The sequence below is a fragment of the Streptomyces sp. NPDC006134 genome, from assembly GCF_040628835.1.
Lineage (GTDB): Bacteria > Actinomycetota > Actinomycetes > Streptomycetales > Streptomycetaceae > Streptomyces.
On the sequence record NZ_JBEXTV010000011.1, the window covers coordinates 114,515 to 159,560 of the forward strand.

General features: G+C 73.5%; 39 protein-coding genes and 1 pseudogene (1 of these 40 only partly in view). 28 read left to right on the top strand and 12 right to left on the bottom strand.

Annotated features, from left to right (window positions below; translation table 11 throughout):
• Together ABZ340_RS10005 and ABZ340_RS10010 are read right to left on the bottom strand one after the other, a co-directional pair.
• Positions 1-405, bottom strand: partial view of a sugar ABC transporter permease gene (locus ABZ340_RS10005; protein ID WP_358781261.1) — the start only. 537 nt of this gene lie to the left of the window's left edge; only the first 405 of its 942 coding nucleotides appear in the window; its start codon is at positions 403-405; the stop codon falls past the left edge of the window.
• On the bottom strand, positions 402-1,736 hold the full coding sequence (locus tag ABZ340_RS10010; RefSeq protein WP_358781262.1) for an extracellular solute-binding protein: 1,335 nt from the start codon (positions 1,734-1,736) through the stop codon (positions 402-404). Before ABZ340_RS10010 ends, ABZ340_RS10005 begins: the two co-directional genes overlap by 4 nt.
• Positions 1,737-1,908: 172 nt before the next feature.
• On the opposite strand from ABZ340_RS10010, the gene ABZ340_RS10015 reads away from it, so the two are divergent.
• Positions 1,909-2,919, top strand: a complete 1,011-nt coding sequence (locus ABZ340_RS10015) for a LacI family DNA-binding transcriptional regulator (RefSeq protein WP_358781263.1) — start codon at positions 1,909-1,911, stop codon at positions 2,917-2,919.
• Positions 2,920-3,162: 243 nt separating this feature from the next.
• On the opposite strand, the gene ABZ340_RS10020 is transcribed toward ABZ340_RS10015, so the two are convergent.
• Positions 3,163-3,828 (bottom strand): hypothetical protein, encoded by a 666-nt coding sequence (locus ABZ340_RS10020; protein ID WP_358781300.1) that lies wholly within the window; start codon positions 3,826-3,828, stop codon positions 3,163-3,165.
• 451 nt (positions 3,829-4,279) lie between these two features.
• Between ABZ340_RS10020 and ABZ340_RS10025 the strand changes: the two genes are divergently transcribed.
• Complete coding sequence (locus ABZ340_RS10025) at positions 4,280-4,504, top strand: hypothetical protein (RefSeq protein WP_358781264.1); 225 nt, start codon at positions 4,280-4,282, stop codon at positions 4,502-4,504.
• On the opposite strand, the gene dapA is transcribed toward ABZ340_RS10025, so the two are convergent.
• Entirely contained in the window at positions 4,489-5,436 is a 948-nt protein-coding gene (gene dapA / locus ABZ340_RS10030; protein WP_358781301.1) for a 4-hydroxy-tetrahydrodipicolinate synthase, read from the bottom strand. The genes ABZ340_RS10025 and dapA overlap by 16 nt on opposite strands.
• A gap of 213 nt (positions 5,437-5,649) precedes the next feature.
• Here dapA and lipB point away from each other — a divergent pair, with 213 nt between their 5' ends.
• From lipB to ABZ340_RS10050, 4 genes are all read left to right on the top strand, one after another.
• Positions 5,650-6,306, top strand: a complete 657-nt coding sequence (lipB, locus tag ABZ340_RS10035; protein WP_358781265.1) for a lipoyl(octanoyl) transferase LipB — start codon at positions 5,650-5,652, stop codon at positions 6,304-6,306.
• Between the two features lie 123 nt (positions 6,307-6,429).
• Positions 6,430-6,849 carry a phage holin family protein gene (locus ABZ340_RS10040; protein WP_358781266.1) on the top strand — a complete coding sequence of 140 codons (420 nt, stop codon included), beginning with the start codon at positions 6,430-6,432 and terminating at the stop codon, positions 6,847-6,849.
• Positions 6,850-6,893: 44 nt separating this feature from the next.
• Positions 6,894-7,298, top strand: a complete 405-nt coding sequence (locus ABZ340_RS10045) for a DUF3618 domain-containing protein (RefSeq protein WP_358781302.1) — start codon at positions 6,894-6,896, stop codon at positions 7,296-7,298.
• A gap of 226 nt (positions 7,299-7,524) precedes the next feature.
• Positions 7,525-8,229, top strand: coding sequence for an antibiotic biosynthesis monooxygenase (locus tag ABZ340_RS10050; RefSeq protein WP_358781267.1), 705 nt, complete (start codon positions 7,525-7,527; stop codon positions 8,227-8,229).
• A gap of 22 nt (positions 8,230-8,251) precedes the next feature.
• Here the strand turns inward: ABZ340_RS10050 and ABZ340_RS10055 are convergent, their stop codons facing one another.
• Complete coding sequence (locus tag ABZ340_RS10055) at positions 8,252-10,078, bottom strand: endonuclease/exonuclease/phosphatase family protein (RefSeq protein ID WP_358781268.1); 1,827 nt, start codon at positions 10,076-10,078, stop codon at positions 8,252-8,254.
• Positions 10,079-10,494: 416 nt separating this feature from the next.
• Between ABZ340_RS10055 and ABZ340_RS10060 the strand changes: the two genes are divergently transcribed.
• The 3 genes from ABZ340_RS10060 to ABZ340_RS10070 all read left to right on the top strand — a co-directional run bounded on the left by ABZ340_RS10060 (position 10,495) and on the right by ABZ340_RS10070 (position 14,393).
• Positions 10,495-11,943: a hypothetical protein gene (locus tag ABZ340_RS10060; protein WP_358781269.1), complete on the top strand. Its 1,449-nt coding sequence runs from the start codon at positions 10,495-10,497 to the stop codon at positions 11,941-11,943.
• A 258-nt stretch (positions 11,944-12,201) separates the two neighbouring features.
• Positions 12,202-13,653, top strand: coding sequence for an alkaline phosphatase PhoX (locus ABZ340_RS10065; protein WP_358781270.1), 1,452 nt, complete (start codon positions 12,202-12,204; stop codon positions 13,651-13,653).
• A 161-nt stretch (positions 13,654-13,814) separates the two neighbouring features.
• The gene (locus tag ABZ340_RS10070) at positions 13,815-14,393 is read left to right on the top strand and encodes a helix-turn-helix domain-containing protein (protein WP_358781271.1); all 579 of its coding nucleotides are present in this window, start codon (positions 13,815-13,817) and stop codon (positions 14,391-14,393) included.
• 308 nt (positions 14,394-14,701) lie between these two features.
• On the opposite strand, the gene ABZ340_RS10075 is transcribed toward ABZ340_RS10070, so the two are convergent.
• Both ABZ340_RS10075 and ABZ340_RS10080 read right to left on the bottom strand, forming a co-directional pair.
• Positions 14,702-15,925 (bottom strand): TerD family protein, encoded by a 1,224-nt coding sequence (locus tag ABZ340_RS10075; protein ID WP_358781303.1) that lies wholly within the window; start codon positions 15,923-15,925, stop codon positions 14,702-14,704.
• A gap of 252 nt (positions 15,926-16,177) precedes the next feature.
• Positions 16,178-16,987, bottom strand: a complete 810-nt coding sequence (locus ABZ340_RS10080; protein WP_358781272.1) for an NAD(P)-dependent oxidoreductase — start codon at positions 16,985-16,987, stop codon at positions 16,178-16,180.
• Positions 16,988-17,226: 239 nt separating this feature from the next.
• On the opposite strand from ABZ340_RS10080, the gene ABZ340_RS10085 reads away from it, so the two are divergent.
• From ABZ340_RS10085 to ABZ340_RS10170, 18 genes and pseudogenes are all read left to right on the top strand, one after another.
• On the top strand, positions 17,227-18,168 hold the full coding sequence (locus tag ABZ340_RS10085) for a 5-dehydro-4-deoxyglucarate dehydratase (RefSeq protein WP_358781273.1): 942 nt from the start codon (positions 17,227-17,229) through the stop codon (positions 18,166-18,168).
• Positions 18,165-19,328 carry a hypothetical protein gene (locus ABZ340_RS10090; protein ID WP_358781274.1) on the top strand — a complete coding sequence of 388 codons (1,164 nt, stop codon included), beginning with the start codon at positions 18,165-18,167 and terminating at the stop codon, positions 19,326-19,328. The genes ABZ340_RS10085 and ABZ340_RS10090 overlap by 4 nt, the downstream gene beginning before the upstream one ends.
• A 321-nt stretch (positions 19,329-19,649) precedes the next feature.
• A pseudogene (locus tag ABZ340_RS10095) lies at positions 19,650-19,835 on the top strand (hypothetical protein); the annotation flags it as partial.
• Positions 19,836-20,284: 449 nt separating this feature from the next.
• Positions 20,285-20,953: a GntR family transcriptional regulator gene (locus tag ABZ340_RS10100; protein ID WP_358781275.1), complete on the top strand. Its 669-nt coding sequence runs from the start codon at positions 20,285-20,287 to the stop codon at positions 20,951-20,953.
• Positions 20,950-21,858 carry a dihydrodipicolinate synthase family protein gene (locus ABZ340_RS10105; RefSeq protein WP_358781276.1) on the top strand — a complete coding sequence of 303 codons (909 nt, stop codon included), beginning with the start codon at positions 20,950-20,952 and terminating at the stop codon, positions 21,856-21,858. The genes ABZ340_RS10100 and ABZ340_RS10105 overlap by 4 nt, the downstream gene beginning before the upstream one ends.
• Positions 21,859-21,872: 14 nt before the next feature.
• Complete coding sequence (gene araD, locus ABZ340_RS10110) at positions 21,873-23,630, top strand: L-arabinonate dehydratase (protein WP_358781304.1); 1,758 nt, start codon at positions 21,873-21,875, stop codon at positions 23,628-23,630.
• A gap of 151 nt (positions 23,631-23,781) precedes the next feature.
• On the top strand, positions 23,782-24,717 hold the full coding sequence (locus ABZ340_RS10115) for a sugar ABC transporter permease (protein WP_358781277.1): 936 nt from the start codon (positions 23,782-23,784) through the stop codon (positions 24,715-24,717).
• A complete protein-coding gene (locus ABZ340_RS10120; RefSeq protein WP_358781278.1) occupies positions 24,714-25,610 on the top strand; it encodes a carbohydrate ABC transporter permease in 897 nt (298 codons plus the stop codon). The genes ABZ340_RS10115 and ABZ340_RS10120 overlap by 4 nt, the downstream gene beginning before the upstream one ends.
• On the top strand, positions 25,607-26,902 hold the full coding sequence (locus tag ABZ340_RS10125) for a pectate lyase (protein ID WP_358781279.1): 1,296 nt from the start codon (positions 25,607-25,609) through the stop codon (positions 26,900-26,902). The genes ABZ340_RS10120 and ABZ340_RS10125 overlap by 4 nt, the downstream gene beginning before the upstream one ends.
• Positions 26,899-28,101, top strand: a complete 1,203-nt coding sequence (locus ABZ340_RS10130; protein WP_358781280.1) for a Gfo/Idh/MocA family oxidoreductase — start codon at positions 26,899-26,901, stop codon at positions 28,099-28,101. Before ABZ340_RS10125 ends, ABZ340_RS10130 begins: the two co-directional genes overlap by 4 nt.
• Entirely contained in the window at positions 28,098-28,943 is an 846-nt protein-coding gene (locus ABZ340_RS10135; protein WP_358781281.1) for a PmoA family protein, read from the top strand. The genes ABZ340_RS10130 and ABZ340_RS10135 overlap by 4 nt, the downstream gene beginning before the upstream one ends.
• Positions 28,944-28,948: 5 nt before the next feature.
• Positions 28,949-30,457, top strand: coding sequence for a family 43 glycosylhydrolase (locus ABZ340_RS10140; protein ID WP_358781305.1), 1,509 nt, complete (start codon positions 28,949-28,951; stop codon positions 30,455-30,457).
• A gap of 35 nt (positions 30,458-30,492) precedes the next feature.
• A complete protein-coding gene (locus ABZ340_RS10145) occupies positions 30,493-32,499 on the top strand; it encodes a pectinesterase family protein (protein WP_358781282.1) in 2,007 nt (668 codons plus the stop codon).
• A gap of 56 nt (positions 32,500-32,555) precedes the next feature.
• The gene (locus ABZ340_RS10150; protein WP_358781283.1) at positions 32,556-33,917 is read left to right on the top strand and encodes a sugar ABC transporter substrate-binding protein; all 1,362 of its coding nucleotides are present in this window, start codon (positions 32,556-32,558) and stop codon (positions 33,915-33,917) included.
• Positions 33,918-33,999: 82 nt separating this feature from the next.
• A complete protein-coding gene (locus ABZ340_RS10155) occupies positions 34,000-34,800 on the top strand; it encodes a rhamnogalacturonan acetylesterase (protein ID WP_358781284.1) in 801 nt (266 codons plus the stop codon).
• A 37-nt stretch (positions 34,801-34,837) separates the two neighbouring features.
• On the top strand, positions 34,838-36,175 hold the full coding sequence (locus ABZ340_RS10160; RefSeq protein WP_358781285.1) for a pectate lyase: 1,338 nt from the start codon (positions 34,838-34,840) through the stop codon (positions 36,173-36,175).
• 169 nt (positions 36,176-36,344) lie between these two features.
• Positions 36,345-37,463, top strand: coding sequence for a pectinesterase family protein (locus ABZ340_RS10165; RefSeq protein WP_358781286.1), 1,119 nt, complete (start codon positions 36,345-36,347; stop codon positions 37,461-37,463).
• Positions 37,450-38,511 carry an alpha/beta hydrolase family protein gene (locus ABZ340_RS10170; RefSeq protein ID WP_358781287.1) on the top strand — a complete coding sequence of 354 codons (1,062 nt, stop codon included), beginning with the start codon at positions 37,450-37,452 and terminating at the stop codon, positions 38,509-38,511. Before ABZ340_RS10165 ends, ABZ340_RS10170 begins: the two co-directional genes overlap by 14 nt.
• A 93-nt stretch (positions 38,512-38,604) precedes the next feature.
• On the opposite strand, the gene ABZ340_RS10175 is transcribed toward ABZ340_RS10170, so the two are convergent.
• From ABZ340_RS10175 to ABZ340_RS10195, 5 genes are all read right to left on the bottom strand, one after another.
• Complete coding sequence (locus ABZ340_RS10175; protein WP_358781288.1) at positions 38,605-39,453, bottom strand: hypothetical protein; 849 nt, start codon at positions 39,451-39,453, stop codon at positions 38,605-38,607.
• Positions 39,450-40,013: a SigE family RNA polymerase sigma factor gene (locus tag ABZ340_RS10180; protein WP_358781289.1), complete on the bottom strand. Its 564-nt coding sequence runs from the start codon at positions 40,011-40,013 to the stop codon at positions 39,450-39,452. Before ABZ340_RS10180 ends, ABZ340_RS10175 begins: the two co-directional genes overlap by 4 nt.
• Before the next feature lie 232 nt (positions 40,014-40,245).
• Positions 40,246-41,703 (bottom strand): penicillin-binding transpeptidase domain-containing protein, encoded by a 1,458-nt coding sequence (locus ABZ340_RS10185; RefSeq protein WP_358781290.1) that lies wholly within the window; start codon positions 41,701-41,703, stop codon positions 40,246-40,248.
• Positions 41,704-41,915: 212 nt separating this feature from the next.
• Positions 41,916-42,386, bottom strand: coding sequence for a GNAT family N-acetyltransferase (locus ABZ340_RS10190; RefSeq protein WP_358781291.1), 471 nt, complete (start codon positions 42,384-42,386; stop codon positions 41,916-41,918).
• Positions 42,387-42,389: 3 nt separating this feature from the next.
• Entirely contained in the window at positions 42,390-43,163 is a 774-nt protein-coding gene (locus tag ABZ340_RS10195; RefSeq protein WP_358781292.1) for an IclR family transcriptional regulator, read from the bottom strand.
• A 159-nt stretch (positions 43,164-43,322) separates the two neighbouring features.
• On the opposite strand from ABZ340_RS10195, the gene ABZ340_RS10200 reads away from it, so the two are divergent.
• Positions 43,323-44,852, top strand: coding sequence for an aldehyde dehydrogenase (NADP(+)) (locus tag ABZ340_RS10200; RefSeq protein WP_358781293.1), 1,530 nt, complete (start codon positions 43,323-43,325; stop codon positions 44,850-44,852).
• The last annotated feature ends 194 nt before the right edge of the window (positions 44,853-45,046 follow it).

A 45,046-nucleotide genomic window follows, 5' to 3' on the forward strand; every position in this document is an offset into this window, starting at 1 on the left:
CAGGAACACCAGCGAGCGCCAGAACCGGGCGCCGGCGAAGCGCCGGTTGAAGAAGACGGCGAGCGCGAGGGCCGCGGCGACCTGGAGTGGGTTGATGATCAGGCTGAAGACCAGGGTGACCCGGACACTGTCCCGGAACTGCGGGTCGCGGAACAGGTCGGCGTAGTTGTCCAGGCCGACGAAGCGGGTGACGCCGTCGGTGAGGCTGTGGTGGTGCAGGCTGTCGACGACGGCCATGCCGGCGGGCAGCAGCCGCAGTACCACCAGGGCGAGGACGGCGGGGGCCAGGAAGCACAGCGCCGGTTTGAGGTGCGAGGTCCGCCGGGAGGGAGCCGCGGAGGCCGTGGCGGCGGGCCGGGCGGAGGCACGCGCGGAGGCACGTGCGGGGGTGCGGGGTGGGGTCATCGCAGGCGCTCCCAGGTGCGGACCAGTTCGTCCGCCGCGTCGGCCAGCCGGGCCTCGGCGGGCGAGCCGTTGCGGATGTCGGAGAAGGCGGAACCCATGACCGTCTCGAACTGGGTGTATCCGATGCTGCGGGGGCGGCTGACGGCGGTGTGGGCCAGTTCGTGGCGCATGATCCGGGGCACGCCCTCGGTGGCGCGGGTGGCGTGGCGTTCGAGGTCGGCGGTGTAGCGGTCGAACGCCGCGCGGTTGGCGGGGATGAGCGGGGAGACGGCGACGGAGGCGAGATTGCCCTCGGGGTCGAGGGAGGCGAACTCGACGAACCGGCGGGCCTCGTCGGGACGGGCGCTGTACGGGTTGACGCCGAGCGACCAGGAGCCCGTCGGGGTCACGGGCCGGCCGTCGGCGAAGTACGGCAGCGGCGCGACGCCCCAGTCGAGGTCCCGTACGGCGGCGAACTCGTTGAGCTTGGAGGGGCCGCCGACGAAGAAGGCCGTCTTGCCGGTGCTGAACAGCGAGGAGGTCTGGGCCTGGGTGACGGCGCGGGGTGCGAGGCCGTCGGCGAAGAGGCGGCCGTACCAGGTCATGGCGCGGATCCAGCCGTCGGTGGTGACGGCCGGGGTGAGCATGTCGTCGCCGGTGATGCCGGAGCCGCCGCCCAGGCCCTCCACGAGCGGCTGGAGGCAGTAGTACGACTGGATCTGCTCCAGGACCAGGGCGTGGACGGCGCCGGCGCGGTCCTGGGCGCGGCGGCCGGCCTCGGTGACCTCCTCCCACGTCCACCGGTCGGCGGGGTCGGCGCCGGGCGCGCGGACACCGGCGGCGGCGAGCAGCCGGGCGTTGTAGAAGAGGTACTGGGTCGACGTCCACAGCGGCAGCGACCACAGGCGCCCGTCCCAGGAACTGGCGCCGTACTGCTCCTCGCTGACGGCGGCGCGGGCCCGGGCGCCGGTGCCGGGGCGGGCGGCGTCGAGGTCGGTGAGGAAGCCGCGGGCGGCGAGCGCCGGGACGCGCGGCTGGTCGGCGAAGTAGACGTCGATGGCGCTGTCCCGCGCGGTCAGCCGCAGCTGGAGGACGTCGCTGAGCTGGGTGGGCGGGATGGCGGTGTAGGCCACCCGGGCCCGCGGCCGGGCCGCGCGGAAGGCGTCGGTCAACGGCCGCAGGCTTTCCGGGGTGTTGGGGCCGAGGAAGCGGAGGGAGGCGGTGCCGTCGGCGGTGCCGCCGCCCGAGCAGCCGGCCAGCGCCGCGCCGCCGGCGACGGCGAGGGCGGCTCCCAGCAGCCCTCTGCGGCTGAGGCGGCCCGCGGACGGGCCGGAGGGGGGAGGAGAGGCCATGACGTTTCCAAATCGTTTTGCAGCGCGTGGCGCTGAAAAGCACAGGTGTGGGCTGGACGGCCCCCGGCGACGGTGCGGAGCCCGGGCAGCACGTTACAAAACGTTTTGCGTTTTGGGTAGAGTGCGGGGACGGGGCGGTGGCGGGCGCCGCCCGGTGGGTGACGGAGGCGGGATGCGGCAGAAGGGCCGGGCCACCATCGTGGACGTGGCGGCGGAGGCGGGGGTGAGCGTCACGACGGTGTCGCACGTGCTCAGCGGACGCCGGCCGGTGTCGGCGGCCACCCGCGCCCGGGTGGAGGACGTCGTCCGGCGCCTCGGGTACCAGGCCGACCCGTCGGCGCGCGGGCTGCGCACGCAGCGCACCCGCCTGCTGGGCCTGGTGGTGCCGGACATCACCAACCCGTTCAACGCCGAACTGGCCGCGGGGCTCCAGGAGGCGGCGCTCGCCCGGGACTACCTGACGGTGGTGTGCGAGACCCCGAAGGAGCCGTCCCGGGTCCGCGCGGTGATGCGGCAGCTCACCGCGCGCCGGATCGACGGCCTGGTGCTGGGCCGGTACGCCACCGGCGAAGGGGTCCTGGATCCGCTGCTGGCGACCGGCGCGCCCGTGGTGCGGCTGGGCGGCCGGCTGGACGCGGGCCCCGGCGACGTGGTGCACGCCGCCGAGACCGAGGGGATGCGGGACCTGGTACGGCACCTGGTGCGGGACCGCGGCTACCGGCGGATCGGCTTCATCGGCGGCGCGCGGGGCGCGGAACCGGGCGGCGAACGCCACCGCGGCTACCGGGAGGCGCTGGCCGAGGCCGGCCTCGCGGTGCCCGAGGAACTGGTCGCGTGGACGGACTTCACCCGCGAGGGCGGCCGGGCGGGCGCGGCCCGGCTGCTGGCCGCCGCCGAACCGCCGGACGCGATCGTCTGCGCCAACGACCTCATCGCGATCGGCGCCCTCGACACGGCACGGGCCTCGGGCCTGCCGGTGCCCGGCCGGGTGGCGATCACCGGCTACGACGACATCGAGGCGGCGGCGCTCGTCTCCCCCGCGCTGACCACGGTGCTGAACCCGGCGCGGGAGATCGGGCGGACGGCGGCCCGCCTCCTGGCGGACCGCCTCGACGGGGAGGACCGCGGACCGGCCAGGGAACTGCTGCTGGCGCACCGGCTGGTGCGGCGCGAGTCCGCCTGACCCGGCGCGGCGGCGGGGAGGAGCGGTGTTGGCCGCGTACTGCGGTGGCGGTGGCGGGGCTCGGTGGCGGTGGCGGTGGCGGTGACGGGGCTCGGTGGCGGTGGCGGGGCTCGGTGGCGGTGGCGGCGACGGGGCTCGGTGTCGGAGCGCGGTGACGGGGCGCGGGAACGGTGACGGGGCGGGAAGCGGACGTCCCCGGTACCGGCGTGATGTGCGCGGGTACCGGGGACGTCCGGGCCGGCGTCAGGCTTCCAGGCTGTAGAGGGTGAACTCCTCCCAGGAACCGGAGACCTCGGTGGAGCGGGCGCGCAGGACGTACTGGAGCGAGCCGGTGTAGCCGTTCTCCATGGCGACGAAGAGGCCGTTCAGCGTGGACTGGAGGGCGAAGCGGTCCAGCTCCTCGTTGTAGTACACGATGAACCGCTCCCAGCCGCCCACGCTGGTGGAGCGGGCGCGCAGCACGTTCTGTGCACTGCCGGTGTAGTTCTTCTCGACCGCCACATAGAGGTTGTTCGCGAGAGACCTCAGGGCGTACGTCTGGGTGGTCTCGTCCCATTCGAAGGCGAAGCCTTCCCAGGAACCGCCGAATTCGAGGGAACGGGCCCGCAGAACGCCGGTGTTCGGGGCCGCGTAGCTCTTCTCGGTGGCGACGAACCGGTTGTTGCGGGCCGACTGCATGGCCATCAGCTCGGGCTCCGCGGCCAGGGCGGAGGCGTCGTCACCGGGGGCGGGCGCCGCCTGCCGGGTGGTCTTCTCCTCGCCTATCCGCGCCAGTTCGGCGCCGTCCACCGCCTCCCACCCGGCGGGCACGGCGGCCGGCCGGTCGGCCTGCGGGGCGGCTTGGGCCACGGGCACGGTCAGCGCGGAGGCCGCCAGCAGGGCGCTCAGGGACACCAGGACGGAGGTCATGCGTCGCACAGGTCTTCCTCACTTTTCGACAAACGGATTTCGAGGGGTGGGGTTTTGTGTGCGCGGCTGTGCCGTCCCGAATTCGTCCGCACCCCCGGAAACTGCGGTCGGCGCCCCTCCCCGGGCGCTTCGGCAGGCGCTGCACCACTTGGCGAAGCCGGGCAAGCGTAACGTCTGTGACGTGATTTCCGGCAGTGATTTCATGGCGCTTCGGGGAATCTTGGAAAGGGTCGCGCTGTATTTCTGATTCCGCTGTTTTCCGTTAAGACCGGCGAAACTCTTCGTTCTCGTCGCGGCCGTGAAGCGGTTCTCGTCGCGGACGCGACACGCCCCGGCCGTCCGGGCTGTCCGGGCCGGGGCGTGACCTTCCGGTGGTTCTGACAGATGAACAGGTGGACGCAGAGTCCGATCAGACGCCGAACCGACGAAACGAGGGCCGGAGATGCCTGACATGACGAACGAGCGGGCGAGGACCGTGGCGCGTTGGCTGACCGGGGCGGGTGCCGCGGCGGTGATGTGCTGGCTCCCGGCGGGGGCCGCGCACGCCGACGAGACGAACACGGCCTCGCACAACGGCCCCCGGGTGGGGCTGATCAACACCGGCCAGGTCGACGACCCGATGGAGGACGTGCTGGAGCACACGCTGCTCTTCGGTGACGGTTACGCCTGGAACTGACCCTCTTCGGAGGAGGCGAGGAACTCCTCGTACACCGCCCGCAGTCCGTCGGCCGTCTCCCGGCCGGCGGGCCGCAGGGGCGGGCGGACCGGGCCCGCGGGCAGGCCCAGGGCGGTGAGGAGGCTCTTGGCGGTGACCGTGCCGGGCAGGCCGACCGCCATCATCCGCTCGATCAGCGGTGTGGCCCGCTGCTGGAGCCGGGCGGCCCGGGCCGTGTCGCCCGCGTCGAACGCGTCCAGGACGGCGCGCATCCCGGCCGGGGCGACGTTGGCGACCGTGCTGACGTACCCCGCGGCGCCGATCGCGTACAGGGCGAGGTTGTGCTCGTCGCAGCCCGCGTAGTACGCCAGCTCCGTGCGGGACAGCACCTTCTGGGTGCCGAGCAGGTCGTAGGAGCAGTCCTTGACCGCCACGATCCTCGGGTGCCCGGCGAGGCGCAGGATCGTGCCGGGTGCGATGCGGACGCCGGTGCGGGCCGGGATGTCGTACAGCATCAGCGGCAGGCCGCAGGCGTCCGCGACCTGCCGGAAGTGGGCCTCCAGCGCGTCCTGCGGGGGTCTGCTGTAGTACGGCGCGACCACCAGCAGCCCGTCCGCGCCGGCCTTCTCGGCCGCCAGCGCCAGCTCCATGGTGTGCCGGGTGTCAAAGGTGCCGACACCGGCCACGATCGTGGCACGGTCGCCGACCGCCTCCCGCACCGCCCGGACGAGCGCGGCCTTCTCGGCGTCGGTCGTGGTGGGCGACTCGCCCGTGGTGCCGGACAGCACCAGGCCGTCGCAGCCCCGCTCCACCAGGTGGGCGGCGAGACGCGCGGCGCCGTCGGGGTCGAGGGCGCCCGTCTCGGTGAAGGGCGTGACCATGGCGCAGAGCGTGCGGCCGAAAGGAGGGGGTGAAGGGCGGTCGGGGGGAGAGGACTCGGAGGGAGAGGGCAGGGGGCGGGCCGAGGGCGGGGGCAGGGGGTTGCCCGGGGAAGGGAGCAGGGGGTTGCCAGGGGAAGGGGGTGGAGGGGTGTCCGGGGAAGGGGACAGAGGGTCGTGCGAGGAGGGAGGCAGGGAGCGGTCCGTCGTCATGGGAGTAGTCTCGACAGAAGGATCTTGTAGCTCCACTTAAATCTTCTACGACGTATGGATAAGGGGTGCTTCAGCATGGGGGGTAGCGCAAGCGGCGCGGGCGGCATCGAGCGGCTCGATCTGGGCGAGGTGCCCTATCAGGACGCGGTCGAGGAGATGGCCGGCTGGGTCGAGCAGCGGCGCGCCGGGCGGATCCGGGACCGGCTGGCGCTGCTCACCCATCCGCCCGTCATCACCTACGGCTCCCGCACCCCGCCCGCCGAGCTCCCCGCCGCCTCGGACATCCCGCTGGTCCCCGTCGACCGCGGCGGCCAGGCCACCTACCACGGCCCCGGCCAGCTCATCGGCTACCTGGTGCTGAACCTGCGCGAGCGCGGGCCCGGCGACATCGTGCGCTGGGTGGAGAACGGACTGATCGAGGCGTGTGCCGCGCTCGGCTTCGAGACGGTGCGGCGGGACACCCCGCCCGGTGCCCAGTCGCTGGTCGGCGTGTGGACGCCCGACGGGCGCAAGCTGGTCTCCATCGGCATGCGGATCCGCGGCGGTGTCACCAGCCACGGTTTCGCCCTCAACATCACCTCGGACCTCGTGGAGTTCACCCGCTTCGTCGCGTGCGGACTGCCCGACGTCGCGATGACCTCGCTCGCCGAGCTGGCGGCGGAGGCGGGGCGCCCCGCGCCGACCGAGAAAGAGGTCCGGGACGCGGTGGCGGAGGCGCTGGGCGCGCGGTAGGCCGCCCGGCGCGGTGGCAGGGCGCGTGGGCGCGGCGTGCCCGGGGCGGCGCGGGGGCGGGGAGGGGTAGCGGGGGCCGGTCCGGGTACCCGGGTGTCCCGAACCGAGAGGAGGCGGAACACCGTGACCGGGACCACAGCACCCAGGCCCGTCCACGACGGGCACCACTCCGTGGGCGAACTGGTGGGTCAGGCCAGCGAACAGCTCTCCCGGCTCGTACGTCAGGAAGTGGCCCTCGCCAAGGAGGAACTGGCCGAGAAGGGGAAGCGCGCCGGACGCGGCGGCGGGATGCTCGGCGCCGCGGGCGCCGTCGCCTACGTCGGTCTGTTCGCCCTGGCCGGCACGGCCGTCGCCGCTCTCTCGCTGGCGCTGCCCGTCTGGGCCGCGGCGCTCATCGTGACGGCGGTGCTGTTCGCGGTCGCGGGCCTGCTCGCCGTGGCCGGACGCGCCCAGCTCCGGCGTGCCGCACCCCCCACGCCCGAGACGACCCTCGGCAGTGTCAGGGCCGACGTGGAGGAGATCAGGGAAAGGGCGCATCGATGACGGACCCGATGGACCCGACAGGACGGATGGACCGGACGGGGCGGATGGACCGGACAGGGCGGGCAGGGCAGGCGGCCGGCGGGGCCAAGGGCCCCGACGAACTGCGGCGGCAGATCGAACAGACCCGCCACGAACTCGGCGACACCGTCGAGGAGCTGGCGGGCAAGGCGGACGTGAAGGGCCGGGCCAAGGCGCGGGCCGCCGACCTGAAGGACAGGGCCGGGGCGATGACCGTGCAACTGCGCAGCAGCGCCGCCCAGGCCGGGCACGCGGTGCAGGAACGGGCGAGCCGGGCGAGCCACACCGTGGAGCACAAGGCGCCGGGACCGGTCCGCGACGTGGTGCGGGCCGGGCGCAGGCACCCGGGCCCGGTCCTGCTCGCGGGCGCGGCGGCGGGCGCCGTGGTCGCGGCGGGCGTGCTGCGGCGGCGGCACAACGGGCACCGCTGATCCGGTCGGCGGGAAAGCGAAGGGGCCTCTGCGCGGCGAGTGCCAGGGGCCCCTTCTGCACGCCCTCACCCCCTGACAGCGCCGGTGTCGGCACCGGTTCCGGTTCGAGTTGCGAACTCCGGTCGCCCGGACCGGAGTCCGGAGACTTGACCTCAAGCATGGTCGAGGTCGAAGAGTGGGCGTGTGGCCGACGGCCACCTTCGAACACCGACTTCCGGAGGCCGGCATGACCCGCCGTACCGCAGTCACCGCAGCACATCCCGATCTCACCCGCGCGGACGCCGCGGCGCCCTTCTTCAGCACCTGGCGCGTGGGGACCCCCGAGCGGCAGCGGCAGACCGTCGAGGCGATCGCCCGCACCTGGCAGCGCCGCCCCTGGCCCGCCGGGGACCTGCGGTCGTACCACGTCTACAGCGGGCACGACGGAGAGACGCTCATGCACCACGCGCAGTGGGCGAGCGAGCAGGCGTACGAGTCCTTCGCGAAGACGCACCGGCAGGAGCGCGTCGACGAGATCGACACGGCGGTGCCGGGCATCGAGCGGCTGGGGCTCGGCCGCTACCGGCACCACCGCAGCCGCGAGCGCGCCGCCGGTGACGACCGCGTCCCCGGCCTGATCGTGACGGTGCGGATCGACTTCGAGCCCGCGGCGGCCGGGCGGCGCGCGGACTGGATCGACCTCGTGCTCAAGGCGCTCGCCGACGAGCCGGCGGAGCACCGCGGCCTGATCGCCGCCCACTTCCACCTGAGCGCCGACGGCGGTCACGTCCTCAACTACGCCGAGTGGGAGAGCGCCCGCGCCTACGACGACGCCCTCGCCGCGGACGCCGGCCCGGCGGCGGAGCTGTGGGAGCGGGTGCGGACGTACCCGGGTGTGAAGGGCTTCACCGGCAGCCGGTACGACCACGCCCTGGGCCTCGTGCCCGCCTGAACCCGCTCCCCGGCCCGGCCCGTCAGGGGCGGAACCGCAGCACCTGCGGGTCGTGGTCGCTGATCTGGTCGTGGAACTCGGCGTTCAGGTGCACGCTGTCGTACTCCAGCCCGTCGCCGCGCCGGATCGACGGGCTGACCAGGATCTGGTCCAGGGCCTGGCTGTTGCCCTGGTAGACGTACGAGTAACGCTCGCTCGGCGGCAGCGACTTGACCGCCGACCACAGCTCGCCGTCGCCCTCCAGGATCCGGGTGGTCGTGGAGAACTCGAAGTCGTTGATGTCACCGAGCACGACGACGTCCGCGTTCTTCTGGACGTCGAGGATCTCCTTGACGAAGGCGTGGACGGCCTTCGCCTGGAGGTGGCGCTGGGTCTCCGAACTCCGCGCCGGCGGCTGGTACTGGGAGGTCAGGCCCTGGTCGCCGCCCTTGGAGTTGAAGTGGTTGGCGACGACGACGACCGTCCGGCCACGGAAGACGAACTCGCCGGCCAGCGGCTTGCGGCTGTTGGCCCAGGCCGGGTCCGCCGGGTCGATCCGGCCGGGGGAGACGGTCAGGGCCGCCTTGCCGCGCACCCTCGTCACCCCGGTCGCGGTGGTCGCGTCGCCGCCGGGGCGATCGGTGAAGGAGACCCGCCCGGGGTTGAACAGGAACACCTGGCGGATGTTGCCGCCCGGCTCGCCGCCGTCGGCCTTGTCGGCCGGGTCGACGGAGCGCCAGTCGTAGCGCGGGCCGCCCGCCGCGGCGATCGCGTCGATGAGCCGGGCCATCGTCTCGTCGGCGGCCACCGTGCCGTCGTCCGTGGCGCCGTTGTTGTCCTGGATCTCCTCCAGGGACACGATGTCCGGCGAGGAGAGGTGGCGCACGATCGCGTCGGCGTGCGCGGCGAAGGTGTCGTCGGACGGGTCGAGGTTCTCGACGTTGTACGTCGCCACCGCCAGTTCGCCGCCGCGCTGCGGGCGCGTCGTCTCGCGCTCCAGGCCGCCGCCGGTCAGGGTGCCGAGCTCGCGGGCGACGAGGGTGTAGCCGCCGTACTGGTTGTAGTCCAGCGGGCCGGTGGTGGCGCCGGCGAGGGTGTCGCCCACGTTCGCCTTCGGGAAGTCGGCGGCCCGGCCGAGGGACTGGATCTGGAGCCGGCCCGTGTTCTGGGCGTCGTAGGAGCCGTAGACGGTGCCGCCGCGCCGGTTGCGGTGTTCGTCCGGCTTCACCGTCACCCACAGCTCGGTGTACGGGTCGGTGGCGCCCACCACGCGCACGTCGGCGACGGAGACGTTCATGCCCTCCCAGGACTCGTAGCGGTCCAGGGCGTACCGGTCCGGACGGAGGGGGAGGCCGTTGACCGAGCCCTTCGCGGCGGGGTCGCCGTCGGGCGCGTACCGGCCGGGCACGGCGGCGGCGTCTACGGTCACCGGGGCCGGGACCGCGTTGCCGCCCGAGACCACGGTGACCGTGGGGCGGGTGATCTCGGTCAGCGACTGGTTCCCCGAGGAGGTGCCGCCGGGCACGTACTCCGTCACCGTGCCGGAGACGGTGACCGCGTCGCCGACGGCGGCCTTCGGGGTGGAGGACGTGAAGACGAACACGCCCTCGCTGGTGGCCGGGTCGGCGTCCGGGGACGGGTCCTGCATCCAGAAGCCTCTGGAGGAGCCGTAGGTGCGCACGCCGGTGACGATTCCGGTCACCCCCGTGACCTGCCGGCCGGCGTACGGGGATATGCGGGTGGTGCCCTGGATGTCGTGGATGCGCACGGAATCGGCGTGCGCGGGCGCGCTGAGGACGACGGTGGACGCGGCGGAACAGACGGCGGCGACGGTGAGCGCGGCCAGCCGCGCGGACGACTTGCTCGGCAAGGGATCCCTCCGGGGACGTGACGGAACGCCGGGTCGAGGGCGGAACGGAGGACGGAACGGATGGTGGAGCAGGAGGGAACCGTGGGACGCGCGTGGTCACGTGTGCGCGGTGAGGCGTGCAGGGAGTGCGGACGGCGTGAGGAACACGTGTCCTACGGCTCTACGCGCGTCAATCTCCTGCCTGGCCAAGCCCGTTGTCAAGGTTTCGGCCATGTACGGCGGCCGTCGGGCAGATGAACCGGGCGGCATGGGGCGAAACCCGTCTAGGCTGAGCGGTTGAGCCGTGCGGCCCGGTGGGCGCACGGCGTACCAGGTGGTCGTACGCACCTCCCAGGTGGCCGTACGAATTTTCCAGACGGGCGTACGGCCTACGTGGCGGGCGTACGGCCTTCGAGGCGCGCTAGGAGAAACAGCCGATGTCAGACAGCTCCCCCCTGCCGCCGGTGCGGTTGCACGCCGAAGCGGAGCTGGCCCGCGACGCGCTGTCCACGCCGTTGCTCTCCCGGGCCGCGCGGCTGGCCCGCTGGGCCGGGCCGGACACCCGGGTCGACGCCGGGGGCGGACTCGTCGACGAGCAGCTTCCGGCGGCGGCCGAGGCGCTCGGGCTGAGCGGGGACGACGCCGCGGCGTACGCGAGCGAGGCCTGGCGGGTCGCCGTGGACACCGGGCTGGTGGAGATCGTCGACGAGGAGAAGGGCACCGTCGCGGCGGGCGCGGACCTCGCGCTGCTCACCGGCGGCTCGCCCCACGACGTGCTCCAGGTGTGGCTCGGCGCCCTGGAGACGGCGCTCGCCGACGCGAGCGTGCCCGACCTGGGCGAGATCGTCGACGCGATGGCCGAGGGCGGCGAGGTCGACCTGTCGGCCCTGGACTTCGATCCGGAGGGCGAGGCGGAGTTCCTCGACGGGGTGCTCGGCAACCTGTACCTCCTCACCGTCGACGAGGACGGCCCCGGCGGCGGTCCGGTGCCGCTGCCCGCGCTGGCCGCGTCGGTGCTGGTGCCCGACGACATGGCCGAGCCCACCGACGACGTGCTCCAGCAGGTGTCCGACGCGATGATGCGGCTGGACGAGCAGTTCCGGCTGCTGGAGCCGGCCGGTCTCGTGGAGTACACGCCGGTCGACGAGGCCCTCCTGGCGGAAGGCGAGGGCGAGGGCGGGGACACGGCCGACGGGCCCGTGACGACCGGCGACGACATGGACGTCACCCGCTACGGCATGGTCCGGCTCACCCCGCTCGGGCTGTACGGGCTGCGGGCCCGGCTGCTGGAGGCCGGCTTCGCCGCGCCCGCGGTCGGCGACCTCGCGGACAAGGGCGCCGACGCGCTGCTCGACGGGACCGCCGCGTTCGGGCCGGCGGCGGCGCAGGCCGAGACCGAGCAGTGGCTCGCCCGCCGGGAACCCCTCGCCGCCGCACGCGAGCTGCTGGCGGCGGCGCGCGGCTCGGACGCCGGGGCCCCGCTGCGGCGGCTGTGCTGCCAGCAGGCGCTGTCCCTGGTCGGCGCCGACGCCGAACCCGCCCTGCGGGAGGTCCTCGACGACGCCGAGCTGGGCGGGCTGGCCCGGGTGTGGCTCACCGAGCACGGCGCCCGGGACGTGCCCGCGCCGTCGGAGGCGATGGTCTTCTGGCTCACCATCGACACGGTGGCCGCCCAGCTCGCCGCCGAGGGCAACTCGGAGGAGCTGCGGGCCCTGGTGGAGGGGCTGGCCCGGCAGCACAGCGGCTTCTTCGACACGGCCTGGCGGGTGGGCCATCCGGCCACCGCGGACGTCCTGGAGGCGATGGGGCGGCTGCACCCCGACAAGAAGATCGCCAAGGAGGCCCGGAAGGCGGCCTTCAAGGCCCGGTCCCAGCGGGCGGGCTGAGACGCGCGGCTGGTGGTCCGCGCTCCCGCTCCGCGTCCCCGCTCCGCGTCCCCGCTCCGCGTCCCCGCTCCGCGTCCTTGCCGCCGACGGGGTGCGGGGCGCGGGGCGCGGGACCGGTGGGTGGGCGGGCGTGGATTCACGCAAGCGGGACCGGTGACGTCCCGTGGAGTTCAACCGGCGTTCAGGCACGGGCGCGACGGTGACGGCGTAGCCAGGCCCGCCACCCTCCACGGCTCGCCCACCGTCACAGGAGACACCATGTCGCTCACCCGCAGGGACTTCGCCAGACGATCCGCGGTCACCGGTGCCGGCATCGCGCTGGCGGGCAGCGTCGGCGCCCTCGCCTCCGCCCCGAACGCGCTGGCGTCCACGGACACCGAGAGCGTGGGGGAGGAGCCGGCGGACCGGCACGGCGGCGGCGTCGGCTACGGCCCGCTCGTCCCCGACCCGGACGGCGTCCTCGCCCTGCCCGCCGGGTTCACGTACCGGATCCTCACCCACAGCGGCCGGACGACCCTGGAGTCGGGCGAGTACACGCCCTCGAACCACGACGGCACGGCCGCCTTCGACGGCCCCCGCGGCACCACCCTCCTCGTCAACAACCACGAACTGGGCGGCCCCCGCTCCCGCTGGGCCCACCCCGTGCCGCTCACCGAGGGCCTGGTCTACGACCCGGCGGCCGCCGGCGGCTGCACGGTCGTCGAGGTCCGTCCCGGCGGTCACGTCGCCGAGTGGGTCGGCATCGCCGGCACCTCCACCAACTGCGCGGGCGGCAGCACCCCGTGGGGAACCTGGCTGACCTGCGAGGAGACCGAGGACAAGGCCGGCTCCAACGGCATGACCAAGGACCACGGCTACGTCTTCGAGGTCGACCCCGCCGACCGCCGCGCCAACCGCGGCCCGAAGCCGGTCAAGGCGCTGGGCCGCTACGCCCACGAGGCCGTCGTCGTCGACCCCAAGCGGGGCCACCTCTACCTCACCGAGGACGCCTCGAACCCCAATGGCCTGCTGTACCGCTGGACCCCGCCGGAGGGCTTCCGGCACGGCCGCGGCCGGCTGCGCGCCCTCGCCGACGACGCGGGACGCCTCCAGGCGTTCAAGTGCTTCGACTCCGGCGGCCGGTTCGTCGACGACCTCTCCCGCGCCACGAAGACCGGCACCGTCTACGGCGTCGACTGGATCGACGTACCCGACCGCGACGCGCGGACGGTGTCCGTCCGCAAGCAGTTCACCGGCGGGCAGATCACCCGCGCCCGCAAGCTGGAGGGCATGTGGTGGGGTGACGGCGGGGCGTACATCGTCTCCTCCTACGCCCGCGCCGAGAGCCCGGGCGCCGCACACGACGGCCAGGTCTGGTTCTACGACCCCAAGCGCCGCACCCTCACCCTGAAGGTCCTCCTCGGCGTCAACCCCGACCCTTCCCGGGACGGCGCCTTCGACGGCCCGGACAACATCACCGTCTCCCCCTACGGCGGTCTCGTCATCGCCGAGGACGGCGACGGCGTCCAGCATCTGCTCGGGGCCACCGACAGCGGCCGGACCTATCCGATCGCCCGCAACGAGCTGAACGTCGGCACGGAGGAGGAGCCCGCGTACAGCGAGTTCGCCGGCGTCACCTTCTCGCCCGACGGGAAGACCCTCTTCGCCAACATCCAGACGCCCGGCATCCTGCTCGCCATCACGGGGCCCTGGAAGCGGCAGCGGCGCTGAGGGCGCACGCGGCACGCCGCATCCGCGCCTTCTGCGCCTTCCGCGTTTCCCGCGCCTTCTGCGCCTTTCGCGCTTCCCGCACCGCCCGTGCGACCGGGACGGCCGCCGTTCCCCGCCCGATACGATGCGGAGAGCGGCCCCGGTTGGCGAGGAGTGACGGGATGACGCGGGTCAGGCCCATGCGCGCGGACGCCCGGCGCAATCACGAGCGATTGCTGGAGGTGGCCGCCGAGGCCTTCGCCGAGCACGGGGAAGGCGCGTCGCTGGACGACATCGCCAAGCGGGCGGGGGTCGGCTCCGGCACGCTGTACCGGCACTTCCCGACCCGCCGGGCGCTGCTGGAGGCCGTGTACCTGGACCGGATCGAGGCGATCGCGGCGCGTGCCGGCGTCCTCGCGGCCCAGCGGCCGCCGGGCGAGGCGCTGGTGGAGTGGCTGAACGAACTCGCCGCCGGGATGATCCAGGTCCGCGGGCTGAGGGCGCTGCTGGGGCCGGCCGTCGCGGACGGCGGCCCGGCGGCCGGCACCGCGTGCGGTGACGCGGTCAAGGGCGCGGCGGCCCGGCTGGTCGGGGCGGCCCAGGCGGCGGGGGCGCTGCGGCGGGACGTCGAGCCGGTGGAGGTGCTGCGGCTGGTCCACGGGGTGGCGACCGCGTCGGAGCTGGCGGACGGGGAGGGGAAGGCCATCCGCCGGTACCTGTCGCTGCTGACGGAGGGGCTGCGGGCGGGGGCGGAGGGCTGACCGCCGGGCGCTCCCGGGCCGGGTCGGGAGCGTTCAGGCTGGGCCGGGTGATCTTCGGCGGGGTCGGGTGCCCCCGGGGCGGGTCGGGTGCCTTTGGGCTGGGCGGGGTGTTCTTCGGCCGGGTCGGGTGCCTTGAGGCTGGGCCGGGTGATCTTCGGCGGGGTCGGGTGCCCCCGGGGCGGGCCGGGTGCCCTCGGGTCGGGCCGGGTGCCCTCGGGCTGGGCCGGGTGCTCTTCGGCCGGGACGGATGCCCTCTGGCCGGGCCGGGCGCCCCCGGGGCGGGGGCGCCCTCGGAGTCGTACGCGCCGTTACAGCGCCTGGGCCGCCGGCTTCACCATGCCGCGCACGGTGCGGGACTTCACGAACTCGCCCATCGCCGTCATCTCCCACTCGCCGGAGAACTGGCGGATCAGCTTGGCCATCATCACGCCGGTCTGCGGCTCGGCGTTGGTGAGGTCGAAGCGGACCAGTTCCTCGCCGGTCGCGGCGTCCAGCAGGCGGCAGTACGCCTTGGCGACCTGCGTGAACTTCTGGCCGGAGAAGGAGTTGACGGTGAAGACCAGGCCGGTGACGTCCTGCGGGAGGCGGCCGAGGTCGACGGTGATCACCTCGTCGTCGCCGCCGCCCTCGCCCGTGAGGTTGTCACCGGAGTGCTTGATCGCGCCGTTCACGATCTGGAGCTTGCCGAAGTAGCAGCTGTCGATGTGGTTGCGCTGCGGGCCGTAGGCGATGACGGAGGCGTCCAGGTCGATGTCCTTGCCGCGGTAGGCAGGCTCCCAGCCGAGGCCCATCTTGACCTGCGAGAGCAGCGGCCGGCCGCCCTTGACGAGGGAGACGGTCTGGTTCTTCTGGAGGCTGACGCGGCCCTTGTCCAGGTTGATCTTCCCGGTGCCGGGGGCGGGCGCGGCCGGGGCCGGCGGGGCCTGGGGGGTCACCGGGGACTGCGCGGCGGCCGGCGGGGCGACCGGCGGCGAGGTGACCGGCTGCGGGGGCGTCACCGGCTGGGCCGGGGCGGCCGGCTGCTGGGCGGGGGCGGCCGGTTCCTCCACCGTCACGCCGAAGTCGGTGGCGATGCCCGCGAGGCCGTTGGCGTAGCCCTGGCCGACCGCGCGGGCCTTCCACTGGCCGTTGCGCAGGTAGATCTCCACGATCACCAGGGCCGTCTCGGTGCCGAGCTGCGGGGGCGTGAACGTGGCCAGGACGGAGTTGTCGTCCGCGTTGCGCAGGGTGGCGGTCGGTTCGATGCCCTGGAAGGTCTGGCCGGGGGCGTCGGGGCTGGCGGTGACGACGATCTTCTCGATGCCCGGGGGCAGGGCGGCGGTGTCCACCGTGATGGCGTCCGGGGCGGTGCCGCCGCCGGAGCGGTAGGTCACGCCCGGGCCGGCGGGCTGGTTGTAGAAGATGAAGTCGTCGTCGGAGCGCACCTTGCCGTCGGCGGTGAGCAGCAGGCCCGATACGTCGAGCCGCACCGGGGCGGCGACGTCCACCGTCACGCGGGTGACGGGGAGAGGGATGTTCGAGCCGGGGGTCATAGCTGTCATGCCACGAGTAACGAGTGAGCTCGTTTTACCGTTCCCTTACCGGACCCGTTCGGCCGTTCGGCCGTCCGGTGGGCGTCCGGTCTCCGGTGGGTGTCCGGACCTTGGTGGGCATTCGGGTCCCGGCGGGCGTCCGGACCTCGGTGGGTGTCCGGGTCCCGGTGCGTGTCCGGGTCCCGGTGGGTGTCCGGGTCCCGGTGGGTGTCCGGGTCCCGGCGGGCGTCCGCAGGGGGCGGGTGGCCCCGCTCAGTACGGCCAGATCGGCGGGTCGGTCACGAAGTGGCCGCCCAGGCAGGCGTGCGCCGGGTCGTCCGGGTCGAGTTCGCCCTGCTCGGCGACGAGCTTGGCGGCGTACGGCTCGGAGTCGTCCTGCGGGTCGTAGCCGAGCGCCCGCGCGGAGGACAGGTCCCACCACAGCCGGGTGTTGGCGGAGGAGCCGTAGACGACGGTGTGGCCGACGTTCTCGGCGGTCAGGGCGGCGTGGAAGAGGCGGGCGCCGTCGGCGGGGCTCATCCACATCGAGAGCATGCGCACGCTGGTCGGCTCGGGGAAGCAGGAGCCGATGCGCACGGAGACGGTCTCCAGGCCGTGCTTGTCCCAGTAGAGCTGAGCGAGGTCCTCGCCGAAGGACTTCGACAGGCCGTAGAAGGTGTCGGGGCGGCGCGGGGTCTCGACGGGGACGAGGGGGTCGTCGCCCTGCGGGCGGGGGGTGTAGCCGACGGCGTGGTTGGAGGAGGCGAAGACGATGCGGCGCACTCCCTCCTCGCGGGCGGCCTCGTAGAGGTGGTAGGTGCCCTCGATGTTCGCCTTCAGGATCTTCTCGAAGGAGGCTTCCAGGGAGATGCCCGCCAGGTGGATGATCGCGTCGACGCCCCGGACCGCCTCGCGTACGGCGTCCCGGTCGGCGAGGTCGGCGGTGATCGCGTCCGGCTCGCCCTCGACCGGCCGCACGTCGAACAGGCGCAACGCGTAGCCGTAGGAGGGGAGCAGGTCCCGCATCAGGGTGCCGAGGCCGCCGGCGGCGCCGGTGAGCAGAACGGTGCGGGGAGCGGGCATCCTCGGTCTCCTTGCATCCACGGCCGTACACATGGACGTACGGCATTCATATTCTTGGGCACGCTAAGGAGCGGGGGCGCCGCCCGTCAAGTATCCGGTGCGAGCGGGGATTTCACTGGTGTGGTGCGGGAGGTGCGCTTGACCGGCCCTCGGGGGGCCGCTTAGCGTGGCGGCGTTCAGAAATATGGACGCTGATCATAAACATAGAAGCGGATCATGGACATGGAATGGGAGAGCCCGTGACGTCATCCCCTCTCGCCGCCCGGCTCACCGTCCCCACGGGCCCGCTGTTCTTCCCTGTCACCGCGTACGGCCCGGGCGGCGCGGTCGACCTCGACGCCTACCGCGCGCACGTGCGCCGCGGCGTGGAGGCGGACGCCGCGGCCGTCTTCGCCTGCTGCGGCACCGGGGAGTTCCACGCGCTGACGCCGGAGGAGTTCCAGGAGTGCGTCCGGGCGGCCGTGGAGGCGGCCGGGGGCCGGGTGCCGGTCGTCGCGGGCGCCGGGTACGGCACCGCGCTCGCGGTGCGCTACGCGCGGCTCGCCGAGGAGGCCGGGGCGGACGGCCTGCTCGCCATGCCGCCGTACCTCGTGGCGGCCGGGCAGGAGGGACTGCTGCGGCACTACACGGAGATCGCCGCCGCGACCTCGCTGCCGGTGATCGTCTACCAGCGGGACAACGCGGTGTTCACCCCGGACACGGTCGTCGCGCTGGCCCGCACGGACGGGATCGTCGGCCTCAAGGACGGCCTCGGCGACCTCGGCCTGATGCAGCGGACCGTCAGCGCCGTCCGCGCGGAAGTCCCCGGCGACTTCCTGTACTTCAACGGGCTGCCGACCGCCGAGCAGACCCAGCTCGCCTACCGCGCCCTCGGCGTCACGCTCTACTCCTCCGCCGTGTTCTGCTTCGCCCCCGAGATCGCCCTCGCCTTCCACCGGGCGCTGCGGACCGGCGACGACGCCACCGCGCGCCGCCTGCTGGACGGCTTCTACGGGCCCTTCTGCGACCTGCGCGCCCAGGGGGCCGGTTACGCCGTCTCCCTGGTGAAGGCCGGGGTACGGCTGCGGGGCCTGGAGGTGGGGGAGGTGCGTCCGCCGCTGCACGAACCCGCCGACGAGCACGTCAAGCAACTCGCCCGGATCATCGAGCGCGGGTACGCGCTGCTGGAGGAGGACCGGTGAAGGCATCGGCGTTCGTCTACCCCTGGGACGTCAACGGCGACCCCGGGGCACCCGAGCGGCTCGCCTCTCTCGGCGTACGGCAGGCGACCCTCGCCGCCGCCTACCACTCCACGCGCGCGCTGACCCCCCGCCACCCCCGCCACCGGATCGTCACCGCCGAGCACGCCGCCGTGCTCTACCGGCCCGACGGCCGCTGGACGGGGCGGACCCTGCGCCCGTACGAGGCGGGCGACTGGGCCCCGGGAGACGCCTACGGCGAGGCCGCCGCCGCGCTCGCCGGGGCCGGCCTGGAGGTCCACACCTGGGTCGTGCTCGCGCACAACTCCCGCCTGGGCGCCGAGCACCCGGACACCTCGGTCGTCAACGCCTACGGCGACCGCTACCCGTGGGCGCCGTGCGTCGCGCAGCCCGCCACGCGCGCGTACCTCGTCGACCTGGCCGCCGAGGCGGCGGTACGGCCCGGGGCGCGCGGCACCGAACTGGAGTCCCTCGGCTGGTACGGGCTGGCCCACCTGCACGCCCACGACAAGACCGGCGGCGTCGGACTCGGCGACGCCGGGCAGTACCTGATGTCGCTGTGCTTCTGCCCGGCCTGCCGGGAGGGGTACGGGGAGCAGGGCCTGGACGCCGACGGGCTGGCGGCGGCCGTGCGGGCCGCGCTGGAGCCGGTGTGGCGGGGAGCGCCGTCGGACGGGGGCTGGGCCGGGGTGGAGAAGCTGCTCGGCGAGGCGCGGGCGAACGCCACGCGCGCGTGGCGGGACGCCACCGCCCGCACCCTCCAGGAGGCGGCCGTCGCCGCCGTCCGCGCCGCCGCGCCCGACGGCTTCCAGGTGCTGCTGCACGCCGACCCGGTGTCGTACCACTGCGGCGCCAACGCCGGCGTCGACCCCGCGCACATCCTGTCCGTCGCGGACGGGGTCGTCGTGCCCTGCACGGGCGGCGCGGGCCTGCTCACGCCGTTCGCCGAGCAGGGGCGTGCGGGGGCCGTCCTCGCCGCCAACTTCACCGTCGTCTCCGGCATGGGCGGCAGCCCCGGCACCCTCGCGGCGGACGCGGCGAAGGCGCGGGAACTCGGCGCGACGGAACTGCGGCTGTACCACGCCGGGCTGGCGTCGGACGGGGACCTGGAGGCGGTGCGGGCGGCACTCGCCGGGAGCTGACGCGGGACCGGCCCGCCGGCCCCGGCGGCGGTGCCCGGTCACCGCAAGGCGGCGGGCGTCCGGCAGGCCCGCCGCCACCTGATCGGCGCCCTGGGCGGCGTACGGCACTCCGGCGTACGCGGGGGAGCGGCCGAGCGCCGTCCACCACCGCGTACGCCGTCGCGCCGTACGCCGCCCGCACCCGGTGTCGCCGCGTCGCCCGCGAGGACCGGCGGACGCGGCCGGGGCGCCCCCGCAGACACCGGCCGCCCTCCGCGCGGCGCACTCCTTCCTCGCCGCCTCCGCCGACGGCCCCGGCACTACCGAGGCGCACGGGCCCGCGTGTCCTTCCTCGCCGCCTCCGCGGACGCCCCGGACCGCGGCGGCGTCTCCGGCCCGGCCGTGCCGGTCCCGGCCGGCGCCCCGCTGCCGGAGCGGGCGGTCGGGCCGGGCGGACGCGATCCGGGGTGGACGCCGGTCCCGGCGCCTTCGCGGAGTTGCGGCGGCACATCAGTCCGGCGCGAGTGAGCCCGTTCTTGGTCCCGCGTCTGCGCGTGGTCCCTGGTCCCGTCCTGGTCCCGTCCTGGTCCCGGCGGTGTCCGGGCCGGTGTACGGCGGGTTCGCCCCGCCCGCACCCCTCGACGGCACGCATCGCTAAGGCGAACAGATCCCTTGCGCACCCGAGAGCGCCGGGCGCGCCGCCCGGGCCGTCGCGGTGCCCGGCGGGCCGTGCGGCGCCGTGCGCGCGGGGCGTGCCCGCCGGGTCCGGGCGCCGGCTTGGCCGAGCGGCAACCTCAACTTCCTTTGCCGGAAGCATTGACGAAACACAGCGCCGCTCCTACCTTCAACGCGTCGTACTTCGTACGTCATATATGAGACGCGATACGCGAGATCCGATACGTGAGATCGGATACGCGGCGTCCGGCACGAGTCCCGACCACGCGGTCCATCCCGGACGCGAGACCCGAGAGGCGCGCATGACCTCCGTCCCCACGCCGATCCCCTCCCGCACGCAGTACGTGCTGGAGGAGATCAAACGCCGCATCCTCACCGGGCGGTTGACACCGGGTCAGGCCCTGGTCGAGACCGAGCTCGCCGCACAGTTCGGGGTGTCCAAGACCCCGGTGCGCGAGGCGCTCAAGACCCTGGCCGGCACCGGACTGGTCGTGATGAGCCAGTACAAGGGCGTCACGGTGCGGATGGTGGACGCGGACATGGCGCACGAGGTCTACGACGTGCGGCTGCTCCTGGAGCCCGAGGCGCTCCGGCGCGCCGTGCGCCGCGGGGCCTCCCTGGACGCCGCGCGCGACGCGCTGACGCGGGCCGACGAGGCCGACGACACCGCCGAACGGTCCCTGGCCAACCGCGAGTTCCACCGCGCCCTGTACCTGCCGTGCGGCAACCCGCTGCTCGGCCGGATGCTCGACGAGGTCCGCGACCAGGCGGCCCTCGTCTCCGCCGTCGCCTGGGCCGCCGACCCCTCCTGGGAGCAGGAGGCGGCCGAGCACCGGGAGATCCTGCGGCTGGCCCTCGCCGGTGACGCGGACGGCGCGGCGAGCGCCCTGCACGCGCACATCGCGTCGTTCGTCGAGCGGGCCTTCCCCGAGGCGGGCACCGCGACCCAGGGAGAGGACGGTCAGGCATGACAACGACGTTCGAGGGCCAGCGGGCGGCCCTGGCCGACGTGGTGGCAATCCCGGTGACCCCGTTCGCCGAGGACGGCTCCGTCGACGCCGCCACCCACCGGGCCCTGCTGCGCCGTCTGCTGGACGCCGGCATCACCACCCTCACCCCCAACGGCAACACCGGCGAGTTCTACGCCCTCACCCCCGCCGAGCGCCGCCTGGTCACCGAGCTGACCGTGGAGGAGGCCGGCGGCCGGGCGGCGATCCTGGTGGGCGTCGGCCACGACGTGCCCACCGCCGTCGCCTCCGCCCGGCACGCCCGCGAGCTGGGCGCGCAGATGGTGATGGTCCACCAGCCCGCCCACCCCTACGTCTCCCAGGCCGGCTGGGTCGACTACCACCGCGCCATCGCCGAGGCCGTGCCCGAGCTGGGCGTCGTGCCCTACGTCCGCAACGCGCAGCTCGCCGGCGCCCGCCTGGCCGAACTCGCCGACGCCTGCCCCAACGTCATCGGCGTGAAGTACGCCGTCCCCGACGCCGCCAGGTTCGCCGCCTTCGCGCGCGACGCCGGGCTGGACCGGTTCGTGTGGGTGGCCGGGCTCGCCGAGCCGTACGCCCCCTCGTACTTCTCCGCGGGCGCCACCGGCTTCACCTCCGGGCTGGTGAACGTCGCCCCGGCCGTCTCGCTGGACATGCTCTCGGCGCTGCGCGCGGGCGACTATCCGGCCGCCATGAAGGTGTGGGAGCAGATCCGCCGCTTCGAGGAACTGCGCGCAGCCAACGGCTCCGCCAACAACGTCACCGTCGTCAAGGAGGCCCTCGCCTCGCTCGGGCTGTGCCGCCGGGAGGTCCGCCCTCCGAGCAGGCCGCTGCCCGAGAGCGAGCGCGCGGAGGTCGCCGCCATCGTCGCCGGGTGGTCCATATGACCGACACGAACGGGATGAACGGCACGCACGGCACGCACGGCACGACCGGCGGGAAGCGTCCCGAGGAGCTCAGAAGCCACCAGTGGTACGGCACGGAGGGCCTGCGCTCGTTCAGCCACCGGGCCCGCACCCGCCAGCTCGGCTACCTGCCCGAGGAGCACCTGGGCAAGCCGGTCATCGCGATCCTCAACACCTGGTCGGACATCAACCCCTGCCACGTCCACCTGCGCGACCGCGCCCAGGCCGTCAAGCGCGGGGTGTGGCAGGCGGGCGGCTTCCCGCTGGAGTTCCCGGTCTCCACGCTCAGCGAGACCTTCCAGAAGCCGACCCCGATGCTCTACCGCAACATGCTCGCGATGGAGACCGAGGAGCTGCTGCGGTCCTACCCGGTCGACGGGGCCGTCCTGATGGGCGGCTGCGACAAGTCCACGCCCGCCCTGCTCATGGGCGCCGCCTCCGTCGACCTGCCCACCGTCTTCGTCCCGGCCGGGCCCATGCTGCCGGGGCACTGGCGGGGCGAGACCCTCGGCTCCGGCACCGACATGTGGAAGTACTGGGACGACAAGCGGGCCGGTCTCATCGGCGACTGCGAGATGCAGGAGCTGGAGAGCGGCCTGGCGCGCTCGCCCGGCCACTGCATGACGATGGGCACGGCCTCCACGCTGACCGCCGCCGCCGAGGCGCTCGGGGTGACCGTGCCCGGCGCCTCCAGCATCCCGGCCGTCGACTCCGGGCACGACCGGATGGCCGCGCGGGCCGGGATGACCGCCGTCGGCCTGGTCCACCAGGACCGCAGGCTGTCGCGGATCCTCACCCGGGACGCCTTCGAGGACGCGGTCACCACCGTGCTCGGCCTCGGCGGCTCCACCAACGCCGTCATCCACCTGATCGCCATGGCCGGCCGGGCGGGCGTCACCCTGACCCTGGACGACTTCGACCGGCTCGCCCGCAGGGTCCCGGTGCTGGCCAACGTCCGGCCGGGCGGGCGGAAGTACCTCATGGAGGACTTCCACTTCGCCGGCGGCCTGCCCGGGTTCCTCTCCCGCATCCCCGACCTGCTCCACCTGGACCGGCCCACGGTCTGCCACGACACGCTGCGCGAGCAGCTGGCCGGGGCCCTCGTCCACGACGACGACGTGATCCGGACCCGGGACAACCCGGTCGCCGCCGAGGGCGGGGTCGCCGTGCTGCGCGGCAACCTGTGCCCGGACGGCGCCGTCATCAAGCACATCGCCGCCGAGCCGCACCTGCTCAAGCACACCGGTCCGGCCGTCGTCTTCGACGACTACAAGACCATGCAGCGCACCATCAACGACCCGTCCCTGGACATCACCGCGGACAGCGTCCTGGTGCTGCGCAACGCCGGCCCCAAGGGCGGCCCGGGCATGCCCGAGTACGGGATGCTGCCGATCCCCGACCACCTGCTGAAGCAGGGGGTGCGGGACATGGTGCGCATCTCCGACGCCCGGATGAGCGGCACGAGCTACGGCGCCTGCGTGCTGCACGTGGCGCCCGAGTCGTACGTCGGCGGGCCGCTGGCCCTGGTCCGCTCCGGCGACCTGATCACCCTCGACGTCCAGGCGCGCTCCCTGCACCTGCACGTGGACGACGCGGAGCTGGAGCGCCGCCGGGCCGCCTGGACGCCGCCGCCGGTGCCGTACGAGCGCGGCTACGGCGCCCTCTACCTCGACCAGATCACCCAGGCCGACACCGGCTGCGACTTCGAGTTCCTCGCCCGGCCGGGGACCGTGCAGGACCCGTACGCGGGCTGACCCCGCCACCCCCTCGTTCCGGCCGCCACGCGGCGGCCGGACTCCCGCACTCCGGATAGAAAGCGCTTCCCGTCCCGGTCGCCGGGGAAGCCCCGCGTACCGCACACGCACCGCACACGCACCGCACGTCGTACGAGAACGGAGAACAGTCATGGCCCAAGCCGCAGCCGTGGCGAAACCGCCCGCGCCACCGAGGCGGCGCCGTGCCTCCGCCACGCCGCGCAGGCTGCCCTACCTGCTGATCGCCCCGGCGGCCCTGCTCATGCTGGGCTTCATCGCCTACCCGGTGATCAGCGTCTTCTACTACAGCCTGCAGGACTACAACCCCACCAAGCCGTGGCGGAACGGTTACGCGGGCTTCGACAACTTCGTCCGCATCTTCACCGACGACCCGCAGTTCTGGGACACCCTCGTCTTCAGCGCCAAGTGGGTCTTCGTCGAGGTCGGCCTCCAGCTGCTGTTCGGGCTCGCGCTGGCGCTCATCGTCAACCAGACCTTCGTGGGCCGCGCCCTGGGCCGCGCCCTGGTCTTCTCCCCGTGGGCCGTCTCCGGCGTCCTCACCTCCGCGATCTGGGTGCTGCTCTACAACTCCCAGACCGGCATCACCCGTTACCTCGCGGACCTGGGCATCGGCGACTACGGCACCAGCTGGCTGTCGGACACCTCCACCGTCTTCCCGGCGGCGATCGTCGCCGACCTGTGGCGCGGCGTGCCCTTCTTCGCCATCCTCATCCTCGCCGACCTCCAGTCCGTCTCCAAGGACCTGTACGAGGCCGCCGAGGTCGACGGGGCCAGCCGCATCAAGCAGTTCTGGCACATCACGCTGCCCCATCTGAAGGACGCCATCATCCTGTCCACGCTGCTGCGCGCCGTGTGGGAGTTCAACAACGTCGACCTGCTCTACACCCTGACCGGCGGCGGACCCGCGGGCGAGACCACGACACTGCCGCTGTACATCGCCAACACGTCCGTCGACGCGCACGACTTCGGCTACGCGTCGGCCCTGACCACCGTGGCGTTCGTGATCCTGCTGTTCTGCTCGATGGTCTACCTGCGGCTGAGCAAGTTCGGAGGCGACAACAAGTGATCACCAAGGAGGCCACCGAGGTGGCGCCCGCCCCCCTGCGCGCCGCCCCCGCACCGCCGCGGCCGGCCAAGAGCCACCGCGCCTGGGACGAGGTCCCGCGCTGGCAGATCTACCTGCCGCTCGGCGTCTACCTCGTCTTCACCCTCATCCCCTTCTACTGGATCCTGCTGTTCGCCCTGCGCCCGGCCGGCTCCACCTCGCTCGTGCCCTGGCCGATGACCTTCGAGCACTTCGAGAAGGTGTGGACCGAGCGCAGCTTCGGCACCTACTTCGGCAACAGCCTGCTGGTGGGCCTCGCGACCCTGGTGATGACGACGGTCGTCGCGCTGGCCGGCGGCTACGCCCTCGCCCGGTTCGACTTCAGGATCAAGCGGGGGTTCATGCTGGCCCTGCTGTGCTCCCAGTTCGTGCCGGGCGCGCTGCTGCTGGTCCCGCTGTTCGAGATCTTCGCCGAGCTCCAGATGATCAACTCCCTCGGCAGTGTCATCATCGCCGAGACGGTCTTCCAGCTCCCGCTGTCGATGATCCTGATCAGCAACTTCATCAAGAACGTGCCGTACTCGCTGGAGGAGGCGGCCTGGGTCGACGGCTGCGACCGGTTCCGGGCGTTCCGGGTCATCGTGCTGCCGCTGCTGCGACCGGGCCTGATCGCCGTCGGCTCCTTCGCCTTCGTCCACTCCTGGAACCACTTCCTGTTCGCCCTGATGTTCCTCAACAACCAGGACAAGCAGACCATCCCGGTCGGCCTGAACACCCTGATGAGCGCGGACAGCGTCGACCTCGGCGCCCTCGCGGCCGGCGGCATCATCGCGGCCGTGCCCGTGGTGATCGTGTTCGCCTTCATCCAGAAGTGGCTGATCACCGGCTTCAGCGCGGGGGCGGTGAAGGGATGAGGCTCCGGCACTGCGCCGCGGCGCTCGGCCTGCTGGGCCTGCTGTGCGTCCCCGCCCACGCCGGCGACGCCCGCGACATCAGCCGCGACACCCTGGCCCCGTACGACGGCTGGGCGGCGGCCGAGGGCGGCACCACCGGCGGCGCCGCCGCCGACGACGCCCATGTCTTCACGGTGCGGGACCGGGCCGGGCTGGTCCGCGCCCTGGACGGCGGCAGCGACACCCCGAAGATCATCAAGATCGCCGGGACCATCGACGCCAACACCGACGACTCCGGCCGCCGCCTGGACTGCGCCGACTACACCACCGGCGGCTACAGCCTGAAGAAGTACCTGGCCGCCTACGACCCCCGCGCCTGGGGCGCCGCCAAGCCGTCCGGGCCGCAGGAGGAGGCCCGCCAGGCGTCCGCCGCCCGCCAGGCCGAGCGGGTCGTCCTGCCCGTCGGCTCCCACACCACGATCGTGGGCCTCGGCGACGACGCCGTCCTCAAGGGCGCCAGCCTCCAGGTCAAGAACGCGGACAACGTCATCGTCCGCAACCTCGAACTGCGCGACGCCTACGACTGCTTCCCCGCCTGGCAGCCCAACACCGGCGGCCTCGGCGACTGGAAGTCCGCCTACGACACCCTCTGGCTCAACAACGCCACCCACGTCTGGATCGACCACGTCACCGCCTCCGACCAGGGGCACCCGGACGAGAAGGAGCCGGTGTACTTCGCCCGCAACTACCTGCGCCACGACGGCCTGCTGGACATCACCAACGGCTCGGACCTCGTCACCGTCTCCTGGAGCCGGTTCGCCGACCACGACAAGGCCATGCTCATCGGCAACGGCGACACGGTCGCGGGCGACCGCGGCAGGCTCCGGGTCACCCTGCACCACAACGAGTTCGAGTCCGTCGTCCAGCGCGCCCCGCGCGTCCGTTTCGGCCAGGTGCACCTGTACAACAACCGGTACGTCGTCCCCGAGGACGCCCACGACTACCGCTACTCGATCGGCGTCTCCACCGAGTCGCGCATCCACGCCGAGAACAACGCCTTCACCACCCCCGCCCACGTCGAGGCCGCCGACCTGGTCAAGAGCTGGAACGGCACCGCCCTGCACGTCTCCGGCTCCCTCTTCAACGGCTACCCGGTCGACCTGCTCGCCATCTACAACGCCTACAACTCGGGCAGCGAGCGCGACCTGAGCGCCGACGTCGGCTGGACGCCCGCCCTGCACGGGCCGGTGGACAGCGCCGCGGCGGCCGACCGGGCGGTGGCGCGCGGGGCGGGAGCGGGGAGGATCGGATGAGCGGTGCGACGACCCACGCGACGACCGGCCCGACGACCGGCCCGCTGGGCACGCCGGTCCCGGTCGTCCTGGCGGGCGCCCGCGGCCACGGCCGCTGGCACGTCGCCAACATCCGCCGCCTCCAGGACCAGGGCCTGGTCCGGCTGGCCGGCATCTGCGAGCTGACCCCGCTGACGGAGGAGGAGTTCGGCGGGGAACTCCCCGAACAGTCCGCCGACTTCGGCGCCCTGCTGGACGCCACCGGCGCGCGGATCGCCGTGATCTGCACGCCGATCCCCACCCACGCCGACCTCGCGCTCACCGCCGCCGGGCGGGGCGTGCACCTGCTCCTGGAGAAGCCGCCGGCACCGTCGTACGCCGAGTTCCGCCGCATGGCCGACGGGATCGCCGCGGCGGGCGTCGCCTGCCAGATCGGCTTCCAGTCGCTGGGCTCGCACGCCGTCCCGGCGATCCGCGAGCTGATCGCCGACGGCGCGATCGGGGAGGTGACCGGCATCGGCGGGGCGGGCGCCTGGGCCCGGGACGAGGCGTACTTCCGCCGCGCCCCGTGGGCGGGCCGGCGGCGGCTGGACGGCGCCGACGTGGTCGACGGGGCGCTGACCAACCCCCTCGCGCACGCCGTCGCCACCGCGCTCGCCCTCGGCGGCACCACCGGCGCCGACGACGTCACCGGCATCGAGACCGAACTGCTGCACGCCAACGCCATCGAGGCCGACGACACCTCCTGCGTGCGGATCACCACCGCGCGCGGCCACCGGGTCACCGTCGCCGCCACCCTGTGCGCCGAACGGCCGGACGACCCGTACGTCCTGGTGCACGGCAGCCGCGGCCGGATCACCTTCTGGTACAAGCAGGACCGCGTGCTGCTCCAGCGCGCCGGCCACGGCCCCGAGGAGTACGTCCACGGCCGTACCGACCTGCTGGAGAACCTCGTCGCCCACCTCACCACCGGAGCAGAGCTCCTGGTCCCCCCGGCGGCGACCGGCGCCTTCATGCGGGTGGTGGAGGAGATCCGGCGGGCCCCCGACCCGGCGCCGCTGCCGGAGACCGCCTGGCGCCGCGTCCCCGGGGATGACCGCCGCGTCGTCCCCGGCATCGACGCCCTGGTGGCCGCCGCCGCCGACACCCTCGCCCTCTACTCCGAGCTGGGCGCCCCCTGGGCGCACCCGGCCGCCCCGAAGGAGGTGAGCACCCGATGACCGGCAACGACCAGCTCGTCCTGCGCGTGGCGGGCCGTCCGGTGGGCCGGTACGTCACCCGGCCCACCCTGCCCGACCGGCTCTCCCCGCGCCCCTACCTGCACCCGGTCACCACCCTGGCCGGCACCCCGGTCACCGAGCTCAGCCCGGCCGACCACCTGCACCACCTCGGCGTCGGTGTCGCCGTTCCCGACGTCGAGGGGCACAACTTCTGGGGCGGGCGCACCTTCGTCCGCGACCGGGGACCGACCGAGCTGGACAACCACGGCAGCCAGCGGCACACCGCCTTCCAGCTCAGCGACCCCGACGGCTTCGTCGAGGAACTGCGCTGGGTGGCCGGCGGGCGCGAGCTGCTGCGCGAGCGCCGCACGGTCGCCGCCGGCGCCCTCACCGACACCGCCTGGGCGCTGGACTTCACCTTCTCCCTCACCAACACCACCCCCGGTCCCCTCACCATCGGCAGCCCCGCCACCAACGGGCGCCCCGGCGCGGCCTACGGCGGCTTCTTCTGGCGGGCCCGCAAGGAGTCCGCCGCGCCGGACGTCTTCACCGCCGGCGCCGAGGGCGAGGAACGGGTCCACGGCCGGTGCGCCGACTGGCTCGCCCTGACCGGCGAGAACTGGTCGCTGGTCTTCGCCGGGGCCACCGACCGCACCCGGCAGGACCCCTGGTTCGTCCGCACCGCCGAATACCCCGGCGTCGGCTCGTCCCTGGCGCACGACGAACGGCTCGCGATCGCCCCCGGCGACACCGTGGTCCGCCGGATCGTCACCGTCGTCGCCGACGGCCGCCTCGACGCCGACGGCGCCGCCACCCTCGTACGCAAGGCAGTGAGCCCGTGACCTCCGTGAACCCCGGCACCTACCGCAACCCGATCCTGAACGCCGACTGGTCCGACCCGGACGTGGTCCGCGTCGGCGACGACTTCTACCTGACCGCCTCCAGCTTCGGCCGCGCCCCCGGCCTGCCGCTGCTGCACTCCCGCGACCTGGTCGACTGGACCCTGATCGGCCACGCCCTGGACCGGCTGGAACCGGAGGAGCAGTTCGCGGCGCCCCGCCACGACTGCGGCGTGTGGGCCCCGTCCCTGCGCCACCACGACGACCGCTTCTGGATCTTCTGGGGCGACCCCGACCAGGGCGTCTTCCAGGTCAACGCCCCCGAGATCCGCGGCCCGTGGACCCGCCCGCACCTGCTGAAGCCGGGCAAGGGGCTGATCGACCCGTGCCCGCTGTGGGACGAGGAGAGCGGCGAGGCGTACCTCGTGCACGCCTGGGCCAAGTCCCGCTCCGGCGTCAAGAACCGCCTCACCGGCCACCGCATGCGCCCCGACGCCACCGGACTCCTCGACGAGGGCAAGGTGATCGTCGACGCCGACCGCATCCCCGGCTGGTTCACCCTGGAGGGCCCCAAGCTCTACCGGCACGACGGCTGGTTCTGGATCCTCGCCCCGGCCGGGAGCGTGGAGACCGGCTGGCAGGGCGCCTTCCGCTCGCGCGGCTTCTTCGGGCCCTACGAGGAGAGGGTCGTCCTGGAGCAGAAGGACACCGACGTCAACGGGCCGCACCAGGGCGGCTGGGTGCGCACGGCCTCCGGCGAGGACTGGTTCCTCCACTTCCAGCAGCGCGGCGCCTACGGCCGGGTCGTCCACCTCCAGCCGATGCGCTGGGACGACGACGGCTGGCCGGTCATCGGCGACGACGGCGCCCCCGTCACCGAGCACCGCAGGCCCGACCTGCCGCCGCAGCCGGCCGCCGCGCCCGCCACCGACGACGACTTCCCCGGCGGGCGGTACGGACGCCAGTGGCAGTGGACGGCCAACCCCCGAGAGGGCTGGGCCACCCAGCACTCCGGTGACGGGCTGAAGCTGGCCTGCGTCCGCTCGGCCGACGCCCACGACCTGCGCAAGCTGCCGAACGTGCTCACCCAGCGGCTGCCCGGCCTGCCCTGCGTGGTCGAGGTGGAGCTGCGCCTGGACAGCGAGGAGCCGGGCGCGCGGGCCGGGCTGGCGGTGCTCGGGGACGCGTACCGCTGGATCGGGCTCCAGCGGGGCGCGGACGGGGCGGTGCACCTCGTGCAGCGGTTCGCGGAGACGGTGGCCGACCAGGAACGGGACGCCGCCCACGCGCGGCTCGCCCCCGAGGGACGGGCCCGGCTGCGCGTCGAGATCGGCGCGGGCGCCCGCTGCCGCTTCTCCGGCGACGTCGGCGACGGCTTCCGCGAGGCCGGCCAGGTCTTCGCCGCCACCCCCTGGCGCTGGGTCGGCGCCCTGCTCGGCCTGTTCGCGCTCGCGCCCGCCGGCGAGGGGCACGCCGGGGCGGCCACCTTCACCCAGTTCCGCATCAGAGCCCTGTGACGCACCCCCTCATCCGCGAGCCTGTTGGAGCCGCCATGCCGCACCTCCCCAGCAAGCGCCTGCCCCAGTCGGGCAGAACCCTGGCCGCCGTCCTCGGTCTGGCCACCGCCCTGGCCCTCGGAGCGGCGGGGGAGACCCGGGCCGCCCCGCCGGCCCCGGCCGGCCCGTCCGCCGGTTCCGCCCAGGGAGCCGGCCCGGACCGCTGGTCCGACGTCCCGCACGGGTTCGCCTCCCTCGCCGGCGGCACCACCGGCGGCGCGGGCGGCAAGGTCGTCACCGTCACCGACCAGGCGGCGCTGGCGAAGTACGCGGCGGCCGAGGAGCCGTACGTCATCCGGGTGCGGGGCTCGATCGCCGCCGAGCCGTTCGGCGCGGAGATCGAGGTGGCCTCGGACAAGACGATCGTCGGCGTGGGGGACACCGCCGAGCTCGTCCACGGCGAGCTGCACCTCGGCCCCGGCACCCACAACGTGATCATCCGCAACCTGACGATCCGCGACTCGGCGGTCGAGGGCAACTGGGACTGCAAGGACACCGACTTCGACGGCATCCAGATGGACACCGTCCACCACGTCTGGATCGACCACAACCGCTTCTCGAACATCTGCGACGGGCAGCTCGACATCCGCAAGGACAGCGAGTACGTGACCGTCTCCTACAACCGGTTCGAGAACAACAACAAGACCTTCGGCATCGGCTGGACGGGCAACGTCAAGACGCAGATCACCATCGACCACAACTGGTTCTCCCGCACCAAGCAGCGCAACCCCTCCGTGGACAACGCCGCCTACGCGCACCTGTACAACAACTACCTGACCGCCCAGGCGGACCCGGGCGACCCGGTGTGGACGTACGGGAACTGGTCGCGCGGCAAGACCAAAATGGTCATCGAGAACAGCTACTACCAGGACGTCCAGCACCCCTACCAGGCCGACGCGAGCGCGGAGCTGGTGGAGCGCGGATCGATCCTGGAGAACACCACCGGGCGGCACGACGAGTGGGGCGAGGCGTTCGACCCGCACGCCTTCTACGCCTACCGGCCGGACCCGGCGGCGGCCGTCCCGGCGCTGGTCAAGCGGTTCTCCGGGCCGCAGAAGCAGGTCGGCGACGCGGTGACGCTGCACGTCCCGGCCGACTACCCGACCGTGCAGGCGGCCGTGGACGCCGTGCCCGCCGGCAACGACGGCCGGGTGGTGATCGCCGTCGCGCCGGGGACGTACCGCGAGAAGGTGTACATCCCGGCGGCCAAGCCGAAGATCTCGCTGCAGGGGACTGGACAGAAGCGGTCCGACACCGTCATCGTCCATGACACGCCCGCCGCGTACGGCGGCTCCAGCGGGAGCGCCACCGTGCGCATCGCCGCCGACGACGTCAGCGCGCGCCACCTCACCTTCGCCAACGACTTCGACGAGGCCGCGCACGAGCTGAACGGCGAGCAGGCGCTGGCGGTGAAGACGACCGGCGACCGGATCGTCTTCGAGGACACCGCCTTCCTGGGCAACCAGGACACCCTGATGACCGACAGCCCGAAGCCGACCACCGTCAGCCGGGTCTACATCCGCGACTCCTACCTCGAAGGAGACGTCGACTTCCTCTACGGACGCGCCACCACCGTCGTCGAGCACAGCGTCGTCAAGGCGCTGAGCCGGGGCTCGGACACCAACAACGGCTACATCACCGCCCCCTCCACCTGGAAGGGCAACCCGTACGGGTTCCTCATCACCGAGTCGCGGATCGTGAGCGACGCGCCCGCCGGAACCTTCCACCTCGGGCGGCCCTGGCACCCGGGCGGTGACCCGGACGCCGTCGGGCAGGTGCTGATCCGGGACACCTGGCTGCCCGAGGCGGTCAAGGCCGCGCCGTGGACCGACATGAGCGGCTTCTCGTGGAAGGACGCCCGCTTCGCCGAGTACCGCAACAGCGGGCCGGGCGCGGCCGTCACCGCGGACCGGCCGCAGCTCACCCCGGAGCAGGCACGCGCGTACACCGTCACCGCGTACCTGAAGGGCACGGACGGCTGGGCGCCGCACGCCCGCCACTGACCCCCCCCACACGCACCGCACATCCGACGCTGGATCCAGAAGAAGAGAGCCGACCAATGAAGATCAGCATTCGCAGCAGCAGCACAGGCAGGCGCCGGACGTCGGCCGCCGTCGCCCTGGGGGCCGTGCTCGCGCTGACCGCCACCGCGTGCGGTGACGACGGCAGCGGGGCGGGCGGCGACAAGGGTGCCGAGGGCAGCGGCAAGGGCAAGATCGTCTTCTGGGACAACAACGGCGGTGTCCGCACCGAGATCTGGAAGGAGATCATCGCCGACTTCGAGAAGGCGAACCCGGACATCGACGTCGAGTACGTCGGCATCGCCTCCACCGAGTACCAGTCCAAGGTCGACACCGCCATCCAGGGCGGCGGCCTGCCGGACGTCGGCGGCGTCGGCGCCGCGATGCTCGCCGGGTTCGCCGCGCAGGACGCGCTGGAGCCGCTGGACTTCCGGGTCACCGGGTCGTCCCTGAACGGCAAGCTCAACGAGGACATGCTGGAGTCGATGAAGGCGGCCGGCGGCGGCGACGGCAAGCTGTACTCGGTGCCGACCTCCGCCAACAACGGCGTGCTGTACTACCGCACCGACCTGTTCGAGAAGGCCGGGCTGGACGCGCCGGCCACCTGGGACACCTTCTTCGAAGCCGCGCAGAAGCTCACCGACAAGGGCAAGAACCAGTTCGGCTACACCATCCGCGGCGGCGCCGGCTCCATCGCCCAGGCCCTCGACGCGATGTACGGGCAGTCCGGCATCACCTCGTTCTGGGACGCCAACGAAGAGAAGACCACGGTCAACGACCCGCGGAACGTGGAGGCGCTGGAGAAGTACGCCGGCCTCTACAAGAAGGTCACCCCGGCCGCCGACCTGAACAACGACTTCACCAAGATGGTCGCGCAGTGGGACTCCGGCCAGATCGGCATGCTCAACCACAACCTCGGGTCGTACCAGGACCACGTGAAGGCGCTGGGCACCGACAAGTTCCGGGGCATCCCGCAGCCGACAGGGCCCGGCGGCAAGCGGGTCCAGGTCTCCAACCCGGTCGACGGACTCGGCCTGTTCAAGAGCTCCAAGAACAAGGAAGCCGCCTGGAAGTTCATCGAGTTCGCCGCCGGCCACGAGGAGAACTCGAAGTTCAACGAGTCGGCGGGACAGGTGCCGGCGAACACGGAGGCGGCGAAGGACGCCTGGGTGTCCAAGGCGGAGCCGACGAAGCTGGCGGCCGACGCGCTGTCGGACGGGTCGACGACCATCGTCCAGCTTCCGTACTACCTGCCGGACTGGAACACCATCTCCAAAGCCGAGAACGAGCCGAACTTCCAGAAGGTGCTGCTCGGGAAGATGAGCGCCAAGAAGTTCCTGGACCAGATGGCCGAGCAGCTCAACGAGGCGCAGGCCGAGTGGAAGCAGCAGAACGGCTGATCCCGGCTCTGACCGTGGGACGGCCCGCGGCGCGCGGGCCGTCCCCGGCGTCGTCCGACGTCACCTGTCGAAAGGCACCGGCATGACCCTTACCCGCAGACGGATGACCACCGCCGCCGTCGCCGCCGTCCCGCTCGTCCTCGGCGCCGCCTCCGCCGCCGGGGCCGCCGCCCCCCGTCCCCGCACCCTGTACATCGCCGGCGACTCCACCGCCGCACAGAAGTACGCCGACGCCGCGCCCGAGACCGGCTGGGGCATGGCCCTGCCGTTCTTCCTGCGGCGGGACCTGGCCGTCGCCAACCACGCGGTCAACGGCCGCAGTTCCAAGAGCTTCGCCGACGAGGGACGGCTCGACGCGATCCTCGCCGCGATCCGGCCCGGCGACTTCCTCGTCGTCCAGTTCGCGCACAACGACGAGAAGACCACCGACCCCGCCCGGTACACCGAGCCCTGGACGACGTACCAGGAGTACCTGCGCCGGTACGTCGACGGCGCCCGGGCCCGCGGCGCGCGGCCCGTGCTCGCCACACCGGTGGAGCGGCGCCGGTTCGACGCGCAGGGCACCGCCGTGCCGAGCCATGGCGAGTACCCGGCGGCGATGCGGGCGCTCGCCGCCGAGGAGGGCGTGGCCCTGCTGGACGTCCAGGCGCTGTCGCTGGAGCTGTGGCAGCGGCTCGGCGCGGAGGCCACCAAGGAGTACTTCAACTGGACGCCCGCCGAGCAGGACAACACGCACTTCAACCCGCCGGGCGCGATCGAGGTGGCCCGGCTGGTCGCCCGGGAGCTGCTGCGCACGCGGGTGCTGGCGCCCCGGGACGTGCGCCGGCTGGACGAGGAGATCCCCGCGTCCTGGATCGACTGGCCCGCACCGGCCACCGCCTGACCGCCCACCCCCCGACCGCGAGAAGGAGAGCCGCACCATGCGCAGAACCGGATGTCATGCTCATGAAATAAAGAAGGGTGCGGTGCTGGCCGGCTGCACCGCCCTCGTGCTGGCCCTGACCGGCACCGCCGCCCAGGCCCGGGACGGCGCCCGGGACCACGCCCGCGACCTCGCCCGCCAGACCCTCCCGGCGAAGGACGGCTGGGCCTCCCACGGCACCGGCACCACCGGCGGTGCCGCCGCCGACGCCGAGCACGTGTACACCGTCACCACCTGGGCCCAGTTCAAGGCCGCCCTCGCCGCCGGCGGCAGCGCACCGAAGATCATCAAGGTGAAGGGCACCATCGACGCGGTCGCCGACGGATGCGACGCCTTCGCCGTGCCCGGCTACGACTTCGACGCCTACCTGGAGAAGTACGCCCCCGAGAAGTGGGGCCTGGACACCGACCTGAGCGCCGAGCCCGACGACAGCCCCGAGGGCCTGCGCCGCGCCTCCGCCGCCCGCCAGGACCAGGCCATCAAGGCGAACATCCCCGCCAACACCACGATCATCGGCGTCGGCCGCGGCGCCGGCTTCAAGGGCGCCAGCCTCCAGATCAAGGGCGTCGACAACGTCATCGTCCGCAACCTCACCTTCGAGAGCCCCCTGGACTGCTTCCCGCAGTGGGACCCCACCGACGGCAGCAAGGGCAACTGGAACTCCGAGTACGACAGCGCCGTCGTGTACGGCTCCACCCACGTCTGGCTGGACCACAACACCTTCACCGACGGCGAGCACCCCGACAGCGCGGCGCCGGCCTACTTCGGCATGCTCTACCAGCAGCACGACGGCCAGCTGGACGTCGTGCGCGGCGCCGACTACGTCACCGCCTCCTGGAACGTCTTCGCCGACCACGACAAGACCATCCTGATCGGCAACAGCGACGGCGAGTCCGCCGCCGCCGTCGACCGCGGGCACCTGAAGGTCACCTTCCACCACAACCTGTTCGAGAACCTCGTCGAGCGCGCGCCCCGCATCCGCTTCGGCCAGGTCGACTCGTACAACAACCACTTCGTGGCCGACGCGTCGTACTCCTACAGCTTCGGCATCGGCAAGGAGTCCCGGCTCGTCGCCGAGCACAACGCCTTCACGCTGCCCGAGGGGATCAGCCCCGCGAAGATCCTGAAGAAGTGGAGCGAGGCGCCGGTCACCGCCGCGCACAACCGCGTCAACGGCCGCACCGTCGACCTGATCGCCGTGCACAACGCGGAGATCCCGCAGGAGACCCTCCAGTCCGGTGCGGGCTGGACCCCCACCCTGCGCACCGCGGTCCACCCGGCCAAGGCGGTCCCCGCGATCGTCGGCCACGGCGCGGGCGCCGGCCGCCTGCGCTGACGCCGCGGCCACCCCGACCGGGCCGGGGCGCCCGCACCGCCCCGGCCCACCCCCCCCGGCCCATGGGCCCCGGTCTGCCGGTCCCGGCCCATCGGACCCGCCCACCGGGCCTGTTCCACCGGTCCCGGGCCACCGAACCTGCACCCGCGCCCCCCGAAGGAGCACACGCATGCACCGCCCTCCCCTCTCCCGCAGAAGCCTCCTCCTGGCCGGCGGCGTCGGCGCGGGCGTCGCGCTCGGCCTCGCCGCCACCCCCGCCGCGGCCCGTCCCCGTCCCCGCCCCTTCGGGCGGTACGGCTCCCCGGCCGCCCGCCTCACCCCCGGCACCCTGTACGTCGACGCGCACGGCCGCGGCGACTTCACCTCCGTCCAGGCCGCCGTGACCGCGGCGGCCGGCAGCGGCCGGACCCTGGTGATCGCCCCCGGCACCTACCGGGAGACGGTCTCCGTCGACGCCACCCGTACCGAGGCCACCTGGATCGGCGCCGGCGAGGACCCCCGCGACGTCGTGATCGTGTACGACAACGCGGCCGGCACCCCCAAGCCCGGCGGCGGCACGTACGGCACCAGCGGCTCGGCCACCGTCACCGTGCAGGCCGACGGCTTCACCGCCCACCGGATCACCTTCGCCAACGACTGGCTGCGCGCCGACCACCCCGGCACGACCGGCACCCAGGCCGTCGCGCTCAAGGTGCAGGGCGACCGCTCCGCCTTCCACCACTGCCGCTTCCTCGGCCACCAGGACACCCTGTACGCCGACACCCGCGACCTGGGCGTCTTCGCCCGCCAGTACTTCGCCCACTGCCACATCGAGGGCGACGTCGACTTCGTCTTCGGCCGGGCCACCGCCGTCTTCGAGCACTGCCACTTCCGCACCCTGGACCGCACCGACCTGTCCGGCGCCCCCTACGGCTTCGTCCTCGCCCCCTCCACCGCGGGCGCCAACCCGCGCGGCTACCTGGTGACGAGGAGCCGGATCACCAGCGAGGCCCCGGACGGCTTCTACAAGCTGGCCCGCCCCTGGGTGCCCAGCTCCGACCTCACCGCCCGCCCCATGCTCACCGTCCGCGACACCCACCTCGGCCCCGGCATCGACGCGGTCGCGCCCTACGCGAACATGCGCGACGCCCACCCCTGGCAGAGCATGCGCTTCGCGGAGTACCGCAACACCGGCCCCGGCGCCGCGATCACCGTCCCGGAGAACCGGCCCCAGCTCGGCCGCGCCGAGGCGGCAACACACACCCGCGAGGCGTACCTGGGGGACTGGCGGCCCTGTGCTCGCCGGTGATCTCCCCGGCTTCCACCGGGCGCTGAGGGACGAGCTGCGCTTCCCGCTCGCCTGGGGCACCTCGCCGATCCGCGACTTCGGCACCTGGCGGCGCACCGCCCGCGCCAAGGTCGAGGAACTCCTCCTCGTCGACCGGCAGGACGACACCCCGTACGACCCGGAGTTCACCGACCGCGCGGAGGCCGACGGCTACACGCGGGAGCGGGTGACCGTCTCCCTCACCCGCTACGCACGCGTCCCCGGCGCCCTGCTCACCCCGCACGGCACCGGCCCCTTCCCGGCCGTCCTCCTCCTGCACGACCACGGCTCCCGGTTCGACATCGGCAAGGAGAAACTGGTCCGGCCCTGGTACGACGACACCCGCCTCGCCTCCGCCCGCCAGTGGGCGCGGCAGTGCTACGGCGGGCGCTTCCTCGGCGACGAACTCGCCCGGCGCGGCCATGTGGTGCTCTGCCTGGACGCCCTCGGCTGGGGCGAGCGCGGCCCCCTCGCCTACGAGCGGCAGCAGGCGCTGGCGAGCAACCTCTACCACCTCGGCAGTTCGCTCGCCGGTCTGCTGGCCCGCGAGGACGAGCGGGCCGCCGCCTTCCTCGCCGGGCTGGACCGGGTGGACGCCCGGCGGGTCGCGGCCCTCGGCTTCTCCCTGGGCGGCTACCGCGCCTGGCAGACCGCCGCCCTCGGCGACGCCGTCACGGCCGCGGCGAGCGTGTGCTGGATGACCGGGCTGAAGGGGATGATGGTGCCCGGCAACAACACCCTGCGCGGCCAGTCGGCGTTCCACATGCTCCACCCCGGCCTCGCCCGGTACCTGGACATCCCGGACGTGGCGTCCCTCGCCGCCCCCAGGCCGATGCTGTTCCTCAACGGCGGGCGGGACCCGCTGTTCACCCCCGAGGGCGTGCGGGCCGCGCACGCCAGGCTGCGTGCCGTGTGGGACTCCCTCCACGCGGGGGAGCGGCTGCGCACGGAACTGTGGCCGGACACCGGCCACGACTTCACCGTCCGCATGCAGGAGGAGGTCTTCGCCTGGCTGGACGCCGCACCGTGACACGGCCGGCGAACCGGCCCGGCATGCCCGGCGCAAGGCGCCGAGGTCTCCTGCGACGCCGGCCCGGGCGAGGCGCCGCGCCGGGAGGTGCCGTCAGCGGGCGTCGCCGGCCGGATTCCCGGCGGTGGGGGCCGGATTCCCGGCGGTGGGGGCCGGATTCCCGGCGGTGGGGGCCGCGAAGCCGCCCCGCACCGCGAGCCGTTCCGCCCCGGCCGTGGTGGTGGCCGTCATCGCGTAGCGGTCGGCCCTCGCGTCCCGGCCGCCCCGCTCGTGGTCGTACTGCCCGGCGAACACCCACCGGCCCGCCGGGACCGTACGGCCCGGCTTGAGTACCCACGTGTAGACGAGGAAGCCGTTCCGCTCGACGGCCGTGAAGACGAAGTCGTCCTCGGGCAGCGACCGCCAGGCGCCGGTGGAGGAGACGCCGCCGGTCTGCCGGATCTCCAGCCGCACGGTGAGCGCCGACAGCCGCTCCCGGGTCCCGAGGGTGACGTTGCTCTGCGCCCAGAACTCGTGGCTGTGCGGGTCCACCGCGCCGTCCGACCACACGGGGCCGTCCCCGGGCGACGCGCCCGGCGCCGGGCCGGCCGGTGGCGCGGGCACCCGGCCGGTGGCGTCCGGCGACGGCGGGGGCGCCGGTGCTGCCGGTGCCGTCACCGGCGGGACGGCGGCCGGGCGCCGCTGCGAGGGAGCGTCCTCCTTCACCGCGGAGGCGACCGTGTACCCGCCGGCCACCAGGACGCCCGCCACCGCGGCCGTCGCCCCCGCCACCCGCGCCCAGCCACCCGCCCGGGGGCGCGCCGCCCGGCGCGGAGGATGCGCGCCTGAGGCCCGGCCGCGCTCGACGCGGGCCAGGATGCGCGCCCGGTCGGGCTCGTGCGCGGCCGCCGCCGCGCGCAGCCGGGCACGCAGTTCCTCGTGCACGTCCCGCCGCACGGTCATCGGTTCCTTCCCCCGGCCTCACCGGTGCGGGCCATCGCCGCGTGCACCGGTCGCGGAACGTGCCGCGTGCCGAGCAGCCGCTGGAGTTCCGCCATCGCCTTCGACGTCTGGCTCTTCACCGTACCCACCGAGACGCCCAGGGCGAGCGCGGTGTCCCGTTCGGAGAGGTCGAAGGCGTGCCGCAGCACCACACAGGCCCGTTTGCGGAACGGCAGCCGGCGCAGCGCCTCCTGCACGTCGACGACGCCCGCCACGTCCGGGTTCTCGGCCCGCTCCTCGCGCTGCGACCAGAACAGGGCGATCCGGCGGCGCTCACGCACCGCGCTGCGGACGCGGCTGCGGGCCAGGTTGGCGACCACGCCGCGGGCGTAGGCCACCGGGTGGTCGGCGCCGCGGATCCGGTCCCAGCGGTGCCACAGCGCCAGCAGGGCGTCCGCCGCCAGGTCGTCGGCGGCGTCCGGCTCGCCCGTCAGCAGATGGGCCAGCCGGGACAGTTCGGCGTAATGGCGCTCGAAGAAGGCGTGGAACTCCATGAAGGCGTCGTCGTCGACTGTCCCCACGAGCGTCTCTCCTCGCAGCGGCTTCCCCGGCGTCGAACAGCCGTCCGCCGGGACGAGACCCGGAACTGTAGCAGCGTTCACCGCGTATCTGTACGGTGTTGTGAACGCCGTATGACGGACTGAACCCGAAGGCGGCCTGCCCCCGTGCCCCGGAGAGACCACGGAGGGAACCGGAGAGAACCCGGAAGGAACCCGAACGCGGTTCACCGCCCCCGCTCGGGAGGCCGAACGCCTAGTTCTTCAACGCCGCCTCCATCATCGCCTTGGCCACCGGCGCCGCCAGCCCGTTGCCGCTGACCTCGGAGCGGGCCGCGTCCGACTGCTCGACCAGGACCGCCACGGCGACCTCCTCGCCGGAGGAGTCCGAGGTGGCGTACGAGGTGAACCAGGCGTACGGCGTCTTGCTGTTGTTCTCGCCGTGCTGGGCCGTGCCCGTCTTGCCGCCGACGGTCGCGCCCGCGATCTGCGCGTTGGAACCCGTGCCCTTCTCCACCACCGTCCGCATCGCCGACTCGAGCTGCTCGGCGGTGGCGGAGCTGACGATCTCCTTCGCATCCGCGCCGTCGTCGTAGTCCTCCAGCACATCGCCGTCACCGTCGGTGATCTGGGACACCATGTGCGGGGAGACCAGCTTGCCGCCGTTGGCGAGGGCCGCGGACACCATGGCCATCTGCAGCGGGGTCGCCGTCACGTCGAACTGGCCGATGCCCGTCAGGGCGGTCTGGGAGTCGTTCATGCCGGACGGGTAGACGCTGGTGTACGCGCGCACGGGCACGTCCTGCGTCTCGTCGTTGAACCCGAACCTCTCCGCCATCTCCCGCACCTTGTCCTGGCCCAGGGCGACCGCCATCCTGGCGAAGACGTTGTTGCAGGAGTACTGGAGCGCAGTGCGGATCGTGGCGTTCGCGCACGGCGCGTTGGGGTTCTCGTTGGTCAGGTCCCGGACCGTGCCCGGCAGCCGGTAGGGGTCGGGGCTGTCGGTGGGCTGGTCCACCGACGCGTACAGCCCGTCCTCCAGCGCCGCCGCCGCGACCACCAGCTTGAACGTCGAGCCCGGCGGCAGCGGCTGGCGCAGCGCCCGGTTGGTGAGCGGCTTGTCCGGGTCGGCGTTGAGCCGCTTCCACGCCGGCCCGGCGGTGTTGGCGTCGGTCAGCGCCGACGGGTCGTACGAGGGCGTCGAGACGACCGCGAGGATCCGGCCCGTCTTCGGGTCGATCGCGACGGCCGCGCCCTTCTTGTCCCCGAGCGCCTCGTACCCGGCCCGCTGCACGTCCGGGTCGATCGTCGTGACCACGTCGCCCGGGTCGGCCCGCTTGTTGGTGACCGTGTCCATCACGGTCTTCAGCCGGCTGTCCGTGCCGTTGAGCAGGTCCGCGTAGATGCCCTCCAGCTGCGTGGGCGCGTAGGCCTGCGAGGCGTAGCCCGTCACCGCCGCGTACAGCTCGCCGTTCTCGTACGTCCGCTTGTACGCGAGGTCGCCGCCCTTCGTCCGCGCCGAACCGGTGACCGCCTCCCCGGCCACGATGATGTTCCCGAGCGGCTCCGCGTACGTTCTGATCGCGTTGCGCCGGTTGTCCTTGTCGTCCGCGAGTGCCTGGCCTTGGTAGAACTGCACCCAGGTCGCCCTGACCAGCAGAGCGAGCACCAGGAGCAGCGTGAAGACCGATGCGCGCCTGATCGTCGTGTTCATCCCGCTGACAGGACGAACGGACGAGGGGGAAACGTTCCCTTCCGGCCGGATTTCTCATCGTCCGTTCATGGAACCCGCCGGTGTCCGGGACACCCGGCCGGGCGCCGCACGGCCAGGTGCCGCACGGCACGGCCGGATGCCGCACGGCACGGCCGGGTGTCGCATGGCGCAGCCGGGTGTCACACGGCCGGATGTCGCCGGCCGAGGCCCGCTCAGCCGTCCAGCGTCAGCACGACCTCGTCGATCTCCGCGCCGCGGGCCCGGGCGAACCCCCGCGCCCGGGCGGTGAGGCGGAACCCGCACTTCTCCAGCACCCGCCGCGAGGCGGCGTTGTCCGCCGCCGCGCGCGCGTACAGCGGGCGTTCGGGCACCTCGGCCAGCAGGGCGCGCAGCGCCGCCGTCGCCACGCCCCGGCCCCAGTGGGCGCGGTCCACCCAGTACGTCACCTCGCGCTCGCCCGGCTCCCCGTACACCGCCGCGCTGCCCACCACGTCACCGTCGGCGAGGATCGTGCGCACGACGTCCCCGGAGGAGCGCAGCCGCGCCCACTGGGCGTCGAAGGCGTCCCGGTCGGCCGGGTCCTCGGGGGTGAAGGCCGCCATGCGCAGGGCCTCCGGGTCGTTCAGCTGCCGGTAGAACACCGGCAGGTCGCTGTCGTGGACCGCGCGCAGCGCCACCCGCATCGGTCAGAGCCTCCGGGTCGCCAGCGTCAGCCGGTCGCGCGCGTCGAACAGCGCGTCCTTCACCATCTGCTCGTGCGCGGGCGTCAGCCGCGCCACCGGCACCGAGCAGCTGATCGCGTCCCGCGCGGGGGTGCGGTAGGGGATCGCCACGCCGAAGCAGCGCAGCCCCAGCGTGTTCTCCTCGCGGTCCACGGCGAAGCCCTGCTCCCGTACCTGGTGCAGCTCCTCGATGAGCTTCTCCCGGTCGGTGAGGGTGTTCTCGGTCAGCGCCGGGAGCGTCTCGGGGAGCATCTTGCGGACCTGCTCGTCGGAGTAGGTCGCCAGGATCGCCTTGCCGAGGGAGGTGGAGTGCGCGGGCAGCCGGCGGCCGACCCGGGTGAAGGGCCGCAGGTAGTGCTGGGACTGGCGGGTGGCGAGGTAGACGACGTTGGTGCCGTCCAGGCGGGCGAGGTGGATGGTCTCGGTGGTGTCGTCCGAGAGGCGGTCCAGCGTCGGGCGGGCCGCCGCGACCACCTCGTCGCCGTCGATGTAGGAGGTGCCGACCAGCAGCGCCCGTACGCCGATGCCGTACCGCGTGCCCGTCGCGTCCGTCTCCACCCAGCCCAGGTCCACGAGGGTGCGCAGCAGCATGTACAGGCTGGACTTGGGGTAGCCGACGGCCTCCTGGACCGCCGCGAGGGAGTGCATGCCGGGTTGCCCGGCGAAGTATTCGAGCAGTTCCACCGTCCGCACCGCGGACTTGACCTGCGCTCCGCCACCTGTCTCGCCTGCCGCCATCGCCGTTGACCCCTTCGTTCGACGGGAAGCTGGAGATATAGTCTCCGCACAGCCATTCATCATCAGAGACAGCGTTCAGTATATCGAACGACCCTGGTGGATGACGTACATCCTGCGGCATGCATGCGACTCGCATGCGGCATCAGAGGGAGGGCCCGCGTGGCAGCAGCACCAGTCTGGAGTGTCGACCCCCGAACCGGGAAGCAGCGTGAACAGGTTGCGGTGGAGGCCACAGCCCAGGAGGTGGACGCCGCCGTCCGCGCCGCCCACGACGCGCGCGGCGCCCTCGCCGACCGCGGCGTCCGCGCGGCGTTCCTGCGCACCGCGGCCGAGGAACTGGAGGCGGCCAAGGACGGCCTCGTCGAGACCGCCGACGCCGAGACCGCGCTCGGCACGGTCCGTCTGACCGGCGAACTCGCCCGCACCTGCTACCAGTTGCGGGCCTTCGCGGACATCGTCGACGAGGGCGCCTTCCTCGACGTGGTCATCGACCACCCCGACGACACCGCGACCCCGCCTGTCCCGGACCTGCGCCGCTACAAGGTGCCCCTCGGCGTCGTCGCCGTCTACTCCGCCTCCAACTTCCCCTTCGCCTTCTCCGTCCCCGGCGGCGACACCGCGAGCGCCCTCGCGGCGGGCTGCCCGGTCGTGGTCAAGGCCCACCCCGACCACCCGGCCCTGTCCGAGCAGGTTGCCGGGGTGCTGCGCCGGGCCGCCGCCCGGCACGGCATTCCCGAGGCCGTGGTGGGCCTGGTGCACGGCTTCGAGGCGGGCATCGAGCTGATCAAGCACCCGCTGATCGCCGCGGCCGGCTTCACCGGTTCCGTCCGCGGGGGCCGCGCCCTCTTCGACGCGGCCGCCGCCCGCCCGGTCCCGATCCCCTTCCACGGCGAGCTGGGCTCCCTGAACCCGGTCGTCGTCACCGAGGCCGCCGCGGCCGAGCGCGCCGAGGAGATCGGCTCGGGGCTGGCCGGCTCCATGACGCTGGGCGTCGGCCAGTTCTGCGTGAAGCCGGGCCTGGTCTTCGCCCCGTCCGGCGAGGAGGGCGACCGCCTGGTGAAGTCCCTGGCCGACGGTGTCGCCGGCACCGGCGCCGGGGTCCTCCTCGACCACCGCATGCGCGACAACTTCGTCGCCGGCGTCGCCGAGCGCGCCCAGCTGCCCGGCGTCGAGGCTCCGGTGACCCCGGGCGCGGGCGACGAGCACACCGTCAGCGCCGGTTTCCTGACCGTGCCGGCGAGCCGGCTGGCCGAGGAGGGCGAGCACGACCTGCTGCTGGAGGAGTGCTTCGGCCCGGTCACCGTGGTGGCCCGCTACGAGGACGAGGACGAGGTCCGCTCCGTCCTCACCCGCCTGCCCGGCAACCTCACCGCGACCGTCCACCTCTCCGAGCGGGAGGCCGCCGGGGAGGGCCGGGGCACCGAGATCCTCGCCGAGCTCACCCCGCTCGCCGGGCGCGTGCTCGTCAACGGCTGGCCCACCGGGGTCGCCGTGGCGCCCGCCCAGCACCACGGCGGTCCCTACCCGGCGACGACCTCCACGTCCACGTCGGTGGGCGGCACGGCCATCGAGCGGTGGCTGCGGCCGGTGGCCTACCAGAACGCGCCGGAGGCGCTGCTGCCGCCGGAACTGCGGGACGACAACCCGCTGGGGCTGCCGCGGCGGTTCAACGGGCGCCTGGAGCGGTAGCCCGCCCGGCGTGACGGCGCCGCCCCGGGCGCGCCGTCGCCCGTCGCGCCGTCGCCCGTCGCGCCGTCGCCCGTCGCGGGGCGGGCCGGTTTCGGGGCGGGGGGCCCCGAACGGGGGGGGGCCCCCCCCCGGTCGGCGGGGGGGGGCCCCGGGGGGGGGGGGGAGTTCAAAACAAAGAAAAACAAACACAAAAA

Coding starts and splice junctions, on each gene's coding strand:
- ABZ340_RS10010 (WP_358781262.1), bottom strand. CDS start 1,736: ATGGCCTCTCCTCCCCCCTCCGGCCCGTCCGCGGGCCGCCTCAGCCGC.
- ABZ340_RS10015 (WP_358781263.1), top strand. CDS start 1,909: ATGCGGCAGAAGGGCCGGGCCACCATCGTGGACGTGGCGGCGGAGGCG.
- ABZ340_RS10020 (WP_358781300.1), bottom strand. CDS start 3,828: ATGACCTCCGTCCTGGTGTCCCTGAGCGCCCTGCTGGCGGCCTCCGCG.
- ABZ340_RS10025 (WP_358781264.1), top strand. CDS start 4,280: ATGACGAACGAGCGGGCGAGGACCGTGGCGCGTTGGCTGACCGGGGCG.
- lipB (WP_358781265.1), top strand. CDS start 5,650: ATGGGGGGTAGCGCAAGCGGCGCGGGCGGCATCGAGCGGCTCGATCTG.
- ABZ340_RS10045 (WP_358781302.1), top strand. CDS start 6,894: ATGGACCGGACAGGGCGGGCAGGGCAGGCGGCCGGCGGGGCCAAGGGC.
- ABZ340_RS10050 (WP_358781267.1), top strand. CDS start 7,525: ATGACCCGCCGTACCGCAGTCACCGCAGCACATCCCGATCTCACCCGC.
- ABZ340_RS10060 (WP_358781269.1), top strand. CDS start 10,495: ATGTCAGACAGCTCCCCCCTGCCGCCGGTGCGGTTGCACGCCGAAGCG.
- ABZ340_RS10065 (WP_358781270.1), top strand. CDS start 12,202: ATGTCGCTCACCCGCAGGGACTTCGCCAGACGATCCGCGGTCACCGGT.
- ABZ340_RS10070 (WP_358781271.1), top strand. CDS start 13,815: ATGACGCGGGTCAGGCCCATGCGCGCGGACGCCCGGCGCAATCACGAG.
- ABZ340_RS10075 (WP_358781303.1), bottom strand. CDS start 15,925: ATGACCCCCGGCTCGAACATCCCTCTCCCCGTCACCCGCGTGACGGTG.
- ABZ340_RS10080 (WP_358781272.1), bottom strand. CDS start 16,987: ATGCCCGCTCCCCGCACCGTTCTGCTCACCGGCGCCGCCGGCGGCCTC.
- ABZ340_RS10100 (WP_358781275.1), top strand. CDS start 20,285: ATGACCTCCGTCCCCACGCCGATCCCCTCCCGCACGCAGTACGTGCTG.
- ABZ340_RS10105 (WP_358781276.1), top strand. CDS start 20,950: ATGACAACGACGTTCGAGGGCCAGCGGGCGGCCCTGGCCGACGTGGTG.
- araD (WP_358781304.1), top strand. CDS start 21,873: ATGAACGGCACGCACGGCACGCACGGCACGACCGGCGGGAAGCGTCCC.
- ABZ340_RS10115 (WP_358781277.1), top strand. CDS start 23,782: ATGGCCCAAGCCGCAGCCGTGGCGAAACCGCCCGCGCCACCGAGGCGG.
- ABZ340_RS10125 (WP_358781279.1), top strand. CDS start 25,607: ATGAGGCTCCGGCACTGCGCCGCGGCGCTCGGCCTGCTGGGCCTGCTG.
- ABZ340_RS10130 (WP_358781280.1), top strand. CDS start 26,899: ATGAGCGGTGCGACGACCCACGCGACGACCGGCCCGACGACCGGCCCG.
- ABZ340_RS10135 (WP_358781281.1), top strand. CDS start 28,098: ATGACCGGCAACGACCAGCTCGTCCTGCGCGTGGCGGGCCGTCCGGTG.
- ABZ340_RS10145 (WP_358781282.1), top strand. CDS start 30,493: ATGCCGCACCTCCCCAGCAAGCGCCTGCCCCAGTCGGGCAGAACCCTG.
- ABZ340_RS10150 (WP_358781283.1), top strand. CDS start 32,556: ATGAAGATCAGCATTCGCAGCAGCAGCACAGGCAGGCGCCGGACGTCG.
- ABZ340_RS10155 (WP_358781284.1), top strand. CDS start 34,000: ATGACCCTTACCCGCAGACGGATGACCACCGCCGCCGTCGCCGCCGTC.
- ABZ340_RS10160 (WP_358781285.1), top strand. CDS start 34,838: ATGCGCAGAACCGGATGTCATGCTCATGAAATAAAGAAGGGTGCGGTG.
- ABZ340_RS10165 (WP_358781286.1), top strand. CDS start 36,345: ATGCACCGCCCTCCCCTCTCCCGCAGAAGCCTCCTCCTGGCCGGCGGC.
- ABZ340_RS10175 (WP_358781288.1), bottom strand. CDS start 39,453: ATGACCGTGCGGCGGGACGTGCACGAGGAACTGCGTGCCCGGCTGCGC.
- ABZ340_RS10185 (WP_358781290.1), bottom strand. CDS start 41,703: ATGAACACGACGATCAGGCGCGCATCGGTCTTCACGCTGCTCCTGGTG.
- ABZ340_RS10190 (WP_358781291.1), bottom strand. CDS start 42,386: ATGCGGGTGGCGCTGCGCGCGGTCCACGACAGCGACCTGCCGGTGTTC.
- ABZ340_RS10195 (WP_358781292.1), bottom strand. CDS start 43,163: ATGGCGGCAGGCGAGACAGGTGGCGGAGCGCAGGTCAAGTCCGCGGTG.